General features: G+C 48.6%; 48 protein-coding genes and 2 pseudogenes (1 of these 50 running past the window's edge). 25 read left to right on the plus strand and 25 right to left on the minus strand.

Annotated elements, in window-relative coordinates; all coding sequences use genetic code 11:
- Window positions 1–421 precede the first annotated feature (421 nt).
- The 4 genes from ACKFKH_RS21510 to ACKFKH_RS21525 form a co-directional block, all read right to left on the minus strand.
- Window positions 422–2488 (minus strand): PAS domain-containing sensor histidine kinase, encoded by a 2067-nt coding sequence (locus ACKFKH_RS21510; protein ID WP_446860400.1) that lies wholly within the window; start codon window positions 2486–2488, stop codon window positions 422–424.
- Between the two features lie 150 nt (window positions 2489–2638).
- Window positions 2639–2827: a hypothetical protein gene (locus ACKFKH_RS21515; protein ID WP_446860401.1), complete on the minus strand. Its 189-nt coding sequence runs from the start codon at window positions 2825–2827 to the stop codon at window positions 2639–2641.
- 196 nt (window positions 2828–3023) lie between these two features.
- The gene (locus ACKFKH_RS21520) at window positions 3024–3413 is read right to left on the minus strand and encodes an alr0857 family protein (protein ID WP_446860402.1); all 390 of its coding nucleotides are present in this window, start codon (window positions 3411–3413) and stop codon (window positions 3024–3026) included.
- Window positions 3414–3524: 111 nt separating this feature from the next.
- Window positions 3525–3719: a hypothetical protein gene (locus tag ACKFKH_RS21525; RefSeq protein ID WP_446860403.1), complete on the minus strand. Its 195-nt coding sequence runs from the start codon at window positions 3717–3719 to the stop codon at window positions 3525–3527.
- Window positions 3720–3866: 147 nt separating this feature from the next.
- Here ACKFKH_RS21525 and ACKFKH_RS21530 point away from each other — a divergent pair, with 147 nt between their 5' ends.
- Window positions 3867–4787 (plus strand): LysR family transcriptional regulator, encoded by a 921-nt coding sequence (locus tag ACKFKH_RS21530; RefSeq protein ID WP_446860404.1) that lies wholly within the window; start codon window positions 3867–3869, stop codon window positions 4785–4787.
- A 73-nt stretch (window positions 4788–4860) separates the two neighbouring features.
- Here the strand turns inward: ACKFKH_RS21530 and ACKFKH_RS21535 are convergent, their stop codons facing one another.
- Window positions 4861–5307: a hypothetical protein gene (locus tag ACKFKH_RS21535; RefSeq protein ID WP_446860405.1), complete on the minus strand. Its 447-nt coding sequence runs from the start codon at window positions 5305–5307 to the stop codon at window positions 4861–4863.
- 106 nt (window positions 5308–5413) lie between these two features.
- Window positions 5414–6523 carry an S-(hydroxymethyl)glutathione dehydrogenase/class III alcohol dehydrogenase gene (locus ACKFKH_RS21540; RefSeq protein WP_446860406.1) on the minus strand — a complete coding sequence of 370 codons (1110 nt, stop codon included), beginning with the start codon at window positions 6521–6523 and terminating at the stop codon, window positions 5414–5416.
- On the opposite strand from ACKFKH_RS21540, the gene ACKFKH_RS21545 reads away from it, so the two are divergent.
- Window positions 6522–6707 (plus strand): hypothetical protein, encoded by a 186-nt coding sequence (locus ACKFKH_RS21545; RefSeq protein ID WP_446860407.1) that lies wholly within the window; start codon window positions 6522–6524, stop codon window positions 6705–6707. The genes ACKFKH_RS21540 and ACKFKH_RS21545 overlap by 2 nt on opposite strands.
- Before the next feature lie 243 nt (window positions 6708–6950).
- Here ACKFKH_RS21545 and ACKFKH_RS21550 read toward each other — a convergent pair whose 3' ends face one another.
- Entirely contained in the window at window positions 6951–8150 is a 1200-nt protein-coding gene (locus ACKFKH_RS21550) for an alpha/beta fold hydrolase (RefSeq protein ID WP_446860408.1), read from the minus strand.
- Between the two features lie 523 nt (window positions 8151–8673).
- Here ACKFKH_RS21550 and ACKFKH_RS21555 point away from each other — a divergent pair.
- The 4 genes from ACKFKH_RS21555 (at window position 8674) to ACKFKH_RS21570 (ending at window position 11261) form a co-directional block, all read left to right on the plus strand.
- Window positions 8674–8871, plus strand: a complete 198-nt coding sequence (locus tag ACKFKH_RS21555; RefSeq protein WP_446860409.1) for a hypothetical protein — start codon at window positions 8674–8676, stop codon at window positions 8869–8871.
- A gap of 269 nt (window positions 8872–9140) precedes the next feature.
- The gene (locus ACKFKH_RS21560) at window positions 9141–9536 is read left to right on the plus strand and encodes a DUF2267 domain-containing protein (protein ID WP_446860410.1); all 396 of its coding nucleotides are present in this window, start codon (window positions 9141–9143) and stop codon (window positions 9534–9536) included.
- 717 nt (window positions 9537–10253) lie between these two features.
- Window positions 10254–10739 (plus strand): hypothetical protein, encoded by a 486-nt coding sequence (locus ACKFKH_RS21565; protein WP_446860411.1) that lies wholly within the window; start codon window positions 10254–10256, stop codon window positions 10737–10739.
- Between the two features lie 78 nt (window positions 10740–10817).
- Window positions 10818–11261, plus strand: coding sequence for an Rrf2 family transcriptional regulator (locus ACKFKH_RS21570; protein WP_446860412.1), 444 nt, complete (start codon window positions 10818–10820; stop codon window positions 11259–11261).
- A gap of 32 nt (window positions 11262–11293) precedes the next feature.
- On the opposite strand, the gene ACKFKH_RS21575 is transcribed toward ACKFKH_RS21570, so the two are convergent.
- Window positions 11294–14050: an AAA family ATPase gene (locus ACKFKH_RS21575; RefSeq protein ID WP_446860413.1), complete on the minus strand. Its 2757-nt coding sequence runs from the start codon at window positions 14048–14050 to the stop codon at window positions 11294–11296.
- Between the two features lie 128 nt (window positions 14051–14178).
- Here ACKFKH_RS21575 and ACKFKH_RS21580 point away from each other — a divergent pair, with 128 nt between their 5' ends.
- The 3 genes from ACKFKH_RS21580 to ACKFKH_RS21590 all read left to right on the plus strand — a co-directional run bounded on the left by ACKFKH_RS21580 (window position 14179) and on the right by ACKFKH_RS21590 (window position 17417).
- The gene (locus ACKFKH_RS21580) at window positions 14179–14538 is read left to right on the plus strand and encodes a VOC family protein (RefSeq protein ID WP_446860414.1); all 360 of its coding nucleotides are present in this window, start codon (window positions 14179–14181) and stop codon (window positions 14536–14538) included.
- Between the two features lie 71 nt (window positions 14539–14609).
- Window positions 14610–15911 carry a recombinase family protein gene (locus ACKFKH_RS21585; RefSeq protein WP_446860415.1) on the plus strand — a complete coding sequence of 434 codons (1302 nt, stop codon included), beginning with the start codon at window positions 14610–14612 and terminating at the stop codon, window positions 15909–15911.
- Between the two features lie 111 nt (window positions 15912–16022).
- Window positions 16023–17417 carry a lysophospholipid acyltransferase family protein gene (locus ACKFKH_RS21590; protein ID WP_446860416.1) on the plus strand — a complete coding sequence of 465 codons (1395 nt, stop codon included), beginning with the start codon at window positions 16023–16025 and terminating at the stop codon, window positions 17415–17417.
- Between the two features lie 463 nt (window positions 17418–17880).
- Here the strand turns inward: ACKFKH_RS21590 and ACKFKH_RS21595 are convergent, their stop codons facing one another.
- From ACKFKH_RS21595 to ACKFKH_RS21610, 4 genes are all read right to left on the minus strand, one after another.
- On the minus strand, window positions 17881–19779 hold the full coding sequence (locus ACKFKH_RS21595) for a hypothetical protein (protein ID WP_446860417.1): 1899 nt from the start codon (window positions 19777–19779) through the stop codon (window positions 17881–17883).
- 153 nt (window positions 19780–19932) lie between these two features.
- A complete protein-coding gene (locus ACKFKH_RS21600) occupies window positions 19933–20556 on the minus strand; it encodes a cytochrome c oxidase subunit 3 (protein WP_446860418.1) in 624 nt (207 codons plus the stop codon).
- Window positions 20557–20703: 147 nt separating this feature from the next.
- Entirely contained in the window at window positions 20704–22470 is a 1767-nt protein-coding gene (gene ctaD, locus ACKFKH_RS21605; RefSeq protein WP_446860419.1) for a cytochrome c oxidase subunit I, read from the minus strand.
- A gap of 78 nt (window positions 22471–22548) precedes the next feature.
- Entirely contained in the window at window positions 22549–23592 is a 1044-nt protein-coding gene (locus tag ACKFKH_RS21610) for a cytochrome c oxidase subunit II (RefSeq protein WP_446860420.1), read from the minus strand.
- Between the two features lie 425 nt (window positions 23593–24017).
- Here ACKFKH_RS21610 and ACKFKH_RS21615 point away from each other — a divergent pair, with 425 nt between their 5' ends.
- From ACKFKH_RS21615 to ACKFKH_RS21635, 5 genes are all read left to right on the plus strand, one after another.
- The gene (locus ACKFKH_RS21615; protein ID WP_446860421.1) at window positions 24018–24947 is read left to right on the plus strand and encodes a COX15/CtaA family protein; all 930 of its coding nucleotides are present in this window, start codon (window positions 24018–24020) and stop codon (window positions 24945–24947) included.
- Between the two features lie 127 nt (window positions 24948–25074).
- Window positions 25075–26055, plus strand: coding sequence for a heme o synthase (locus ACKFKH_RS21620; protein ID WP_446860422.1), 981 nt, complete (start codon window positions 25075–25077; stop codon window positions 26053–26055).
- Window positions 26056–26229: 174 nt separating this feature from the next.
- Window positions 26230–27249 (plus strand): ATP-binding cassette domain-containing protein, encoded by a 1020-nt coding sequence (locus ACKFKH_RS21625; protein ID WP_446860423.1) that lies wholly within the window; start codon window positions 26230–26232, stop codon window positions 27247–27249.
- A gap of 75 nt (window positions 27250–27324) precedes the next feature.
- A complete protein-coding gene (locus ACKFKH_RS21630; RefSeq protein WP_446860424.1) occupies window positions 27325–28209 on the plus strand; it encodes an ABC transporter permease in 885 nt (294 codons plus the stop codon).
- Between the two features lie 141 nt (window positions 28210–28350).
- Window positions 28351–28719, plus strand: coding sequence for a hypothetical protein (locus ACKFKH_RS21635; RefSeq protein ID WP_446860425.1), 369 nt, complete (start codon window positions 28351–28353; stop codon window positions 28717–28719).
- A 90-nt stretch (window positions 28720–28809) separates the two neighbouring features.
- On the opposite strand, the gene ACKFKH_RS21640 is transcribed toward ACKFKH_RS21635, so the two are convergent.
- Window positions 28810–31113 (minus strand): protein kinase domain-containing protein, encoded by a 2304-nt coding sequence (locus tag ACKFKH_RS21640; RefSeq protein ID WP_446860426.1) that lies wholly within the window; start codon window positions 31111–31113, stop codon window positions 28810–28812.
- Window positions 31114–31236: 123 nt separating this feature from the next.
- On the opposite strand from ACKFKH_RS21640, the gene nfi reads away from it, so the two are divergent.
- Window positions 31237–31896 (plus strand): deoxyribonuclease V, encoded by a 660-nt coding sequence (nfi, locus tag ACKFKH_RS21645; protein ID WP_446860427.1) that lies wholly within the window; start codon window positions 31237–31239, stop codon window positions 31894–31896.
- A 172-nt stretch (window positions 31897–32068) separates the two neighbouring features.
- Here nfi and folB read toward each other — a convergent pair whose 3' ends face one another.
- Window positions 32069–32425 (minus strand): dihydroneopterin aldolase, encoded by a 357-nt coding sequence (gene folB, locus ACKFKH_RS21650; RefSeq protein ID WP_446860428.1) that lies wholly within the window; start codon window positions 32423–32425, stop codon window positions 32069–32071.
- Entirely contained in the window at window positions 32425–33876 is a 1452-nt protein-coding gene (locus ACKFKH_RS21655; protein ID WP_446860429.1) for an ArnT family glycosyltransferase, read from the minus strand. Before ACKFKH_RS21655 ends, folB begins: the two co-directional genes overlap by 1 nt.
- A 250-nt stretch (window positions 33877–34126) precedes the next feature.
- Here ACKFKH_RS21655 and ACKFKH_RS21660 point away from each other — a divergent pair, with 250 nt between their 5' ends.
- The 5 genes from ACKFKH_RS21660 (at window position 34127) to ACKFKH_RS21680 (ending at window position 39897) form a co-directional block, all read left to right on the plus strand.
- Complete coding sequence (locus ACKFKH_RS21660) at window positions 34127–35317, plus strand: BMP family ABC transporter substrate-binding protein (RefSeq protein WP_446860430.1); 1191 nt, start codon at window positions 34127–34129, stop codon at window positions 35315–35317.
- A gap of 18 nt (window positions 35318–35335) precedes the next feature.
- Window positions 35336–36427, plus strand: a complete 1092-nt coding sequence (locus ACKFKH_RS21665; protein ID WP_446860431.1) for an ABC transporter permease — start codon at window positions 35336–35338, stop codon at window positions 36425–36427.
- Between the two features lie 19 nt (window positions 36428–36446).
- Window positions 36447–37394, plus strand: coding sequence for an ABC transporter permease (locus ACKFKH_RS21670; RefSeq protein ID WP_446860432.1), 948 nt, complete (start codon window positions 36447–36449; stop codon window positions 37392–37394).
- A 186-nt stretch (window positions 37395–37580) separates the two neighbouring features.
- Complete coding sequence (locus ACKFKH_RS21675) at window positions 37581–39128, plus strand: ABC transporter ATP-binding protein (protein WP_446860433.1); 1548 nt, start codon at window positions 37581–37583, stop codon at window positions 39126–39128.
- Window positions 39129–39213: 85 nt separating this feature from the next.
- The gene (locus ACKFKH_RS21680) at window positions 39214–39897 is read left to right on the plus strand and encodes a cysteine hydrolase family protein (RefSeq protein ID WP_446860434.1); all 684 of its coding nucleotides are present in this window, start codon (window positions 39214–39216) and stop codon (window positions 39895–39897) included.
- Between the two features lie 63 nt (window positions 39898–39960).
- Here ACKFKH_RS21680 and hflX read toward each other — a convergent pair whose 3' ends face one another.
- From hflX to def, 9 genes are all read right to left on the minus strand, one after another.
- Window positions 39961–41595: a GTPase HflX gene (gene hflX, locus ACKFKH_RS21685; RefSeq protein ID WP_446860435.1), complete on the minus strand. Its 1635-nt coding sequence runs from the start codon at window positions 41593–41595 to the stop codon at window positions 39961–39963.
- 197 nt (window positions 41596–41792) lie between these two features.
- A complete protein-coding gene (locus ACKFKH_RS21690; protein ID WP_446860436.1) occupies window positions 41793–43712 on the minus strand; it encodes a cation:proton antiporter in 1920 nt (639 codons plus the stop codon).
- 12 nt (window positions 43713–43724) lie between these two features.
- A complete protein-coding gene (locus ACKFKH_RS21695; RefSeq protein ID WP_446860437.1) occupies window positions 43725–44450 on the minus strand; it encodes a Uma2 family endonuclease in 726 nt (241 codons plus the stop codon).
- A gap of 119 nt (window positions 44451–44569) precedes the next feature.
- Window positions 44570–45763: a murein transglycosylase A gene (mltA, locus tag ACKFKH_RS21700; protein WP_446860438.1), complete on the minus strand. Its 1194-nt coding sequence runs from the start codon at window positions 45761–45763 to the stop codon at window positions 44570–44572.
- A gap of 138 nt (window positions 45764–45901) precedes the next feature.
- Window positions 45902–46153, minus strand: a complete 252-nt coding sequence (locus ACKFKH_RS21705; protein ID WP_446860439.1) for a hypothetical protein — start codon at window positions 46151–46153, stop codon at window positions 45902–45904.
- 138 nt (window positions 46154–46291) lie between these two features.
- Window positions 46292–47059 (minus strand): hypothetical protein, encoded by a 768-nt coding sequence (locus tag ACKFKH_RS21710; RefSeq protein WP_446860440.1) that lies wholly within the window; start codon window positions 47057–47059, stop codon window positions 46292–46294.
- 1197 nt (window positions 47060–48256) lie between these two features.
- Complete coding sequence (locus ACKFKH_RS21715) at window positions 48257–49603, minus strand: PrsW family glutamic-type intramembrane protease (protein ID WP_446860441.1); 1347 nt, start codon at window positions 49601–49603, stop codon at window positions 48257–48259.
- A gap of 233 nt (window positions 49604–49836) precedes the next feature.
- Complete coding sequence (locus ACKFKH_RS21720) at window positions 49837–50034, minus strand: hypothetical protein (RefSeq protein ID WP_446860442.1); 198 nt, start codon at window positions 50032–50034, stop codon at window positions 49837–49839.
- Window positions 50035–50161: 127 nt separating this feature from the next.
- Window positions 50162–50725 (minus strand): peptide deformylase, encoded by a 564-nt coding sequence (def, locus tag ACKFKH_RS21725; protein WP_446860443.1) that lies wholly within the window; start codon window positions 50723–50725, stop codon window positions 50162–50164.
- A gap of 450 nt (window positions 50726–51175) precedes the next feature.
- Between def and ACKFKH_RS21730 the strand changes: the two genes are divergently transcribed.
- Window positions 51176–53617 carry a response regulator gene (locus tag ACKFKH_RS21730; protein ID WP_446860444.1) on the plus strand — a complete coding sequence of 814 codons (2442 nt, stop codon included), beginning with the start codon at window positions 51176–51178 and terminating at the stop codon, window positions 53615–53617.
- Between the two features lie 106 nt (window positions 53618–53723).
- Here the strand turns inward: ACKFKH_RS21730 and ACKFKH_RS21735 are convergent, their stop codons facing one another.
- Window positions 53724–54317, minus strand: coding sequence for a hypothetical protein (locus ACKFKH_RS21735; protein WP_446860445.1), 594 nt, complete (start codon window positions 54315–54317; stop codon window positions 53724–53726).
- Between the two features lie 70 nt (window positions 54318–54387).
- On the opposite strand from ACKFKH_RS21735, the pseudogene ACKFKH_RS21740 reads away from it, so the two are divergent.
- The 4 genes and pseudogenes from ACKFKH_RS21740 to ACKFKH_RS21755 form a co-directional block, all read left to right on the plus strand.
- Window positions 54388–54576, plus strand: a pseudogene (locus ACKFKH_RS21740) (transposase family protein); the annotation flags it as partial.
- Window positions 54577–54647: 71 nt separating this feature from the next.
- Complete coding sequence (locus ACKFKH_RS21745) at window positions 54648–55265, plus strand: ISL3 family transposase (RefSeq protein ID WP_446860446.1); 618 nt, start codon at window positions 54648–54650, stop codon at window positions 55263–55265.
- A gap of 31 nt (window positions 55266–55296) precedes the next feature.
- Window positions 55297–55629: pseudogene (locus ACKFKH_RS21750) on the plus strand (ISAzo13-like element transposase-related protein); the annotation flags it as partial.
- A gap of 110 nt (window positions 55630–55739) precedes the next feature.
- On the plus strand, window positions 55740–57671 hold the 5' portion of the coding sequence (locus tag ACKFKH_RS21755) for a two-partner secretion domain-containing protein (protein WP_446860447.1). Its footprint extends 594 nt past the window's final position; 1932 of the gene's 2526 nt are visible here — the first part of the coding sequence; the start codon lies at window positions 55740–55742; its stop codon lies off the right edge, out of view.

Raw genomic sequence — 57671 nt, forward strand, 5'->3', positions numbered from 1 at the left:
ATTGAGGAATTGAGCAGCCTCCTTATCTTACAATTAATTCTACCCACCTACTTACTCAGTAGTTTATAAGTTATGCGATCGCTCCTAGAAATCACTTAACGTGAATTCGATGAAATCTTTGGCTGCGATCGTCACTCCGGGCAGCCCCTAAATCCCATAAATTTGGAGGACTTTGAGCAAAAAATCCTATCCGAAAGTCCCCCAGAATTGGCAGCTTGGGGGGCGAAAGTGCTGAATCACGAAGCGAAAAACTCCGTCGAATTCATGTTAGCTTGACGCATATAAAATCAACAAACGCTCGCTCAAAAGAAACCATCAAAATTATCACTCAATAGAAATCACGCCGGAAAGTTGCAGATCTGACGATTTCTCAGTTTTGGTTCACCATTTAGCAAAGAGGAGCTTGTGTCAAATAGAGTTTTTATGCGTCTGCAAGTCCCTTTACGGTCTCCAGGCTGCCTGGGTGGTCTAAGTTATTGGAGTCTGACGATCGCAGCGGTAGCTTGACCAAAAAAGTTGCTCCCAAATTATCACCTGCACTTTTAACTGAAATCGTTCCGCCGTGAAGTTCGACTAAATTTCGCACGATCGAGAGTCCCAGTCCCAGCCCACCATACGATCGTGTCGTACTGCTATCTTGTTGACGAAAGCGATCGAACACATAGGGGAGAAACTGCGGGCTGATCCCCTTTCCAGTGTCACTGACATAGAGATGCACCCAACCGCCCACCTGTTCGAGAGAAATCTTGACGTAACCCCCGACTGGCGTGAACTTGATGGCATTGGTTAACAGGTTCCAGATCACCTGCTGGAGTCGAGTAAAATCTGCCAACACTACGCCGTCAATGGGATTGCACACCATCTCTAATTGAATACTTTTTGCCTCCGCGATCGGACGAATCGTAGAAACTGCCGCCTCGATCGCACTGATTGGACTCACCGGACTAAAATCAAGCGACAACCTTCCCTGAACAATCTGAGACACATCCAGCAAATCATTGACAATCTGTAGCTGAACTTTGGCATTGCGCTCGATCGTCTCCAATCCTTGAGCCAGTCTCGCTTCCTCAACAGAACGGCCGCGAAGAATGTGAGACCATCCCAAAATCGAGTTCATCGGCGTTCGCAGTTCGTGAGACAGCACTAACAAAAATTCGTCTTTCATGCGGTTGGCGGCCTCAGATTGAGCGCGGGCATGTCGTTCTAAAACTAATATTTGCTGCTGTTCTGCCTCCATTAGTTTATTCAAAGTAACGTCGATACAAACGCCACTCATTCTTACCGATCGCCCGATCTTATCGGGGTAAATCTGCCCCTTAACCGCCAGCCAATGAATACTCTTATCTGGCCAGACGACTCTAAATTCGTCGTGATAGCTTTGTTGAGCCTGCTTAAGCGTCTGAATCACCGATCGCCGATCGTCTGGGTAGATCTGTTTGAGAAAGGTTTTGTAGGTGCGACTGTGCTGACCCGGAACGAGGCCAAACAGCCGTTCTTGTTGCGCCGAGCTAATGATCTGACCACTGATCAAATTCCAGTCCCAATGCCCCAATCCCGCAGCATCTAAAGCAAAATTAAACTGCCCCACGCTTTCCTGCAACGCGGTAGTGATTTGTCTGCGATCGCGCTCGATACGATGAGTAAATACCGTTTTTAACCAGATCAGAATTGAAAATACAACAATGATTTTAAAGACTAATAGCGAAATCGCAAATGCTGGCGTGATGTAGCCTTCTTTCTGAATTTTTAAGATCAACCAACCTAAAATTAACGGAACAAAAATCGCTGCAACTAATAGCCATCGAGTAGTTATATCACTAGGATGATTGCTAGTTACAATTCTCATCAGCCCTCGATCAAAACGCAAACAAAGAATGCCCACACACAGCACGATCAATACAACCGCCGTTGCCGCAGGCGATCGAGGAGAATAGATTGTGAATTCCTGAAATAACTGCACCTCATACAAATAGCTAACCAATGTTTGCAGCGAGATCAGACTCGCCACTAAAGTTAGCCCTTGGACGATTTGAAACCGATCGCGGCGTTGTCCAGCCAGTCCCAGCGCTCCACCAATTAACACAAAACTCAGCGCCGTATTCCATCCCATTCTGCCTGGTGCAAAGTCGGCTTTGGTTGTGTTGTCTCGAAATAGGGGTTGATCAATGTTCAAATCCCATCCAAACACATATTCACCCAGCGTCAACAATCCAACCAGCACAACACTCGCGGCTAGTACTTGAGCAAAAAAACGACTCGCTCGGTGTCGATGTTGCAACAGCCATAGAGACAACCCCGACCCCACCAGAGCGATCGCGGTATTTACCTTGATCGTCACGGTGTCGCCAATAAAACCGTACTTAATGATTTCAATATTGAGCAACCAGCCAACCAGGACAACCAACCCAACCAATGTGACAAAGACACTGATGGCAGAAGAAGTTTGTCTCAGCAAAGCTGCCGATCGCTGCAAAGTAATTTCAGACATGGCTAATAATGTTTGAAGGCAGCGACTGTTAATCAATCCAGGAATATCTCTGGAATAACATAACCGATGCTGCCCTACAAACCGATCTGTCCTAAGAGTTGCACATAATCCTCCATGAGATAGGTTTTAGTGTCCAAAACGGAAATCCACTCACAGAAAGGAACGCCGTTCTAGAGAGTGTTGTTGTCTGATGTCACGAAGCATTTGCAGTCTTTGTTTTTGGCGTTGTCGATCGCGTTTGATTTGTGCTTGCGAACGTGGATTTAATTCGTCATCGTCGTCTGGCATCTCAGCAGAACGCCTTGACCAGGAGGACGGTGGTTTGACAAAGAAAAGCATGGGGTTTCTCCAAGAATTGAGTGGTATACTACATTAATGCTACAAACATAATACAAAAGCGTCAAGAGAGACTACAAACTTTTTTGAGACGATCGCTCAACGATTTGCTCTAACGTAAATTCGATAGAGTGTTTGGCTTCGTAAAACGGCGGGCATTTGTGAAGCTAACAGCATTCGCCAACTTCCCTTTTAGCCATTACGCCAAGAAGGAAACGGGTGACTGAGTAGCCTGCCACAGCTTGTAAACAAGAAATTCAGCTTGCTCAGAAAAGGTTGTCACCAACATGCCTGCATGGGCTTCGGCACTCTCTGCGAGCCAGCTTCCGGTGAGGCTGATTTCTACATAGTTGTGATCGATCGCCGTCACGACGATGCTCTCACTCGCCTCCATTTTCAGCACTTTTCCGAGATATCTCAGTTCTGGAGTCTCGATCGGCATCAAAAAAGACGCTTTGCCAGGTTCAATATGCAACGGTTGTCCTGCGCGGAGTGCCAGAATGACCCGTTGAGCGACCAGCACTTCTAGAGATGTTGAGACGACTCTTTCAAAGTGCAATCCTGCTTCGGTGTAGGTCAGCTTTAACATGGTTAAAATCCTCCGATGAGTGGGGAGAAGAGGAAGGAGATTAAACTCAAAAAAATAATCCCCACCTCTGAAAACCAGGAGCGGGGATCGGCAGCTTTTTGGCTAGTCGATTTAGGTCAGTGCAGGTTGCGGCCCACACCTTCCGCTCTGGAGTTGTTCTAAATTTCCTGTGCCTTGAATCGGTTGTTTGGTCTGGCGCGCACTAATGATCCGCCCATTGACTCTCTGACTCAACTGCATGGTCGCCGTCACCCGATCGGGCTGGCAAACCGTTGCAGTATGAATTGAGAATGGGTTGGCGCTCATAGAAAACAGAATCTTGAGAATGACTATTTGTATACTACAAGATATACTACAGATTGTCCACTCTTTCTTTGGACTTTGAAACTTTAGACTTTGGAACTTTGAACAGAGTAGGCTTTTAGTGTCTGGTCTAATGTCTCCGATTTTGCGATGGAACTGCGACACCTTCGATATTTTGTGACGTTGGCAGAAGAACTGCACTTTGGGCGGGCCGCAGAACGGCTTCACATTGCTCAACCTCCGCTGAGTCATCAAATTCGTCAATTAGAGACAGAGCTTGGGTTTTCACTGTTTTATCGCACCAAGCGCACCGTCCAACTCACCGACGCAGGACAAACCTTCTTGATCGAGTCTCAGCGAATTCTCAACCAGCTAGAACACGCGATCGCCGCAGGTCAACAGGTCAGTCGAGGTGAAATCGGACAGCTTACGATCGGCTTTGTCAGCTCGGCTGCTTACAACGTTTTGCCACCCATTTTGCAAACCTTTCGCGCCCAAGTCCCCGGTGTCACCTTGGAGTTGCACGAATTAACCTCGGCTCAACAAATTCAGTGGCTCCAAGAAGGACGCATTGACATTGGGCTATTTCGTCCGCCGTTTGCAAATGATGGCTGTCAAGTAGAGACTATTTTTCAAGAATCTCTGATGGTTGCCCTGCCCCAAAGGCATTCTCTGACTCAACAAAAACGAGTGTCGATACGATCGCTGATTCGAGAACCCTTCATCGTCTTCCCGCGTGCGGCGGCTCCCGGACTGTATGACCCAATCATTAGCCTCTGTCAGCAAGCAGGATTTAGCCCGATCGTGGCGCAAGAAGCCATTCAAATGCAAACGATCGTCAGTTTGGTAGCCGCAGAAATGGGCGTAGCGATCGTGCCAACTTCTCTCCAACAGCTTCAGCGTCCGGGTGTGGCTTATCGACCGATTGTAGAAACGACTCCCCAGGTAGCGATTGCAATGATTTGGAGACAGGGAGAGCGACCCCTTACGGGTAACTCGAAGAGATCGTCTACTGTACAGCGCTTTGTTGAAGTCGTTCGTCAAGTTGCCCAGCAGTGGAAAGGGGCGTGAAGGTTCCCGGCAAGCTGCCTGAATTATCGACTACAGGGGATTGCAAAAGACGACAGAAAGCCCGCAGAACTTGTTAGCTAGGACGGTTCACCTTCAACACTTCATCCAGCAAGCTTCTCGCAGGTTGCGCTTTAGCCAAGGCCGCCTGATGATCACTATGGGCCCGCACCAGACGCATCAAACCTCCAACCCCAGCTTTTAGCTGCTCCAAGTCTTCGCCAGATACCAGTTCTCCATCAAGCATCCGCACCAAAACAGGCTTGATATCGCCCACTTCTTGACGAACTTTTTGCAGCTTTTCGACCGTACTTAATAAGGTTTTGAGCGAGTTCAAAATGCTGTCCACATCCTGAACGTCTTCTACGTCTGCGACCTTTTCAGTCTCTTCGTCGGCTTCTTCAATCTCCTCAACCGACTCCTCAGTTACCAGGCTATCTTGCGAATCTGACTCATCAAAGTCCAAGACCGCAGGCGAGTCTGATGTAGTTGTTTGTGTTTTGTTGCTATTCGATCGTGCCATCAACGTTTCCTCAAGCGGTCTTCTCAGTGTACCGTGTCGAACTGTGAACCAGAAATCTCGCACCCGATCAAACTGTCAGATCAAAGCGTCAAATCAAAGCGTCAAATCAAAACGTTAAAACTGCCCGAATCACTTCACCTTTATGCATGAGATCAAATGCCTCATTGATCCGAGCGATCGGCATTACCTTCGTCACTAGATCATCGATGTTAATTTTGCCCTCCATATACCAATCGACAATTTTGGGAACGTCCGTTCGTCCTTTTGCGCCGCCAAATGCAGTTCCTTTCCAGACGCGCCCGGTCACTAACTGGAACGGACGGGTACTAATTTCTTGACCCGCTCCCGCAACACCCACGATCACGCTAACACCCCAGCCTTTGTGACAACATTCCAACGCTTGCCGCATCACTTTGACATTGCCAATACACTCAAAACTGTAATCGGCTCCGCCCTTGGTCAAATCCACCAAATAAGGCACCAGATCGCCGTCAATTTCACTGGGATTGACAAAATGAGTCATGCCTAATTTCTCGGCGAGGAGGCGTTTTTCAGGATTCAAATCAACGCCAACGATCATATTTGCGCCAACCATTCTTGCAGCCTGAATCACATTTAACCCGACCCCACCCAGACCAAAAACGACCACGTTTGCCCCCGGTTCAACTTTGGCGGTATTGATCACGGCTCCGATCCCGGTCGTGACTCCACAGCCAATCAGACAGACTTTCTCAAACGGCGCATCTTCCCGAATTTTGGCAACCGCAATCTCAGGAAGCACTGTGTAATTTGCAAAGGTCGAAGTGCCCATGTAGTGATGAATTTTGGTGCCTGCGATCGTAAAGCGACTCGTTCCATCTGGCATCAAGCCCTGCCCCTGAGTCACCCGAATGGCCTGACACAAATTAGTTTTGCCACTCAGACAATAATCACAGTTGCGACACTCTGGAGTGTAAAGCGGAATCACATGATCACCCGGCTTAACGCTCGTCACCCCTGCCCCCACTTCGACAACAACTCCCGCCCCTTCATGCCCCAAAATTGCCGGAAACAACCCTTCAGGATCAGCCCCAGATAGCGTATAGGCATCGGTATGACACACGCCTGTCGCCTTGATTTCGACTAGCACTTCTCCAGCTTTGGGCGCTTCGAGTTGCACGGTTTCGAGACTCAAAGGTTGCCCCGCATTAAAGGCGACGGCAGCTAAAACATCCATGAAACTTACTCCGGTCAGCGTTGAGTTGAATTGTAAGCAAAAGTTTACAGCGATTTGCGCGATCGAGCGCCCGATTACTAAGACCTTGCAACAATTTGTACGATCGGACTTGTCAAGCTTTTGGTTCACGGTTCAACCGATGAAGTCATTCTTCCAATTTAGTCTTGCACCAGTGTTAACGTGAATTCGATGAAATCTTTCGCTGTGGTTGTGAATCCAGGCAGCCCCCCAAATCCCCCACGAGTGAGGGACTTTGAACCCAAGATCTTGTCTGAAAGTCCCCCAATTTTGGGGGGTTGGGGGGCAGAAGCGCTGAAGAACGAAGCAAAAAAACCTCATCGAATTCACGTCAGTGTTAGTAATCAATCGTCAATACGATCGCTCCTAGCATTGCAGATCTTGATCTGTTCTTGATCTCTCAGCGTGATCAACTGTGAGAAAAAACCATTTCTGATGAAACCTGTGTGTGAATCCAATCCAACAGCATCGAATTAACCTGCTCTGGATATTCATCATGGGCACAGTGACCCGCATTTTCAAGCTCAATCAATTTCAGGTCAGGATTGTAGCTCGATAGACGCTTTGCCAACCCCGGCGGAATCATCCGATCCTGGTCGCCCCACAACAACAAAGACGGCATCTGAATCTGACCCAACAGCGATCGCACACTCGGACTAAACTGAGGACTGACCATCGCCCGAATAATCGCACAAAACGCTTGAGCCGACCCCTGTTCTCGTGCGGGCTTCATGAGAATTTCGAGCAACTCTTCGGTGATAGATTCCTGGCAAACATAGGCCAAACTTGCCCAACGACGAATCACACTCGGCTGTTTGAGCAGATGAAATAACGGATAAAGCAATAGGGGAGAGGTGACAATCGTTTGTAAGCCACGAGCTAAAGGACGCACGATCGGGGGAATGGCATCATCATGACTGGCAGTGTCGGGTAAGCTGATCATTGCCACTCCTTGCACCATTTCTGGATGAGCCGCCGCCGTCGCCAGACAGGTCAGAGAGCCGATCGAATTGCCCACCAATACAACAGGTTTACCAATAAAGGTCTGCCAAAACTCGTGGAGTTGATCGACCCACAAATCCACTGAGTAGGCCACATTCGGCTTGTCAGAATCGCCAAACCCCAGTAGGTCTAGCGCATACACATTGTGGTGCTTTGCCAACTCAGACATGTTTTGCCGCCAGTGCCCGATCGAGCCGCCAAATCCATGCACAAATACGATCGCAACGTCGCTTTCAAGATTGGGAAAAAACGTGTGGTGAATGCGCCATCCTCTCCAGAGAGAGCTTTGCTGATAGCCGTAGCGCTGAACTAACTCAGACAACGGAACCGGAGGACGCATCGGCAGAGAAGCCGGGACAAACTGGGTGAGACGATCGTAAAAAGCTTTCTCTTCTTCGGCCTCAGTAGGTTTGAGAAATGCCCAGCAGATTGTCAACAAACAAATCATGAAAATTTGCGCCAGGTCGATCGCCGAAACAAATCCATCAGTGAATGAGTTAACCAAGCGATCGACAATGGCAAACGGGCAGGCAATCAGCCCAAACTCCCAGGCATCATCTCTAAAACGTTTTAAGAAATCAGAAGGAAAAAGGCGATCGTAGTTCATACCCAATCCGTAGCTAAAAGGACGTTAAAAGACTTTGAATAAAAGTTTTGAATTAGTAAAATCAAGGCCAGCAGAGGCACTCAACGAAATTTAAAGTTTGGTTAATCACTCTCCTAATATCAGGCGAGACAAATAAATCGACCTCTACAGATGGGTGAAGGTTGGTGACAGAGCACATCTACCCAATGAAAGAGCGATCGATTAAGTCTTGTTTAGAATCAACTTAATTAGATTTTTGGCGTTGCTGAATCAGGGGATGAATTGTCCCAAACCGGAGCGAAACCCAAGGTTCAAAGTCCCCCAATTTTGGGGGATTTAGGGGGCGAAAAGATGGACACTTCCCACAGATTCATCCTTCCAATCAGCAACGCCGATTTCTTTGCCTGGTAATCGGGATACGCCATCCTCTCAGTTCGCCAGTCCAATGATTTTATGAGCGCTGGTATTCGTCACTCTGGATAGATTTAGCCTTGACAGTCCTTAACTTAAATTGAACTAGTTATCGCAAACAAAGGAATTCACTATGAGCGGACATGCCAGCCACAAAGGAACCAATGCTAAAACCACCAATCAAAATGGAGTCATTGATGCAGATCCCGGAAGTACGCCAACGGAGGCAGACTACTCGCGAGACGATCAAGATGTCACTCCCGTAAATCCTGCTGCAACAGAGCGGCCCAAAGACCAACCATCCGAAAGCCAATCGGAAGCGCAACACTAACGTCGATCGTCTTTAAATGCAGCTTGACTCAGATATCTTGATAACGGCTGCTTAATAAAAATCGCTAAATGATGAACGTAGAACTCATTATCTATAACTGTGAGATCTGACTCAACTTCTAGAAGCGGATCTTATTTCTCGTTCATCATTTAGTTGATCGAGGTCGTTCTTAAATAGTAAGAGTTGATCTCACACATAGGATAGAGATATAAAATCACATAACTTTACAAAATGGTGGAAACGCTACTGACGATCGCTAAGACAACACCATGAAATACGACGAATTTATCAAAAACGTGCAAAATTTGGGATCTTTCAATTCTCGTCAAGAGGCTGAAAAAGCAACTCAGGCAACGCTAGAGACTGTGAAAGAAAGAATCGTCGGTGACGAGGCCGTTCAACTGGGCGCACAGCTTCCCGAAGACTTGGCAAAACACCTGAGAGGACGAGAAGGCGAGTTTGGCGCTCACTTTAAATTGGATGAGTTTTATCAGCGAATTGGTCAAAAAGAAGGCACCGATGCAGAAACGGCCGCCCTTCACGCTAAAGCCGTCATCTCAGTTTTGAGCCAAGCCGTTACGCCTGGAGAATTTGCGGACGTGCGATCGAACTTCTCCGACGACTACGATCCTCTCTTTGCCGAACTTGCTCACACTGAAAAGTAACCAATTTATAGAAGGGGCTAACTTGATCTCGTTCTACGCCTGCCGAAGCGTGACGGTTAGCCCAAATTTGATCAAAGTTTAGTAGAAGAAGTATGGGTGGGAACGATCGTCCCCTTTGAGCAACCTGACAGTTAATGTAACCCGTTAAATTATCTCTATAGAGCGATCGGGCAGTTCAAGAGATGCTACATATCATCGATTTGAGTGAGGCGAGTCACAAGCTCGTCTTTTTTTTCGTGATAGGTTGAAAGAATCGATTTCATCCTTAAGGTATTTAATCAATCTCTAGCAAACGATTTGGCGGTTTATGACGCTGGATAGATGCAGGAGACGGTGGTCAGAAATTAGAGTGTCACCAGTGGTGGTGGTGCATCTCTGATCAGGATGATTTGATGATTATATGGAAAAGTTACAGACCGCTTCGGGAATTCTTCCCGCTTGTCTTGTATCCACCAGTATCCACCCATAATTCTGCCGATCTATTTCTATTTCTTTTAATCGAGGCTGAACGAATTTGCTGCTTGTGCGAGAGTGCTTTTGAGGTATTACTCTCAAAAAATCAGAATTCCATACAGTCCTTCCTACTACGCAATTCACCCCTAGTTAAAGGGATCAGAATTGTTTTCGTGTATCTATTCTTTAAGTGAGGGCACCGTGATGAAACTGCACCATACTCAACAACCTCTGTTCTCGGCATCACTAAAGAATATCGTGAGGATGGCAGCCTTTTCTTTGACAGTAGGGCTGTTCTCAATGGGCTTGACGGCTCATGCGTCTGAGTCGCAGGCTCAAAGTGCCCCCACCAAATCTACAAAACAAGCGGCCGCTCCAGCAGCGTTGCCCAATGGCATTTATTTATATGGTCAGTCAGCCCAACCCGAACAAGTCGGACAAGCCTACTTTGTATTTGAGGTAAACCAGGGCAAGGTGTTGGGTGCTTTTTACATGCCGCGATCGTCCTTTGATTGTGCCTATGGTACTTTTCAATCAGACCAGGTGGCCTTGACGGTGATCGACAGCTACGAAAAAACGCGACACCCCTACGCGATCTCGCTACAAAGAACGGCTAACGTCGCCACCACTGGCAACCCTGCCATGACTCGAATTAGTCTAGAAGGCTTCCAACCGCTTAAAAAACTAAGTGCGACTGACCAACGAATTCTCAATGTCTGCAAGCAAAATTATCCCAATGCGCTAAAGTAGACCAAATTTGCAACAAACCCATCGCCTCGTGAAGATTTCTATCTAACTTCACGGGGCGTTTTGGCATAAGATTGGTCAATGAAGCTAACCACACGCGGACACTACAGCGTCAAAGCTCTGCTGGATTTGAGTTTGCAGCCAGGGTATGCGCCTACCTCGGTGAAAGCGATCGCTCAACGTCAAGATCTCCCGGCTCCCTATTTAGAAAAGCTGTTGATTGAGATGCGGCGATCAGGACTGGTGGTGTCTGTTCGAGGCGCTCAAGGGGGCTATCAGTTGGCGCATCCGCCTGCACAGATTTCTTTAGGTCAAATTTTAGAAGCGGTTGGCGAAAGCATTGATCCCTTGCCGCATCACACCCCTGACATTGATCAAGCTGAAGATTGGGTGACTTTTACCCTGTGGAATCGGCTCCACCAAAAAATGAAAGAAGCGCTCTACAGCATTTCGCTAGAAGATTTGTATTACGATGCTCGAAGCTGGCAAGCGGCTCAGGGAGAGGAAGCGAGTTTTGTGGTTTGAGGAGATTTCCATTAAGAATATTATCTGTCGAACTATTCGCGCTCGACGAGGATGACATTTTCGGTGACTTTCTCAAAGGTGTCGTCGTGGCTGATCACAAAAAGTTGACGGAAGGTTTTGATGTTAGCGATCGCTTCGGCCAAACTGTCTCGTCGGGGTTTGTCCATATTGGTAGTTGGCTCATCAAAGAAGGCAATGTTGATATCGGCTAATACTTTGAGCAATGCTAAACGAACCGCCAACGCCGCACACATTTGTTCACCGCCAGATAGATTGATCAATCGGCGCGAGTGAGGCCCTTCCTGCACAACAATTTCGTAGTCTCGCGTCCATTCGAGCGCCACATTGGGACGGTTAAGCAGTTCTCGAAAAAGCTTGTCTGCCTCGCGGGAAATGCTTTGTACGTAGCGTTCGGTGATTCGCGGCCCGGCATCTTTGAAGGCTTTACGAGCAAATTTGATGAAGCGATCGACCTTCTGTTTGCGTTTGAGTTCCGATTTTGCCTGATCTCGCTTTTCCTGAATAGCTTGTAATTTTGAAAGTTGAACATCGTATTCCTCTAGGCGTTTTGTCTTTTCAGGTAGCGTTGCACTTAGCGTAATTTTTTGAGTTTGGGCTTCCCGATAAGCGGTTTGCACAGTTTCTACTTGAGCAGGATCAAAATGTTCTTCAAGCTGTGCTTTTTGCATTGTGAGTTCTGTAATTTTCTTTTGAAGATCCTGCTGTTTTTGACTGGCCTCTTCTAGTTGTTTTTGACGGTCTTTAAGACTATTGGCAGCCTGTTGATGTTCTAAATAGAGTTGGTAGTTAGCGCGATGTTCTTCCCGTAACGTTTGCTGTTCACGAATCTGCTCGGTGAGCGTTGTGAACGTAGCAAGTTGGCGATCGAGGTCTGCGATCGTCGTCTGCACTTCAATCAAGGCTTTTTGAATTTGCTGCTGTTGGGCTTCTAGATTTGCCTGTTGTTTGAGTTCTTGTTGGAGCAAGCGATCGCGACTCCGGGGGTCTTCTAGCGTTTGCAGTTGTCCTTTGAGGTGAGCGAGTTGCTGCTGAAGTTCGGGTTCGTTGGCGAGTTGTGTCTGACATTGGGTGATGTGCGATCGTACTTCCTCAATCTCAGTTTCTAAAGTTTCTTCCTGGTCAAATTTATGATCCAACGTTAGATATTGAGCTTGATGCTGACGAGCCGTTTCGAGTTGGGTCTGGACTTGTTGTAGGTGTTGCTTGAGGCGATCGGCGAGAAGTTGTTCTGACAAATCATCGAGAATGCCTTGCAGATCCAACATTAGCTGGCCTTGCAGCTTGAATCCGTTGCCCAAAGCCGTGAGAATTTCTTCGAGTTGGGCTGTCCAGAGTGGAGCGGCTTGTTTGAGTTGGTTGAGCGTAGAAGTGGCCGCGTTGACGTGATGCGTGTAGATGCCTTCGCGCTTTTGGGCTTGAGTGACGATCTGCCTCAAATCGGCTTCAAATTGGGTAGCGGCATCAATGCGGCTGAGTTGTTGTTGATAGCGCTGCTGCTGGGTTTCGAGTTGAGGAATTTTTTGCACGATCGCGCCCATCGTTTCCAGTTTTTCGATTTCTTGTCCGAGTTGCTGACGGCGATTTTCAAGTTGTGTCAGGCGTTTTTGATCTCGACTAATCGTTTGTTTCCAGCTTTGACAATTTTGTAACTGCTGATTGAGAATTTGCTGTTGATGTTCCCATTCAATTTGTTGTTGAATTAAAGGCTCAAGGCGTTTTAGTTCAGACTCGATTTGTGATCGCCGTTCTAATTGTTGCGTTAGAGTCGCCAGTTTGGTTTTGCGATCGCTTTCCTGTTTGACCCAGCCTTGACGCTGCTGCATTAAGATCTGTTGCGCTTCACGGTCTTTTTCTAATGTTTTTAGCGTAGATTCTGCCTGTAAAACGGTTCGATAACTATTGCGATGTAGGGTGCAGATTTCGACAGATTTTTCCGCAGCTTGCAGGTCGAGTTTGAGGCGATCGAGCATCAAAGTTTCTGACTGAATTCGCGCCGTCAGTTTTTCTAATTCGCTTGTAATTTGCTGCATTTGGGCAGATTGGGCGCTGAGTTGATCCTGCTCAGTTTGCAGTTCTGAAAGGCGCAGTTTCCACTGAGCAAGCTGTAGGGTTAAATGCTCAATATCCTGGCTGAGTTCTTGTTGCTTTTGAGAAAGGGTCTCCCAATCTTGGAGCGATTCTTCGTACTGCGCGATCGTCCGTTCCAAACTTTCGGTTTCAGCTTTGGCGTACTTTTCCAGCGTCAACATTTGTTGATTGACTTGCCGATATTCTTCAACTTTGAGAATGGTGTCAAAAATCGGTTTGCGCTTCTCGGCGGGCTGCAAAAAATCAGCAGTAAACGTGCCTTGAGGAACGCCGATCGTATTCGCAAAAAGCTTCGCTAAATCTGTCCCCGGTGCCACGCCTAGATGCTGTCTCAACCACGGTAAAACTTCCTCTCGAATGCGGGTATAGCCCAGTTTCTCGCCCAGTTGAGGGTCGTAGAGCAAATAGCCCGATCGCGTACAGCGCTGCACCTCATATGTCCGTTGGTCAAGACTGGAGACGATACAGACCCGCACCTGAGCGCTGGCTGCCCCATTCTGAACCAAATCTTCCACGCGATAGTCGCCCTTATGGTCAAATAAAACCCAGGCGATCGCTTCTAGAATGCTCGTTTTTCCAGCCCCATTTTCGCCACAGATGGCATTAGTTCCAGGCTGAAAGAGGAATTGGCGATCGCTGTGCGACTTAAAGTTTTTGAGGCTGACGGAGAGAATTTCCATGATCTGATTTTAAGGCGTAGATCAGATGTTCTGATCAGAAATCTCGAAATTTAGAGAGAAGATTTTCGAGTGAAGTGTACACCGTTTATCCTGAGATTAAACAACAAAGTAACGGAGCGAATGATTTTATGGAGATCACAAAATTTCTCCACGCAGCTTTATTGGTTTCTGATCTAGAGCAAGCTGAACATTTTTATGGAACAATTTTGGGGTTGAATAAAGTCGATCGCGTCCTCAAATTTCCCGGTGCCTGGTACGAAATAGGTGACTTTCAGATTCATTTAATCGTGGCGGATGCAATATCGTCACTGCAAAACTTAGAGAAATGGGGACGCAACCAACATCTAGCATTTTCAGTTGCCGATCTGATGGTCGCGAAAGAAGAATTGTTAGCCCACCACTATGAGTTTCAAATGAGTGCATCGGGGCGATCGGCGCTGTTTGTTCAAGATCCTGATGGTAATGTGATCGAGCTAAATGAGTCCTAATCCAAAAAAGATAAATGCTATATGGAATGCTAACTAAACTTCTTAATTAAAGGAGTAAAAATTAATTTGCAGTGAAAATCATTGCCTATCTCTACAGCGATCCCTTGCTAGAATCAACGCCCGATCCAAATCTTTGGGGATGGGAAATCGACCACGTTTATCAAGATTTAGCAACAGAAAAAGCAGTGCGTCCAGAATTGCAAAAACTGCTCTCAGACTGTCAAACCGAACCCGCAGGCTATCTACTGGTGCGGCGGCTAGAAGAATTGGGAGACTCTGTGCAAGAAGTGAGCGATCGTCTGACTGAATTCGAGACTTTAGGCATTCAACTAATTACGGTTGAGCCGTCTAACACAGACAATGACCTCCGTTCAGATCTCCTGAAACTGCTGCAACAAGTTCAGTCCAATCAAAAAAGTCGGCGCATTCGTCAGGGACATGCCCGCAATCGCATCAAAGCACTGCCACCTCCCGGAAAAGCACCCTATGGCTATCGTCGCAGCAAAAATCGCTATGTGATCGATCGCGCCACCGCTCCCGTCGTCAAAGATTTCTTCGAGCAGTTTTTGTTATATGGCTCCTTGCGGGGGGCTGTGCGTTATTTAGACAAGAAATATCGTAAAAAAATTTCCGTTTCGACGGGGCGACGCTGGTTGTCAAATCCCGTTTATCGAGGCGATTTAGAATATCAGACGGGAGATGTGATTGCAGACACTCACGGGGCACTCATTACCAGAGAAGAAGCGGCCCAAATCGATCGCTTACTGCGGAGAAATCGTCGGCTCCCCTCTCGAACGGCTAGTGCGCCTCGATCGCTGGCAGGTTTGGTTTCTTGCAGCAGTTGTCACTCTCCCATGACGATTACTCGTGTCGCACCTCACAACAAAAAAGCGACAGAATATTTATACTTGCGCCCAACTCAATGTTCTAATCAACCTAAATGTAAAGCGATCGCGTATGAGCAAATTTTGCAAGCCACGATCGAGCGCATTTGTGAAGACTTGCCGCGCGCCGTTTCAGAAGTGAACACACCCGATTTGGATGGGATTAAACAAGGAATTGCTGGAGCGATCTCCGCCAAACAAGCTATTCTTTCCCAACTTCCAGCCTTGATCGAAACTAATATTCTCGACACCGAAACCGCCGACCTCCGCGCCTACAAAATTCGGACAGAGATCGCAGACCTGCAACGTCAATTCTCTCAACTACCGCCTGTTAATTTAAGCGCGATCGCTCAAGCCGTTTCGATTCCTCAATTTTGGCTAGACTTATCTGAGTCAGAACGTCGTTTTTACTTTCGTGAATTCATTCGTCAAATTGAACTAACTCGCCCTGAAACCGAGTGGCATCTGAAATTGATTTTCATCTTTTGAGAAAATCCAAAAACTGCTGCATCAGTGACGCTTTTCAATCTGTAACGAATCGCACCAGGATGAGAAGCCTGGACTCTAAGATAGCTGTCATCCCCATTAGGAGAACCTGCGTTGCCTCGCCCCCCGATTCAAGCTCAACCGCCCCTTGGCTTTATTCCTCCAGATTTTGATCCCAAAATTCTCAAACTGACCCAGCTTGCACTTCCCTTTTGGACGCGATCGAAAACCTCGCTTACGGGCATTGAGGCAACCAACCTTGAGCAATTAGTAGCGCTCTATCAACAGTTTCAAGCGGGTAAAATTCGATTGTTGTTCGCGTTCCGGCATCCCAGCGTAGACGATCCACTTGCTATTGCAAATTTACTTCGTTATCAAGTGCCCAAGACTGCTCAACGGCAAAAAATTGCATTGCGGCACCCGATTCACGCTCATTTTATGTACGATCGCGGCATTCCTCTCTGGGCAGGCTCAACAATGGGCTGGCTCTATTCAAAACTGGGTGGCACTCCCATTCATCGCGGCAAGCTCGATCGCACAGGATTACGATCCGCTAGAAACCTATTAGTCAACGGAGAATTTCCGCTACTAGCGGCTCCCGAAGGCGCAACCAACGGTCATAACGAAATCATCAGCCCTTTAGAGCCAGGACTTGCACAGTTGGGATTTTGGTGTGTCGAAGATTTGCTCAAAGCAGGGCGATCGGAAGAAGTGTTGATTGTCCCGATCGGCATTCAATACCGCTACATCACGCCTCCCTGGAAAGCCTTAGAAAAGCTGCTCGGTGAAATCGAAGCTGATATCGGAATCACGCCCACACGCGGCACTGGAGACGGTCATCTCTACCGCAGACTCTACCAGTTAGCCGAACGATTGCTGACCATTATGGAACAGTATTACACACGGTTTTACCATCAAACATTACCCACAACCAAGAACGCTGAGTCATCCCAAGTCGAAGGCGTTTTACCCGGAACAAATGAGGAATTTACAGTTCGATTAGATGCTCTGATGAATGCAGCGCTGAACGTTGCCGAGCAGTATTTCAACATCCAGCCAAAGGGTAGTGTGATTGATCGCTGTCGCAAACTAGAACAAGCTGGATGGGACTATGTGTATCGCGAAGATTTAAACTTAGAAACGCTATCGCCCATCGAAAGAGGACTCGCCGATCGCATTGCTGAAGAAGCCCATCTCCGCATCTGGCACATGCGTTTGGTGGAATGCTTTGTCGCCGTCACAGGCAAGTATGTCTTAGAGAAACCAACCGTCGAGCGCTTTGCCGAAACCACCCTTCTCGCCTGGGACACCATTACTCGCATCAAAGGCAGCAACCCCTTCAAGCGTCCCCGATTAGGCAAACAAAAATGCCACATTACGATCGGACAACCTCTGTCAGTGAGCGATCGTTGGGACACTTACCAAACCAATCGCCGCGCCGCCAAACAAGCTGTCACCGACCTCACACAAGACTTACAAAATGCACTGCAAGCAATGATTGAGGGATGAGGGAATTCAGATGGCTACCCACTTGTTCTTTACGTCATGGTTAAGCTACGTCATTGAACCGACAGCGGTTTATACAATTCAATTGACCGTATGATATTATCCACAAGTGATATGACTTAACAAAAGTCTTTGAAATTGATTATCCCAAGATTGCCCAGTTCATAGGTGAGGATCAGATGCAGTCCTTTACAATTTACGACTTGAACTTAGCCCTCTATATGAATATGGCTGCAAAAGCAGTTTCAAGAAAGCAATGAGTGGATATGTCCGAAACAATCGTTTGTTTCTGCTCATTTTGCATTCATCACAAAACATGATATTCAGGCGGACAGTGAGTAAGTTGCTAGACATTTAGTTTTCCAAGCTAATTAAGAGCGCTTGAGCAGTGACTTTATGTCAGTTAGATATGCAACAACCTATCTAAAGCTTTCATTTGAGCAAAATTATGCAGGGCGCTCAAAAGTCAGGATGGGGGTGATTGTTCTGGAGTTGATTTGGGCTTGCTGCCAGAATTTCGGACATTGACTAGCTTACCGAGTAAGTCAAACCAAAAGGGTGCGCCCATCGCGATCGCAATCCCACTCACCACCCAGCCACACATCATTCTCAAAAATCCCAGAGGCTTGACCAAAGCAATCTGCATCACCTGAAAAGGAATTGGCACCGCCGCTGCTTGATTGGTGCTCAAACAAGACTTGTAGAGATTGTCCCATTGCTGTCTCAGTTGGGTGGCTTCATCTGGCGGAGCGGGTTGATCAGCGATCGCAATCGTTTGACAGCCCAATTGCTTGTTGAGATTCGTCGGACTCCAGCTAATCGGAAAGGCAATATCTCTAAGCACCGCATCAGTTTGGTTTTTTAATTGCTCTAGCTGCACGTCTAGACGCGGATTGTTGGGGGCACTGAGATCAATCTGAGAAGCCCGCTCAGTAATCAATCGCCGCAAACTGTCATCACTCGACAACCGATTGAAAATGTGAAACGTATCAGAATTTGTGGCTGCTGCGATCGACAATCCAATTAAAATCGCCACCCCTTTGGCATTACGTTTATAAACGCCAGAAGCCCGCGACATTGAGCGATCGAACCAAACCGCCACTTCCTCTCGAAGCTGATTTAACTCATTCTCAGCCTTTTGTACTCGCGTCTGGGCCCGTCTTGCCAAAATCCCAATACTCTCCTTTACCGAGTCCGGAAGCTTATCCAATCCCTCTTTAATTTGTTGATAGGCTTGGTAGTCTTCATAGAGCTGGCGCTCTTCGGGTGTGAGCTGCCCTAGAGCGTTGCTGAGAATAGCTTGCTGTTGAGCGCGTTCTAAATCTTCAAACGTTAAGGGCGCTTGAGCAGGCTTGTTAGATTCTGCAAGTTTTGCCTCGTATTCTGTGTTGTAGGTGGCAACATCTGCGGCGATCGTCTCTCTGACTCTTGCATCGATCGGTTCTGCTTGCAGGGCAATTTTCTCATAGGCATCGACGGCTTCTTTATGAATGGTGCTGCTTTGATTTACTAACTCGGCAATCTCTGACAAGCTGGGCTGTAAGCCGCCAGAGGTAATTGCTCGTTCGTTATTTTCGCCAAAGGTGCTGTTCTTAAACGATCGTAGTCTTCTAACAAATAGAGACAAATCGGTGTCTTGAAACTGTGGATTTTCACAAGCGGCGATATAAGTATCTAGCTCTTCGCCTAAGCGCTCGATCGCCGTATTGAGTGTAATTTGTTTTGTTTGATAGGCGTGAACAATTTGATCATACTCTTCGACCAGTAGATTGAAGTTTTGATCTTGATTGAGGTTGGGCTTAAAGGTTTTTTCAGCAATGACTCGAATGCTGCCTTTCTCCCAATCATCTTTCAATTCTTCGTCCACAGGAACTTCAATTTGTCCCTGATCAGTCAGGCGGTAAGTTCCTACAATTCTTCGAGCAAACTTTTCGATCCTCACTGCGCTCAACTTGTCAGCCAAGTTAGAAATGCCTAATCTTTCTAGTAGAGAGGTTGCAAAAGTTTCAGGAGAAATGTAAGAAGGCCCGGTTGCCTGGTCGGGGCCAAAAGCGCCTTTACGATTGCCTGCAAACAAGACTTTGGAGATCTTGCGAAACCCTCTGGGAATGACACCCTTTGCCTCTTGATTCACATTTTTCAAAAGTGGATCTTCATACAGCCGACCCACTAAATCTCTAACTCGCTGTTCCTCCGGAGTCCCGACTCCTCCTGACAAAAGAATCTCGATCGAGTCCTTCAAATGTTTGGCTCGCCACTGTAAAACCGTTGCTAATAGTTCTTGTAATTCAGACGCTAATAAACTGAGAATTAAATAAGTAAACATTAGCCCGATCGCGACATCTAAAACAAAAGGTAAATTCACGTTTAATGTCTCCACTCTGTACCCGGTCAGCATTTCTCATCGTTGCGATGAGCCTTTGTAATATACAGTCCCGGTTTGACTATGACTTATTTGCTTAAACAAAATTAAGCCCCCAATCTCTTGGAGGCCGGCTGACAAACGGTGATAAATTGCTCAAAGAATATAGAGCATCAAAAACAAAATCACCCAAACAATATCGACAAAGTGCCAGTAGACCTCGGCCGCTTCGACTCCAAAGTGAGACTCACTGCTGTAATGATTTGACTTGAGCGATCGCCACAACACGCCCAAAATCAACAGCAATCCAAACAGCACATGTAGTCCGTGAAAGCCAGTCAGCACATAAAAAGTACTGGCAAACAGATTGCTGGTCAGACCAAATTCTAAATGAAAGTACTCATAAAGCTGACCTGCCAAAAACACAGCACCCATCGCAGCCGTGATGCCAAACCAGAGCCGCAGACCTTTTGTGTCGTTCTTTTTGATCGCGGTGTCTGCATTATGAATAATAAAACTACTCGCCACCAAAATCACCGTATTGATTCCAGGGAGTAATAACTCAAGTTTAGGCGTTCCTTCGGGCGGCCAGACGGGCGTAACAGCCCGAAAGGTGATGTAGGCCATAAATAGACCCAAAAAGATCATGCCTTCAGCAACCAGAAAAACAATTACGCCGAGAAGCCGAAAGTCGTGATGTTCCGCGTGGGCGGCAACGTGTTCTTCGGCGTGGTTGTAGTTGAGAGAAGTCTTTGCAGAATCGAGGGTTGAGCCTGTCATGAATCTGGAAGAAGTAGGGGACAAGGAGATGCTTTGAAGTTTGAATTAGGGCATCAGGTGATTAAAGGCAGCGACTGATCCAAAATTTGCAGGCTCGCTGAGATGATGACCCGATTTCTTAACTCAAACCTCAAAGCTTGGATTTAGTTATCGGTTGTGGCTTTCACCTTGACGATCGCTCGGACTCACCGCCACCGCCGGGTCAGGTTTTGCTCGCAGCGTAGAGCCAGGCCCAGCCGAAAGCGTCGGATTGTGAGGATCAGACAGGGGAACATCGACCTGCGTAGCACGACTGCCCATTCCATAGTCGTAGGGGCCCGTCGCCAACACGGGGTCAGCGTCAAAGTTTTCAACGGGAGGTGGGGAAGTGGTCATCCATTCCAATGTCAGTCCACCCCAGGGATTACTGCCCGCAGGTTTGCCGCGCAGCCAGCTCCAGCAGACGTTGATGAGGAAGGGCAGCGTCGAGATCGCTAAAAGATAGGCACCGATCGTACACAGCAAATTCAACGCTGCAAACTTGGGGTCATATTCGGCAATCCGACGATTCATCCCTTCGATTCCCAATTTGTGCATGGGCATGAAGGCCAGATTAAAGCCTACATAGCTGAGGACAAAGTGAATTCTGCCCCAGGTTTCGTCGAGCATCTTGCCCGTCATCTTGGGGAACCAGTGATAAAAGGCTCCATACAACCCAAACACACTGCCGCCGAACAACACATAATGCAGGTGAGCAACAATAAAGTAAGTGTCATGAACGTGAATGTCCCAGGGAACAGACGCGACCATGACTCCACTAATACCGCCGATCACAAACAGAGAAATGAATCCCATTGCAAAAAACAACGGACTCTCTAATCGCAACTTACCACCCCAGATCGTCGCCAACCAGCTAAACACCTTAATCCCAGTCGGAACGGCAATGATCATCGACGTGATCATAAAGAACATCCGCAACCAGGGAGGCGTGCCGCTAGTAAACATGTGGTGCGCCCAGACAATCAGCCCCAGACCACAAATGGCAATGCTAGAGTAAGCGATCGCTTTATACCCAAAGATCGGCTTGCGCGAATGCACGGACACGATTTCTGAAATCATCCCAAACACAGGCAAGATCATAATGTAGACCGCTGGATGGGAGTAAAACCAGAACATGTGCTGATAGACGATCGGGTCTCCGCCTCCTGTGGGATTAAAGAAGTTGGTGCCGACTATCAAATCAAACGAGAGCAAAATCAGCGCCCCTGCCAATACGGGAGTCGCAATCAGCGCCAAAAATGATGTAGCCAGCATTGACCAGCAAAACAGAGGCATCTGATTTAACCCCATGCCCGGAACTCGCATTTTGAAGATGGTGACAATGAAATTCACCGCCGCCAAAATCGAAGACGTTCCCAACATCAGGACGCTGAGAATCCAGATCATCTCGCCTGCTTTGCCGCTAATCAAACTGAGCGGAGGATATGAAGTCCAACCTGCGCCAGGGGCACCAACCAAAAAGCTGGACATCAGGAGAATCCCTGCCGGGGGAATGATCCAGAAAGCGATCGCGTTCAGCTTAGGAAACGCCATGTCTCGCGCTCCGATCATCAGGGGGATCAGGTAATTGCCAAATCCACCCGTCGCCGCAGGCACAATCCACAAAAAGATCATCACCGTCGCATGGACAGTGAATAAACTGTTGTAAACTTCAGGGCTGACAAAATCAGAGGCGGGTGTTGCCAATTCTGTCCGCACCATCGTCGCCAGAACGCCACCCACCAAATAAAAAATAAACGTGGTGACCAGGTATTGAATCCCGATCACTTTGTGGTCAGTGCTGAAACCAAAGTACTTGCGCCAATCGTTTTTTTCTGGCTCCAAACCCTGGGCCGGAAGATTGGCTTGTTCTTGAAACTGAGCGGCTTGGGTCATAAGAAAAATCCGTGAGTTGTCGTGAGTCATGGGTTATGAACAATTCGCGGTTGGAGAACGGCTCACAACCCACTACCCTTAGCTCATTGAATGGTCATGAACAAAGTTGTCAGGCTTGAGTTGCTGAAGCATCTCTGAAGTGATCCCTACTTGTTTTGCGTAGGGAGCCAGATATTCGGGTTCAGTCAGGTCAGCAGTTTTGGTAGCAAGCGCGGTATCAAGTCCCACTTCGGCACTGGCGATTTGAGATTGTAGCCAGGTGTCAAAGTCAGCCTGTGATTCTACGACAACTTTAGTCTTCATAGCACCGTGGTAAGCTCCACACAGTTCTGCACAGATGAGGGGGTATTCGCCCAATCTGTTTGCCATGAATCGAACTTCGGTTTGTCGTCCGGGCACCGCATCTTGCTTGAGACGAAACTCTGGCACCCAAAAGGCGTGAATCACATCATTGGCGGAGATGTTGACGACGACCTCACGATCGATCGGGACGTGTAACTCAGCCGCTACGACCTCCGTGTTGGGGTAGGTAAACAACCAGGCGTATTGCATTCCTGCGGCGTTGACCACAAATTCGGGTGGCTTGCTGGTGTCGCCGATTTTGGGAGTCACGGTTCCCAGGGTGGGTGCATCCCGTTTGGGAGGTAAGGATTCGGTGACCGCATCTGTCGCGTCTGCTATCAGAGGAGCGGCGATCGCAGCCCCCGACATTTTGGCCATTTGACTATGATTTTTGCCGTGGTGAGCGACGGAGTGATCCATCGGGTCTTGCCCACCTTCAGCCTGATAGACATCAAAACTGTAGATCGAAAGACCTAGCACAATTACCGCGGGGATTGCTGTCCAGACAATTTCTAAAGGAATATTGCCATGAACGGGCGGCCCGTCTGTTTCATCTCCAGGCTTGCGCCCAAAATTGAATACTGAATAGATCAAGATACCGTTGACTAACAAAAAGATGCCTGTGCCAATCACCATCATAGTGTTGAACAGGTTGTCCACCAAAGAGGCGGTGGCGGTGGCGGCAATTGGAAGAAGGTCGTGATTCTGACCGTACCAGAGGCTGACCAGGGTCAGAGCGATACCAGCCAGCAGGGTCACAATCTGACTAGGAATGTTCACAGTTCGTCAAATCTCTACCTAAACAACTGGAAAGTTACTGTCGATCGTAACAAGCGATCTCAAAAAGAAACTGGTAATAACTGTGTAGATTTTGGATTTTAAGGTTTGAAACGATTCAATATCAGGCTCTTAGGATAGATGTGACACGAGATCTTCAACGGCTAAAGTCCAAAACTGGTGCAGTCCATCTACAAGGTAAAGCAGCCTTTTGGGGACTAGGGGCCAAAACTGCTTATCTTTAAGGTTTTCTTTGGGATCGGGCTACAAAGGAGACAGCAGCCTGGTTCTAAAGTCTTTGTAATTGGAAAAAATACAAAAGCTTCGCGTGATTTGAGATTACCTCATTAAAGTAGAAACTAGAGCGACGGCTCCGCTTTTGATGAAGTTTTATTTCCTTTACTGCCCCAGGGATACAAAAGCAACTTATGTCCAATTCTGTACTACATCGATCTTCTCTCTCGGCCACTCCGGTAAGTGTGAAAACTTGGGTAGCGCGCCTGGTCATTGGACTTGCGATCGCCACCCTCTTTTTAATGGCCGTAGGTAGCGCAACACGGGTGATGAATGCGGGTCTGTCTTGTCCAGATTGGCCCCTTTGTTATGGAGAGTTTGTTCCTCGTCAGCAGATGAATCTCCAGGTTTTTCTAGAATGGTTTCATCGGTTGGTTGCAACGACGATCGGGTTTGCGGCCATTGCGCTGACTGCGATCGTTTGGTGGTTTCGCCGCGCCCTTCCTTCCTGGACACCCTGGGCAGCTAGTTTTGCCCTCTTCCTAGTGGTCTTTCAAGGGATTTTAGGGGGGTTAACTGTAACGGAACTGCTGCGGTTTGATATTGTCACTGCCCATTTGGGAACGGGACTCCTGTTTTTTAGTACGCTGCTGGCGATCGGGACAGCGCTCTCGTCCTATCATGGCACTGGAAACGTCGGCAAGCTTAGATGGATCGGTGCAACTGCGGTCGTTTTGGTTTATCTACAAAGTATTTTGGGGGGATTGGTTTCGTCTCAATGGGCGCTACACCAATGCTTTGGAACCAATCAGCTTTGCACCGTGATGAATAGTCATATTGTGGGTGTCGTTCCAGCAACGATCGCAACCTTGACGTTAATTGTTCTTTCCTGGCGCACTCCTGCCCTTCACCCTGCGCTGCGTCAGTTGGCTAATCTGGCAGGTTTCTTTTTGCTGCTACAGATTACGCTGGGCGTTGCCACATTTCGTCTACACCTTCAAGTCGAACCGCTGACTATCGCGCATCAAGCGATCGGAGCTTCTCTACTGGGAACCTTAGTCGCCTTCACCGTTCTCGCCTTCCGAGACGCACAGGTTTTTCTTATCAAGACTCAAGAAGGATAAAGCAGACAGTCGCCCTTCAGAAAGGATGATTGAATGTCAGCATCGCCAGATGTCAACACCAATCTACTGAAGCCACTTTTTCATCCTTCATCCCTCTCTTTCCCTACTCCCTACCAGATTCAAGAGAATGCAAAACACGACGATCAATGGCATTTCTCGCCGTAATCGAGATTTCCTTCAAGTTATCCAAAGCTATTGTCAACTGACCAAACCTCGGATCATTTTGCTGCTGCTGATCACTACGGCGGGTGGCATGTGGATTGCGGCTGAGGGGCAGGTTGACCCCATTTTGCTGATTGTGACGTTGTTGAGCGGCACTTTCGCCTCAGCCTCGGCAAACACAATTAATTGTCTGTACGATCGCGATATCGACTACATCATGGAGCGTACCCGCGATCGTCCGTTGCCGTCAGGTCGGATTAGTCCTAGAGATGCGCTGATTTTTGCGATCGTGCTGGCGGTGGCTTCGTTTACATTACTCACTGTATTCGCGAATTTGCTAAGTGCCTGTCTCGCGATGTCTGGCATTTTTGTGTATGTTGCCGTTTATACTCACTGGCTCAAGCGTCACAGTACACAGAATATTGTGATTGGAGGTGCGGCGGGGGCGATTCCTCCTTTAGTTGGCTGGGCAGCTGTTACAGGTGACTTAAGCTGGGCGGCCTGGGTGCTATTTGCAATCGTCTTTTTTTGGACTCCGCCTCACTTTTGGGCGTTGGCGATTATGATTCGCGAAGATTACGCCAAAGTTGGTGTGCCGATGTTGCCCGTCGTCGATGGGAATGAAGTCACAAGCCGTCAGATTCTCTATTACACGTTGGCCTTAATTCCTATCACCTTGCTGCTCGTGTATCCGCTACATGTGATGGGTGTGGTCTATGCTGCGATCGCCCTTCTGCTGGGTGGCTTCTTCGTCAAAAAAGCGTTGGAACTGATTCAAGCACCGTCTGATTTGATGGTGGCGCGATCGGTGTTCAAGTACTCGATTTTGTACCTGATGCTGCTTTGTGCAGGGATGGCTGTAGACAGTTTGCCTGTGACTCACCAGATTGTGGAAGCGATCGGAGCTAACCTTCAAGCACTGGTGTCTACACTGCCTTGGGCTTAGAAGCTTTTGTGAGTAACGGCTAGAAGGTAAATTTTGATCTTTCGGCTGTTACTCACCTGTTTTAGAAATTTTCAAACTAAAAAGAAATCCTGCATTCTCGCTAAGGTGTCCCCAGAATCTCTACAATAGAAGTCAGGCATTCTTAAGATTTGTATCAATTTGGGAGGAGTCCAAATGTCTCCTGCTGTTCTTATCGAAAAGCTCCAAAAGCGTTACGGCTCGACTGAGGCGGTCAAAGACGTTTCTCTACAGGTCGAGCCGGGTGAAATTTTTGGGCTATTGGGCCCCAACGGAGCCGGAAAAACGACGACGCTGCGCTGCCTTTGTACACTCGCTGATCCCGATGCTGGAAGAATTGAAGTCTCTGGCGTTTCGGTCATTGACAATCCGCGATCGGCTCGGCAGCGTCTCGGTTATGTGGCACAAGAAGTCGCTCTCGACAAGATGCTGACCGGACGCGAACTGTTGGAACTGCAAGCCGCGCTCTATCATCTGCCTCGTGCCGCCATTCAGCAGCGCATTCCTGAAATGCTGACTCTGTTGGGCTTAGACGAATGGGCAAACAAAAAGTCGGGTACGTATTCGGGTGGCCTCCAGAAACGGCTAGACTTGGCCGCAGGACTGCTTCACAAACCGGATGTGCTGGTTTTAGACGAACCGACCGTCGGCTTGGACATTGAGGGCCGAGTCGCCGTGTGGAATTTTTTGCGGCAGTTACGGGATCAAGGCACCACAGTTTTGATCACCAGCCATTATCTAGAGGAAGTGGACGCTCTGGCCGATCGCGTTGCCATTATCGATCGCGGTATCGTCATCGCATCCGGCACCCCTTCTGAACTCAAAGATCGAGTGGGCGGCGATCGAGTAACGTTGCGGATTCGAGAATTTTCACCGATCGAGGAAGCCGAGCAAGCCAAAATCTTGTTGGAATCGCTGCCGCTCGTTCAGCAAGTGATCATCAACAGTGCTCAAGGAAATTCTCTCAATCTGGTGGTCGAGCCTCAGAGCGAAGCGCTAATGACCATTCAGCAGAGCCTTCAGCAAGCCGGATTCCCGACGTTTGGCATTTCTCAGGCGCGTCCCAGTCTTGATGACGTGTACTTGAGCGCCACAGGTCGCACCCTACTGGATGCTGAACTAGCCGCCGCCGGGAGTCGTGACCCCAAAGCTGAAAAGAAACAAAACATGCGGTAAGCGTTTTTAGCTTTAGGTCAAGCCATTTGATCAAGCTGAAGCTTCAAAATTCAAAACTTAAACCCTATTTGCCTTATGAGTCGCACCATTACTCCACCCAACTCAGAGTTTCTGAAAGATCAAGGCACGATCGCTCCCAATCAGCAGAGCGCTCTGGGTGACTTTATTCAAGAAACCACCGCTTTGACTCGTCGCCTATTTATCCAACTTCAGCGTCGTCCTTCTACTCTGGCGGCTGGTATTATTCAACCTTTGATGTGGCTGGTTTTGTTTGGCGCACTGTTTCAAAATGCGCCGCAAGGGTTGTTTGGGGAAAGCACCAGTTACGGACAGTTTCTCGGCGCTGGAGTGATTGTCTTCACCGCGTTTGCAGGTGCCTTAAATGCTGGTCTACCTGTGATGTTTGACCGCGAGTTTGGCTTTTTGAATCGGCTGTTGGTGGCTCCGTTGGCTTCCAGATTCTCGATCGTCATGGCATCCGCTATCTTTATTACGACGCTGAGTTTGATTCAGACGGGGGCGATCGTGGCGATGAGTGCGTTCTTAGGGGCAGGTTTACCCAATGCTTTGGGGCTGGCGCTTGTCGCGTTGATTGTGCTGATGTTGGTATTGGCGGTGACGGCTTTGAGCTTGGGGCTGGCCTTTGCGCTACCAGGGCATATTGAGCTAATCGCCGTGATTTTTGTGACAAACTTGCCGTTGCTATTTGCCAGTACTGCGCTGGTGCCCCTGTCGTTTATGCCCAAGTGGTTACAGGTGGTGGCGACGCTGAATCCGTTGAGCTATGCGATCGAGCCAATTCGCTACCTCTATCTCCACAGCGACTGGAGTTTGGGAAGTGTGATCATGCAGGCACCCTGGGGAGCCGTTACCCTAGGCACTTCTCTGCTGATTTTGCTGGGCTTCAACGTGATTGCGTTTCTGTTGATTCAGCCCTTGCTGCGTCGGAGTTTGGCTTAGATTGCTTGATACATCCGACTCCTTGCTTTGTGAAGGGTGAGGAGTTTTTGGGTAACAATCTGATCGAATTTGCGAGAGAAATATCTAGACAATTGCGTTTTGAGTAGAATTAGCAGTAGTATCCCTTCGGTAAATCTCAACATGAAAACCAAACTTACGATCGTCGGTCTCATGAGCTTGGGGATCGTGGCAATTGCTCACCCTACCTTTGCTCAAACGGCTCCTGCTACGACAACGATCGACCCATTCAAAGATACACAGTCGAGTGATGCGCTTTCCAATCTTTTTAACAATCGCAGTGACAGTACTGGGGCGACGACTGGCGTGTTTGACTTGATCCAACGGATCACGAGCGGCACCAATCAAGGCGATTTTCGAGCGCAACAACAACAAAACCTGGATGATGCAGCCGCCCAGTTTCGTGCACAACAGCAAAAGTTACTCCGCCAACAGCCGATCGCTCCTTCGACTCAAGCAGTTCCTTCGGTGACAGCTCCTGCAACTCCGTAACTAAAGCGCTGGTGAATAAGGTCTCTGACAGTCCTTTCCCAAGAAGGGTTATCTCCAACCTTTCTAACCCAGGGCTATTAAACTAACCTCTCATCTTGCAGTTGAGGTGGAGACAGACTTGAACTCGAACTTTTTGCCCGATCGCATTGGCATTACTTTGACAATTGCCAGTTCAGTCGGGCGATCGCCTTTGGGTGAAAAGCTGACGGGGTGAAGTGCGCCCATTACAGAAAACTTGGGGTCAGCCAACACTCGACGAATGCCGCTGCGGGTGGGAGACTGCTGCATTGCGCCAATCAGTGCCTGGGTTGCATCGTAGGAAAGAACAGTACGCCAGTTGACACGATCGCCCCACAGCGTTTTTGCTTGCTTTTGAAAGGGAGAGCGATCGATGTCTGCCTGATACGCAGGAACGGCAAGCGTCATGCCTGAGACAGCTTTTCCGCCCACTTGCAGCGTTTTGGGTAAGTAAAAAGCATCTCCCGCTAAAAGAGGCAACCGATTTTGATTGGCATCGACGACGAGCAGCGTTCGTTCAAAAAACTCTTGATTGGGTGCCAGCATCATCACCTCAGCCCCCTTTTTGATCACGTCTTCAACGCTGTCTACGGGGTTAAAATCTGGTTTGCTCAAATCGACTTCCTCAATCACCTGCCCTTTGCCGCTGTAGTAGAGCGCATCCTTAAAAGCATCTTTGAGCGACTTGCTGTAAGTGCTGCCTGAATTGTAAAACACGGCTGCTTTGCGCTTTTTAAGCTGCGTCACCATATACTCGGTGAGTTTTTTGGCAGGCGCTTGATCGCTCGGCATCGTCCGAAACATGTAGGGACTGAACCCCGATAGCTGTACAGCAGAACTGATCGGCGAAATCGCGACTAATTCCTCTGATTCGTAAATCTTGGCGGCAGCTAACGTGGTGTCGCTTGTCCCGTGGCCAACGACTCCTAAAAGGTTGGAATCGGCTGCAAACGAGGCGGCGACTTCTTTGGCAAGTTCGGGTTGGCTGTCGTCGGTGGCGATCGCCACTTTCAACTGAACCCCATTAATTCCGCCAGATTGGTTCACCTGGGTTTGGGCCTGGGCCACACCACGCAACACTTCCGCCGAGGTCGAGGGCTGAGTGCTGAGGGGGACGGCCACGCCGATCGTATAAGATTTCTTCTCCCCAATGCGAATGTTATTGAGGTAAATCAGCGCTTCCGGGTCAAATCGATTCATGCGACGAGCTTTCTCAAGCAGGGTGGCAGCCAGGGGCAACTTTCCTGCGGTGAGTTGTTCGGCTGCTTCTTGCTTAAGGGGAGCGGTGATTCCAGGAGCCAAGACTCTTTCGCCAAAGCTGATTTGATCAGAGCCGGGACGGGCGATCGGAGAGGCAGTCGGGGGCACAAAATTTCGGACACCTGTCCAGGTTGCTAGAGTGACGGCGGCGGTGGCTCCAATTCCAGCGGCGATCGTGAGCGGTAGTCTCCAATTTGACCTCAGCCGTTGGCTTTGCGACTGGCTTTGTGGCCGTATGGGGGAGCGGCGAACGGCATCAAATTTAGACAGGGGAAGTTGAGTGTGAGTAGGGGCTTGCTTGAGGGCTTGAAGCGCTTCTAAAGCCTCAGTCGCCGATGCATAACGCTGGTTAAAGTGAAATTTGGTCATCTTCTCCAGCACGATCGCCAACTCATCTCGGACTTCAACACGATCGCGCCAGATCAATTCACACGTATTGGGGTCTTGGGGCAGTTGAGACGGTCGCGCCCCGGTCAGCGCCTGAATGCCAATCACGCCCAGGGCATAAATGTCGCTACTAAATCGCGGTTTACCTAAACATTGCTCACTCGCCCCATAGCCCGACGTATAGACAGGCATACTCATCTGGGTGGTTCTAGAATCGTCCACCACGGACTGAGCAATATTTTTGACCGCGCCGAAATCGATGAGAAAGATCTTGCGATCGCTTGCCCGCCGAATTAAATTATCTGGCTTCAGGTCACGATGAATCACGCCATGAGCATGAACAAACTCCAATATTTCCAGCACTTCTTCTAGCAACTCAATGACCTGAGTTTCAGAAAACTGGAATCCTAGCGTCAGTTCCTCACTGAGCGGGTGCCCTTCAATGAATTCTTGAACCAGGTAAAATTCTTCGTCTTCCTCAAAATACGCCAGCAGTTGGGGAATCTGCTCATGTCGTCCTAGCTTTTCGAGCGTTTCGGCTTCCGCCAAAAACATTCGTCTGGCTTGTCTGACGATCGCCGGATCTTGGCTGGCAAAACTCAGATGCTTTAACACACAGAGAGGGTTGCCTGGACGCTGGGTGTCTTCTGTCACATAAGCATGACCAAACCCGCCAGACCCCAGGATTCTGACAATCCGATAGCGCGAACTGAGCAATCGTCCTAGCATTGCGACCAGAGATGGTAGACAAGCTTATTGTATGGCGATATGAGGGAATGAGGGCGAGGGAGAACTTTGTTCCGCTGCGCGGGGAGAGATGAGGGATGAGGGATGAGGGATGAGGGATGAGGGATGAAGATTGAGCATGGACATGAGTGGGTGCTGACGGCGGAGGAGGCGATCGTGATTCAGCAACGGTTGCGGGGGGAGGTGGTGACGATCGACCGATTTGGGGCGGTGCGGTTTGTGGCGGGGGTGGATGTGGGATTTGAAGAAGAGGGGGCGGTGACTCGTGCGGCGGTGGCGGTTTTGAGTTATCCAGAATTGCAGGTGTGTGATCAGGCGATCGCTCGCCGTCCGACAGCGTTTCCTTATATTCCGGGGTTTCTGTCGTTTCGAGAAGTGCCTGCGGTGCTGGATGCGTTAGAAAAAATTCAGATTGTGCCGGATTTGCTGCTGTGTGACGGTCAGGGAATCGCCCATCCTCGACGGTTTGGGATTGCCTGTCATTTGGGAGTGTTGACGGGGTTACCGACGATCGGAGTCGCAAAGTCTCGACTCGTGGGCAAGTTTGCAGAGGTTCCCGATGAGCGGGGGGCGTGGCAACCACTTCTGGATAAAGGCGATCGCATTGGCGCAGTTTTGCGGACTCGTCCGGGCACTCTTCCTTTGTTTATTTCATCGGGACATCGGATCAGTTTGGAGACTGCGATCGCTTATGTGATGGGCTGTACTCCCAAGTATCGTTTGCCTGAGACGACTCGCGTTGCCCACAAGTTGGCATCGGGTTGAATAAGTGCTGCACGTCTTGAGAACTTGTGTCTTAAGAACTTGTGTCTTAAGAACTTGTTAAGAGAAAGACACTCTTTAATTTCTTTGATTAACGTAAATGAAAAGATACCTCCTAACTGCGTCTTTGCCCCGTTGAGATGAGTTCATCCATCGGGGTTTTTTGATGACTACGCTACTTTTTCCGCGTGATGTCGATCGCAATCTTGCCGCCAAAATCAGGAATCGGAGCCGCAAGTTTGACTAGATTGACGCGCACCTGATCGATGCGATCGAACCCCAAAACCAATTCGGCAATTACAGTCGCCATCCGTTCTAGGAGCGTAAACCGAGACGCTCTGATAATTTGCTGAACGCCCTCAATTACATCACAATAATCGAGCGTGTCTTGAAGACGATCGCTCTGACCAGAGAGTGACAAATCGAACCAGAGCGTTAAGTTAACTTCAAACCACTGTCCCAAAACCTGCTCTTCGGGAAGCGCCCCTGTGTAGCCATACGCCCGAATCTCACTGATCTGAATGCAATCCATTACTTTTTGCTCACCGTGGACAAATGGCTACCCTTAAATCGATAGCCCTTTTGTACATAGTAATTCTTAACCCAAACACCAAACCGCTTAATAGAGACTGTTTCTGGCTCTGATACACGATCGAACTGAGCCATTAGCTTTGGCATCACAGGAAACCAATCATCCGACAAAATTACTGCATTTTCCTGGGTTGACGAGTGACCAGGGATACCCCAAAAATCGAACTGATCCACGCGATCGGAGAGAGCAATTACGTTTGTGGAATTGAGTCGAAAGGCGAGTGCGGAAGCCGATCGATAGTCGGTTGTGATGAGTAATGGCGTTCCTTCTAGTGTTGCAGCTTGCGTTCTCACAGCGGTTGCGACTTCATTCCAGCCATATAGCATTCGTGAATCCGGATCAGCATCTCGACTCACCAAAGCTGATAGCGGCAGCAGTCCGTAGTGAATCGTCAACAAGGCTGCAAACAACAGTCCGTAAAGCTGTATAGCCAGAAAGGATGTTCGAGAGGCAAAGAGCGGCGGCAACAGTGGAAACAGCATCAAATAAGCAGTGATGTTCCAATAATAGAGCGCAGCAGAAATCAGAGAAAGAACGGTTAATAAAACAGACGAAACGGCAAACACCCAGAACGCAACTACCGGATAAAGCGAATCCTCACGCATTAGAGGAGACGGAGATTTTAAACTTCGATAAAACGCTTTCCAGTAAAAAGGAGACACCACAAAAAACGAAGCAATCACAAACGCGAGGAATGGGCCAATCTTAAGACTAAAATCACTGGACTGAACGCTACGATCGACATAATACTGAAGCGACTGAAACTGATTAGAAACGTTCCAAATCAGAATTGGAATACTCGAAAGTGATACGAGCACGCCTGCAACATACAACCGACGATCTCGCCACAAAGAACGGACTCGACGATCAACAATCAGCGTTGCGATGAATCCAAATGCCACAAAAACAGCATTGTATTTACACAAAATGGCGCATCCCAGCGCGATCGCGGCTCCATAGAGGCTCCAGGTTTGGGGTTGGCGATCGACATAGCCATCGAGAAACATCACGAACAGATACATTGAGACGAGCGAGAATGTGATTAACCAGTGGTCATGCCACGCCAAAGATAAAAATAGAAAATACAAAGGAGATGCCAAAATCAACATCAAAGTTAACAAAACGTAATGCCAGGTGTTCTGACGATAAAGATAATTAACAATGCGGTAGTAAGTATAAAAAAGAACAGCATTACTGAATAAATTTGGCAACCGCAACACAAAAGTAGACCGTCCTAAAAGCGCTGTAAAACTGCCTTGAATCCACGCATTTAACGGCGGATGATCATAATAAGATAAAGCTGGATGCCTTCCCCAAAGCCAATAGTAAGCCTCATCGGGGTTTGGAAACACTCCAACCCAGAAGATCAGCCGCAGAAGGACAAAGCTCATCAAAAAAAACAACCAGAATTTCGGCATGATTCAAGCAAATAAGGCGTAAGATTTACAGAAGCCGTATCCAGGAGATCACAAACTGCTGAATATACTTGACGCAGTTCTCAGAATTGTTAAATTGTTACATCGATTACTTCTCGATCGTAGTTTTTCCAATAGTCTAATTTGACCAGTGACTGCATAATGTTTCGGCACTATTCGGCACTATTTAGACACTGCCATCGCTTCTGTTTTGAGGAGTCAAATTGTGAGTAGACGATCGCTTTACCTCCCCCGTCGCCAGGTGATTCGCGGACTGCTGGGCACTGCTGCCTTTGGGCTTTCATCTCGTTTGTGGACAGGCTGTTCTAGCCAGACTCCTACCGCTTCGACACCAACCAGTCCAGGAGCCAGTCCCGCTTCTGACAAGCCGCTTGTGATGGGCTTTCTCTACGTCGGCGCAAAGGACGATTTTGGTTGGAATCAGGCTCACGCAGAAGGCAAAGAAGGAGTCTCGAAAATTGCAGGCGTAAAAACTGTTGAGCAGGCAAACGTTCCAGAGACGACCGAAGTGCAAGAAGCCATGCGAAACATGATCGAGCAAGATGGCGCAACGGTGCTGTTTCCAACTTCCTTTGGCTATTTTGATCCCCATATTCTCAAGCTGGCCGCAGACTATCCCAATGTGCAGTTTTTTCACTGTGGCGCACTTTGGAAAGAAGGACTACCCAACAACATTGGCAGCTACTTTGGCGACGTGGATGAAGCGCAATATGTAGCGGGTCGAATTGCCGCCCAAACCTCCAAAACAGGCAAGCTCGGATTTGTTGCCGCCAAGCCGATTAACCCAGTGCTCAGAAATATTAACGGCTTTATGTTGGGCGCACGCAGCGTCAAGCCAGACATCACAATGAAGGTGATTTTTACAGGAGATTGGGCGCTACCCGTCAAAGAAGCCGAAGCTACCAACTCACTCGCTGACCAGGGAATCGATGTCGTCGGGATGCACGTAGACAGTCCCAAAGTCGTGATCGAAACCGCCCAAAAACGCGGAATTTTTACCTCTGGCTTCCATACCGTTCAGGCTTCGCTCGCTCCTCAGTCTTATCTCACGGGCACCGCCTGGGATTGGACAAGCGTCTACACCAGCTACGCCGAACTGATCAAATCAGGCAAAACCTTGATGAATGGCGGCATTCCCCATCTGATTCGCGGCAGTCTCAAAGAAAAATTCGTCAAACTCGCGCCCTATGGGTCGGCCGTTGCTGACGCTGCCAAAAAAGACGCAGACGATACGATCGCCAAAATCTCCAGTGGAGATCTCTCAATTTATAAAGGCGCGATCGCTGACAACGCCGGACAGGTGAAAATTCCTTCAGGCACAGCCTACAAAATCACCGACCCCGCTCTCGACAAAGTGAACTGGCTGGCAGCAGGTGTCATTGGTAGTGCAAGCTAAAAGTGCAAGTTAAACCTTATGTTGACAAACTCTCAATGGCGCAGGACTGCTGAAGCGATCGCCATTCCCATCGGTGCTTTACTCTTTTCTCTGGTGTTGTTTGGGTTGTTTTGCGCGGCGGCGGGGGCAAATCCGTTTGCTGTGTATGCAGCTATCTACAAAGCGGCGTTTGGGAGCTGGTTCGCCTTTCAGAATACGTTGATTCGGGCGGCTCCGTTGATGTTGACTTCGCTGTGTACGGCGCTTCCGGCTCGATTGGGGCTGATGATTATTGGCAACGAGGGGGCGCTGGTCATGGGTGGAATTGGTGCGATCGCGGCAGGGCTGTCTGTGGCTAATTCGGCTCCAGCGATCGTCGTCCAAACCGTCATGGCGCTGGCCGGAATGCTGGCAGGAGGCTTGTGGATTGCGGCGGTGGGTGCCCTGCGTCACTATCGAGCGGTGAATGAAACCATTAGCAGTCTGTTGATGAACTATATTGCGATCGCCCTGCTTAATCATCTGGTGGCTGGCCCGATGCGCGATCCAAGTTCGCTTAACAAGCCGTCGAGCTACCCGATTCCAGACATTGACAAACTGGGGACGCTGCCCGATACGCGCATTCACTACGGCTTGCTGTATGGAATTATTGCCTGTGTGATCGCTTACGTTTTGATTCAGCGTACTACTTTTGGATTTGCGGCCCGCACTGCTGGCGGAAACGTCAAAGCGGCTCGAATTGCAGGCTTGCCCGTCGGCAAACTCACCGTCGCCATCTGCTTTTTGGCAGGCTCTTGTGCAGGTCTGGCAGGCATGGTCGAGGTGGCGGCTGTTCATGGTCGCGCTAACGAATCGCTGAATGCCAACTATGGGTATGCCGGAATTTTAGTCGCGTTCATCGCTCGATATAATCCGATCGCTGCCAGCGTTGTCGCCGTTTTGCTCGGAGGTATTCTCGCTAGTGGTAGCATTCTTCAGCGTCAGTTAAATCTACCCGATGCCACGGTGTATGTTTTTCAAGGGTTAGTGTTTCTCGTTGTCCTATACAGCGAATCATTGTACGGGCGGTTTGCCGTCTTTAAGGAGCGTGCGGCTGATCCGATTGCTCCCGCATCCTCTGCAACCGTTTAGAAAACATTAGGAGTACGAAATGGCAACAGAAGCGATCGGCTGGTGGGGTGTTCCGTTAGGCATTGTGGCGGGGATTTTGCGCGGCAGTGCGCCCTTCTTATTTGTCAGTTTGGGCGAATGTCTGACCGAAAAAAGCGGCAAAATTAATCTGGGTTTAGAAGGGACGCTGCTGATGGGGGCGATGAGCGCTTACGGCGTGTCTTATCTGAGTGAAAAAACAGTGGGGGCGGCGATCGCTCCCTGGCTGGGTGTCTTGGTCGCAGGCTTTGCCGGAATGCTGTTGGGATTCATTCACGCTTGGCTTTCTCAACAGCCCAAAGTCAACGATGTCGCTGTCGGTATTGCCATGATCATCTTTGGCAGTGGGGTGGCCTTCTTTTTGGGCAAGCCTTTTATTCAGCCGCCCGCTCCTCAGCTTCCGTCCTTCTCGCTGGGCTGGTGGAGCGGTATTTCTCAAGTAGAGGCTGCGTTGAGGGTGAATCCGTTATTTGTGATTGGCATTTTGATTGCTCCCCTGATGGCGTGGTTTTTTAAATCGACGCGCTGGGGGCTATTTATTCGAGCCGTTGGAGACAGCCCCGATGCAGCTTTAGCGATGGGCATTTCGGTTAAAAAAGTGCGGATGCTCTGCATTATTGCCGGAAGCTTTTTGGCGGGAATTGGGGGCGCTTATCTGTCGCTCTATTATCCAGGTAGCTGGTCAGAGCGAATTTCGAGCGGTCAGGGGCTGATGGCCGTTGCGCTGGTGATTTTTGCCCGATGGAATCCGATTCAGTGTCTGTGGGCATCGATGCTGTTTGGGGGAGCGCAGTCTCTTGGCCCTGCCCTGCAAGCGGTTGGTATTGAGGGTGGCTATTATTTGTTCAACGCTTCGCCTTATATCTTGACGTTGCTGATCATGATTGTGACTTGCTCACCCAAGAAGACGCTGACCGGGGCACCCGGATCTTTGGGGACAATCACGTAAGCCTGCTCAAACGTTAGGGATGATACGTGAATCGCCAAAATTCATTGATCGTCCCTCTCCATTTCCATCCACCAAGTCACATCCACCAAAACAGTTCCTCGCATCAAATCAGCCTTCTCGTCTTTCGTCTACTCTGTCGCATTCACAGCCCAAAAAGATCTTCGTCCCCGCTCTATGTAACCCCTTATGAATACTGCTGTAGAAGCCACCGAAGCCAAAGAACTCAATTTGCCGCCTCAGCTAGAAGTGGTCAACATGACCAAACGGTTTGGCACGATGACCGCGCTAGATAACGTGTCGATGACGCTGCGATCGGGCACCTTTCACGCTCTCTTAGGAGAAAACGGAGCCGGAAAAAGTACGCTGGTCAAATGTGTGATGGGCTTCTATACACCGACGGACGGTGAGGTGAGAGTTGGGGGAGAAGCGAGAACGATCGCCAGCCCCCGTGATGCCCAAAAATACGGGATCGGCATGGTGTATCAGCATTTCACTTCTGTTCCGGCGATGACGGTTGCCGAAAATCTGGTTCTCTCTCGCTACGAAAGTCCCAACCTGATCAACTGGAAGGCGGAATACGAAGAACTTAACGCTTTCATGTCCCAAGCCCCCTTCAAGGTGCCGTTAGATGCGCTGGTCGCTCAACTCGCTGCCGGACAAAAGCAAAAATTAGAAATTCTCAAACAGCTTTATCTCAAGAGTCGAATTCTGATCCTCGATGAGCCGACCTCGGTTTTGACCCCAGCAGAAGCGGATGAAGTGTTGGGTCTGATTCGTCAAGAAGTCACCGCGGGACATTTGAGCGTCTTGCTGATCAGCCACAAATTTCGAGAAGTGACCGCCTTTGTTGACGAAATTACTGTTTTGAGAAAGGGCAAACTGGCGGGTCAGGGCAGCGTCAAAGATCTGACGATCGCCGATATGTCAGAAATGATGATGGGCGAAAAGCGATCGCCTCAAAAAGTCGAGAAAACTGTCCATCCTGATGCGGCTCCTGTACTAGAAATTCAGGAGATTCGCGCCAACAAAGACAATGGGATCGAAGGCGTGTGTGGCGTTGATCTCACCGTCAACAGTGGCGAAATTGTAGGAATTGCGGGCATCTCTGGCAACGGTCAGCGAGAACTGGTCGAAGTGCTGGCAGGGCAGCGTCCGGCGACGGGGGGGCAAATTCTCGTCAACGGTCAAGTCTATCGCGCCACTCGCAAAGAAATGTATCAGCATCGCGTCTTTGTGCTGCCCGAAGAACCGTTGAAGAATGCCTGCGTTGCCCACATGAGCGTTGCTGAAAATCTGGCCTTTCGGACGTTCGATCGCCACCCTCAAGCCAAAGGGTGGATGCTGATCTTTCAGGCAATTCGAGAAACGGCTCAGAAATTGATTGGCACCTTTAATATCAAAACGCCCTCGCCTGAAACGCCCGTCGGCAACCTGTCTGGGGGTAATGTCCAGCGCACCGTTTTGGCCCGCGAATTGTCTGAAGACCACATCAAACTATTGATCGCCGCTAATCCGTGTTTTGGTCTTGACTTCTCGGCAGTTGATTATATTCACGGCGAGATTTTGGAAGCCCGAAACCGAGGGGTGGCCGTGCTTTTGGTCAGCGAAGATTTAGATGAGTTGCTAAAACTATCCGATCGCATCGTCGTGATTAGTGAGGGCAAATTTGCGTATGAAAGCCAGACGGATACGGCTGATTTTGCCTCGATCGGTCGCAGTATGGCAGGTCACTAAAGTTGCCTAAACGTTGGGTGCTGTGAGTTTTGATCTGAATGCTCAATAATGGGCAAACTGAAGCCTGTGTTTATCATTTACTCTTATGCCCTACATTGCTGCTCAACCTTACGACTACTTATTGCCCACAGACGGCAACTTGGCGCTGATTCTCATTGACATGCAGCGTGACTTTATGGAGTTAGGCGGATTTGGAGACATTCTGGGAAACGACGTGAGCCGACTTCAAGCGATCGTTCCTACGCTCAAACGCCTGCTTGAGGGCTGTCGGGCCTTGGGAATCCCTATTTTTCACACGCTTGAGGGGCACCAGATGGATCTGTCTGATTGTCCTGAGTCAAAACTCAAACGGGGCAAAGGAAACTTGACTATCGGCGATGTTGGCCCGATGGGGCGCATTCTCGTCTTGGGCGAACCCGGCAACGCCATCATTCCTGAGTTGGCTCCGCTGCCGGGTGAAATTTTGATCCCCAAACCGGGCAAAGGCGCTTTCTACAATACTCCGCTAGAATCTCAGTTGCAAGCGCAAAACATTACGCATCTTTTGATCACCGGAGTAACGACTGAAGTCTGTGTACAATCGACCATGCGTGAGGCCAACGATCGCGGCTACGAGTGCCTTTTAGTCGAAGATGCGACCGAAAGCTATTTTCCAGAATTCAAACAATCGACGCTTGAAATGGTTCGTGCTCAAGGTGGCATTGTCGGTTGGACGGCACCCACAGATTCGGTTTTGCAAGGATTGAAAGAGTGGAAGGATGAGGGATGAGGGATGAGGGATGAGGGATGAGGGATGAAAAAAGAATTGAGTCTGTCTCCATCCCTTCTTGAATCAGCCTGAAGTCACTGCGTAGCGAACTAGCTGCATGAGTCGCTGTCTCAGAGTTTCTAACCCTAGACGATCGCTGGCCGAAATAAAAGTGGCTTGCGGAAACTCCTCTTGAGCGAGAGAAAGGGTGTCGCTGTCCACTCGATCGATTTTGTTGAACGCTACCAGGACGGGGCCGGGTGAAATTGGCATTTCTGACAAGATTTTCATCACCGATCGGATCTGACTCTGCCACGCAGGATGAGACAAATCGACCACATGCAATAGCGCATCAGCTTCCGTCACTTCCTCTAGCGTCGCTCGAAAGGCATCAACCAGCGAAGGTGGTAACTCATGAATAAAGCCCACCGTATCCGTCAGCAACATCGCCATCGACTCATGCGTGACCGAATCTGTCACCGTCAAACGGCGCGTCGTCGGGTCGAGCGTCGCAAACAACTGGTCAGCCGTGTAGACTTCCGCATTGGTGAGCGCATTCAGTAACGTCGATTTTCCAGCATTGGTGTAACCAACGACGGCGATCGAGGGCACTTCTTGATGCTGTCTGCGCTGGCGCATCCTCGATCGATGAGCTTGCAGTTGAGTTACTTCTTGCTGAAGTCGGGCAATCCGTCGCTGAATGGCTCGTCGTTCGGTTTCTAACTTGGTTTCCCCTGGCCCACGGGTGCCGATCCCGCCGCCTAGTCGTGACATGGCTTGTCCGCGTCCTGTCAAGCGAGGCAGCATATATTCAAGCTGGGCTAACTCGACTTGAAGTTTCCCGGCACCTGATCGGGCCCGTTGTGCAAAGATATCCAGAATGACTTCTGTACGATCGACGACGCGAACGCCAATCTGATTTTCTAAATTGCGAACTTGAGCCGGAGAAAGGTCACGGTTGAAAACGACGAGATTGGCTCCGATCGTTTGGGCAGCCAGCGCAATTTCCTGAATTTTGCCTTCCCCGATTACAGTTTGCGGATGGGGACGAGGACGCTTTTGCTTGATGGTTTGCAAGACATCGCCGCCTGCGGTTTCGACCAGTCGCCCCAACTCAGCCAGCCCGTCTCGAAAGCTCAAGGTTGACATATTCTCAGTCTGCAAACCGACAACCAGAACTTGATCATGATCACGATCGACCTGCTGGGCCGTGTATTCACGCCGAAATTCTGACTCCAGCCCTTCGACCAGAGCAAGCAAATCTTGATCGGCGATCGCGTCCAAACTCATTGGTTGCGAAACTGTCCAGTTGACTTCGGGATGAGGCACGAGATGCGCCAGATAAGCGCCTTTCACGTATCCAGTTGCCCCACCGCCTCGCCGCTCAAACCCGCCGCCCGTCATCGTGATCGCCACCAGCGCATCCAATCGCTGCATCGCCATCGCTGTCAGAGCCGATTCTCCGGGGGGATCATATTTCAATTGAGTGGCGACACAGCGAATTCCACTCAGCCGCTCGGCTCCATAGCGCGGTAGTTCAATCGGCGGGATCTGAGTCTGACGTGGCGTTCCAACTCCCACTCTGATCACCTGCCCGCGTCGATTGATGTAGGCACAGACAGGCTGACTAATTTCGGTACTGATGGCAGCCAACCGTTGGGCAAATTCGGAGGTGGTGATGCGATCGCCCGGCAAGCGCTGATGATACAAACGCTGCAACTGCTTAAGCTGGCTCGATTTGAGTCCCTGAAGATTTCCGTAGACAGTCTCGATAAATTCTACTCGCCAAACGCAACTGTTTTCATTTTAGATCTGTTGAGCGAGAGTGTTGAAGGCAGCGTGATGAATCGTTGCTTGCGAAATCATCCGAAGCAGGGCTAACGTTCAGTATCTTACGTTTAGGATCTTGAGAATTCTTAAGCATCCAAAAAATCACCGTTGACCGAAATGGTTTCTGAAATTGCTCCTGAAATTTTCTCTGGCATCTCCTCGACTTCTGACAGGGTTTCGATCGTCAAGCGAAGTTGACTTGAGCCTGACAGGAGTTTTAACAATTTGGGTTTGGGGTCGTGCAATAAGTAGATGAGGCGATCACCCGCTGCCCATTCGCTGTCCACGGGTACGATTTGTAGGCAGCGATCGCGCTCCATTAATAAAGGCATCAGAGTTTGAGTTTGAATGAGCGATCGTAAGTACGCTTGTTGTGGCTCAAAGCCGTCTTCTTTCAAAATCGTCTCGCCCAGTTTGACGGCTCCATCCATCAAATACTGATTCCAAGTTTTGAGCAAAATTTGAGCGTCAAACGCCTGTTGTACTTTACTATTCGAGGATTCAGGAAACACAGCCAGCACTCTCGGCGGATTGAATTCTTCGGCGGCACGCTGGGCCACGACTAAATTAACTTCACCATTGTTGGTCATGGCGAGAAACGTCCCCACAGATGACAATCCTGCTTCCTCCAGCACATCAGTATCCAACGCACTACTAATAAACAGTTTGAGATTGGGGTGCAGTTCTGGCAATTTCGATTCGGGATCGGTATCAATCAGCGCAACAGATTCGCCTCGTTCTAAAAACAGTCGAGCAATTAACAAACTTAAAGGACTGCATCCGACAATCACAGCACCTGTCGCATTTTTAGAGTTAATGTTGAGCAGGTTAGCAACCCATTGAGCAGTCAGGGCTTGAATTACAACGGTTAGAATAATAGTCAGAAACACCAAAGCTTTAATCGAATCGCCTCCATTAATTCCCCGCTGAGTTAATAGAATTGCGAATAGAGACGCAACAGAAGCAGCAATAATTCCTCGCGGTGCAATCCAACTGAGAAATAACTTTTGTTGCCAACTGAGATCGCTATTCCAGGTACAAATCCAAACGCTGAGGGGCCGGATCACAAACATCAGCGTGAGAACGGTAAATAAGCCACCCCAGCCTAAAGCAAAAATACCTGCGATCGACAGATCCGCCGACAGCAAAATAAACAGTACCGAGACCGCTAAAATGGTTAACTGTCCCTTAAATCGCTTGAGCAACCGTTCTTCTGGCAGGGCAAACGCTCTCAGGACAATTCCTGCAATCACCGTCGCCATCAAACCCGCTTCACTCCGCAACAATTGCGCCACCCCAAACAAGCCCCACAAGCCTGCCAGCACGACCAGATTCTTTAAGTCTTCTGACAAAAAAGTGGCGCGTTTAAGGATGAAGCCCAACAGCCAGCCGCCGATCGTTCCAATGCCACCCCCAATTCCCAACCGAATGCCCAGATCACTCGCGACGGTCAACGCATCAGGATTGCCGTTTAGCAACACATTCAGCACCACAACGGCTAGAATTGCGCCGACGGGATCGATGAGCACGCCTTCCCCTTCTAGAAGAGTTGCCACCTGGCGATCGACCTTCACCTGTCGCAGCAGAGAATTGATCACAACCGGCCCGGTGACGACAATTAGGGAACCGTAGAGAAAGGCGATCGACCAGGGAAACTCACTCAGCCAATGGGCAGCCATTCCGCCCCCGACGAGCGTGATCAGCGTTCCGATCGTCACCAAATTTCGCAAACTGCCGGAGACACGACCCAATTCTCTCAGTTGCAGATTGAAGCCGCCCTCAAACAAAATCACCGCCACCAGCAGGGCCACTAGGACTTCTAAACCATCTCCAAAGCGATCGGGGTGTAGTAAGCCCAATCCACTCGGCCCCAAAAAAATGCCAAACATCAGCAAAAAGACAATCCCCGGAATCTTGACGTACTCAGCAATGACTTGAGCGCCAATTCCAGCAATCACCGTAATGACGATTTGCAGAGTGAGGTCTAACGGGGCATCGATCGGCATAAGGCATCCCAGTTAGACTTCGTTGGGGTCAATGCCCAACTGACGTAGACGTTCAGCAAGTCGGTCGGCCCGTTGACGTTCTTGTTCCGCCCGTTCGTCTCCTGTTAACAGCAAGTTTCCGTCACCATCCCACCAGCGTAGCCACGGAAGTTCCATCCCTTCAATCTGTCCTTGCCAGATGCCCAACTCGATGCCCATTGGAGGGATTGGAAAATGCCCACGATCGTTGACGACAACTGGCTGATAGCGACCTTCGACGAGGTGATAGAGGTCGATCGAGGCTTTGCGAACTTCATAAATGCCATAAAACGGAATCCGAATCGCTTGCTCGTAGACCCAAAATTTGCCTGTGATGGGAGTGGAGTCGCGTTCTTCGCTACCGTCTCCTGATGAAAATTCCAGCGCAATTAGCGGCGCAACATATTCTTGCCACAGCACATAGGAGCGTCGAAACACCCCATTCAGCATCGGGGGAACGTTGGGCACATAAAACCAGTCCGGGGCTTCGGCTCCTTTTTGGGGAGGATCGGTGAGTCCCCAGTAGATGCCGCAATCTTGCCCGATACAGTATTGCCCATCTGGGTGAAGGGTCTGCAAGATGGGACGAATCGAATTGGTCAGCAGGTTGCTTTGAGGATGTTCTTGAAAATTCTTCACAAAAGTTCCGTCTGACTCTGGTAATTGCGTGTGGTCAGGCAGGGCTGTGACTGTGAGTTCGGAGGGTTGTGTGGCAGTCATGAAGGGGGCCTTTCCCTTGGGCTTGAGAAGGATGAGGGAGAACTTCGATGATCTGTTCTCCTTTGGGAGTAATCCGCTTTGCGAGGAGGGATGAAAAGACAGCGGTAAGAGCCTTGATCTTACTTTAAGAGTAGGTAGTATAGCTGTCCAGTGGCGTTGATCAGACCTGCTCGATCGCCTGCGTCTTTCCCGGTTCCTGTATAGATATCGACTCGTCCGGCTCCGAGAATTGCCCCACCTGTGTCTTGATCGAGTACGAACCGATTGACGGGACGCTGTTTTAGCTGACGATTGGGAATCTGAGTTGAAATCAGCGCCAAAGCTCCGGGAGGCATCAGAGATTTATCGGTGGCGATCGAGCGGTCGGCGGTCACAGGAAATCCTAAGCTTCCGGTAGCGGGTGTGCCGTTGGTGTCGCGAAAGAAGACAAACCGACGGTTGCGAGGTAGATATACGTTGAGGTCACTAGGATTTCGCTCAAAGTGTTGCACGACGTTGGGTAGATTTAAGTCTTCGAGGCGCAGCTTGCCGTCTTTGACAAGTTCTCGTCCGATGCCTGTGTACGCTTGGTTGGTGTGTCCCGCAACGCCGATCGTCATCACGCTGCCATCCGTTAACTCCAATCGCGCCGATCCCTGGACTTGAATCAAAAAAGCTTCGAGGCGATCGCGCAGCCACACCAGTTCCAAACCGCGCAAAATCCCCTTTGTCCCCTGAAGTCCGTCTTCGCCTTCCAGTTCTAAGCGAGTGGGATGAGGCGTTTTTAGATTAGAGGGCAAGCGGTATAAAGGATAGCGAAAGTCTGCGGTAGGGACTCGACTCGCCGTGTGAACAGGCTCAAAATAGCCCGTAAACGCAACGGTTCCCTGTCCATCTTTGCCCGCCGATTCATAAAACACAAATTCTTTTTGAACGGCCACCTGTAACGCTTGGGCAGAACGAGCTGTCAGCAGCAGTTGGCGAAATCTTCTCAGACTGCGAACTACCCGATCGCGTGTCACGCCTTTCACCGGATATTTGCGATAAGCCTCTGCTGCCTGAGCCGTTTGTAGATACCGAAGGCTACGATCGACCGCCGTTAACAACGCTTTACGGTCTCCAGATCTTCCCATTCCCCAAAGCTGATCATCAAGTCCCAATCCCTCTGAAGGTTTAGAAGGTCGCAGCGGAACAACAGGCTTTTGAAGAACAGGAACCTTTGGAGTGGGCGAAACCGAGGGAACCGAGACAGCCGGACTGATCAGCGTTACAGAGACACCCAAACAAAACAACGCCAGGAGTCGATCGATCCCAGCGATTCGCAAATTTCTCATACTCACCAACCCAATTTAGCCAGGAATGTCAGGACGTTTCCAAAACTCCAAGGTTCCTTCCATCCTCCATCCCTCCTCGCGAAGCGGATTACCCCCAAAGGGGGAACAGATCATCGAAGTTCTCTCTCATCCCTCCATCTAGTAGCGATCGACGCTCCCAGAGTACAGTGGCTCAACGCGAATTCCCAACACCTTAGCGGGACGCACCACCATATATTCGCCCTGAATATTCTTGATGGGGACGCTGATGAAATCGTTGGAAGCCGCTTTGGGCACAAGTTCGCCGCTATACCACTTCTGAAAATCCTGAATGGTGGCAAACCGCACTTCTTCGCGATGTCCGCCTTCGAGCAATAGATGAACTGCAAACTCGCTCGGTGTTCTAGGCATATCATTTCATCTGAAACATAACGACACTATTATGGGCTGGAAGTGTTCAGAAATCACAAGAGATGAGGGGTCGTCTTCGATGATCTGTTCCCCCTTTGGGGGTAATCCGCTTCGCGAAAGGAGGAGGTTTGGGTTTATCTAAGACAGTAGGTTGAATCGCTGGAGTTGGGTTTCGATCGCTTTTGGAAGTAGCTTGCGTAACTGAGTTTTGTCTTTGAACACCAGACGATTTTGGCTTGGCAAGTCAAAGGGAAACTGTCCCGGTACGTCCGATCGCTCCATCTGAGTCAACAAAAGCTGCTCCGATCGCTTACTCTGCAAGGCATATCCCACTTCGACACAAACTTTGGGACTGGGGATCAACAACGGTGGCGTGTCTTGAATCTGGGCGATCGAGGTGCCGTCTGCAACAAATAACAGGCACTGCCGAATCGATCGCATTAGAGAACTGGTCAAACGGACGGGGCCATCAGTCAAACGGTGCGATTCTTGAAGAGTGAGGGGGAGGCGCGATCGAGGATTAATGCTATCGATAATTCGATTTAATTCTTCGCGGAGCAGTTCGCTTGATTCGGAAAACTCGGTCTGGTAACACAAAAAGATGGTCGGCTCTAGATGGGCCATGACTTCCTGCTTTGAAAAGTAAATTTCGTGGCTACGAAGGTCAATATTGGAAATCGCATACCCGCCGCTGCCTTCGATGTAAAACTCGACCGTTTCCCCTTCTAGATAGCGCTGAAACCACAGGGAGTTTTTTACTTCTTCGCTGTCCTCTAAAAAATCAGCCCGCAGCCCTGACTTTAGCAGACTATTTTTGCTCAATCTCAGGTCATGAGGACGTTTTTCTAGTTCTCGGATTGGCTCATATTCCTGGAGATACCAGGCTTTTAGGGCAATAATCGACATAGTGATTCAAAAAGAAGGTTTTGATGAGCGAGAATAATCGACCTTTGCCAAGCCTGGAAACGTTGATGAGAGATATCGTAAGCACAAATTGACCGACCAGACCCCGGCGCGTCCATAAGGTCACTCGTCTTAACCGTCCACAGGACAACACTGTTAAGTTTTCCAAACTGGATTTGACTTCAATCTGGATTTCAACAATATTACTCGCTGAGTTGGATCAGGGATGCTCTTTTCCGCCACACAAATAGGAAAGTAGAGAGCCGAGAACTTCTTAGAAAAGCCTCAATGCTGTCTGTTAGTAGACGATTATAGTAGGGTTTTTAGTACAAAACAACTATTTTTCAGAGATTTGTGGCGAGTGAAGTAAATTTAGCGATCGCCCAAAAACTAAAGAAGACAGTGAAGGGTTTGCCCTCTGACTGTCCCAAAAATTTTGCCAGTTTTTATAGATTAGAACGTCAATAATTTAAAACCACAACAGCACCTAAGTCATACTTCCTGAGTGATTTTCTCTGTTAGGTTAATTGTAAATAGAGTAGAACTAATCGAAACACCCAGTCAATCAATTAGTTGCCTTGCTCTCAATTAAACAAGATGAGAAAGTATCGGGTTTCTGTTAAGGTGCTGTTGTAGACTAAGCGAGACAGATGTTAAGTGAAACAGCGTTTTTTACCTCTTACTAATTGAACCGTAGCTGTTTATCTGCCAGGTGAAGCTTTGTGGCTTCAATTAACAAGATACCTTGTTTCTCCAATGGATCAAGGGGATGAAATCAAAGTTTACGGTTGGTCGATCGCGCTTCTCTTAACCAATAAATTCTAAAACCTGAAACCTTTACAGCAAGTACTTTTACAACAGTTTTTCTACAAATTATTTGAATAGCTACCATTTAAGAAAGTTAAAAGAAGCAGATAGAGGATAGCTCAATGTATCAAGAGATAAAGTAATTAAAACTAAGCTAAAGTTTTGGGCTAATCTGACCCATCGAAGGGTGTAATCTTACGCGAATTCGATGGAGTTTTTCGCTTCGTTCGTCAAATCTTCTGCCCCCAAGCTGCCAGTTTTAGGGAACTTTCAGACCAGATTTTCCGCTCAAAATTTTTCACTTGTAGGGATTGAGGAGCGTTTCCAACGTTGCAAGCAATGGGAAAAGTTGATCAAACTATATTGACTTCAGTTAAAAAATTGGCTCTAAGCTTACCGTCTGAGCCGTGTAGCAAAGTTCTGCGATCGCGTTGGTGATAACGTGCGTGCTTTGAGGATAGCGGCTCCCAAAAAGGCATAAGACAAAATCCCTACCAGCGCCAGAACTAGGGGACTGAGTGACCCCGTTGCATTCCATAAAGCATGAAGTGCCGCAGCCGTAAGATAGCCGATCGCTAAAATCAGCCAGCTTTGTTTAGGATTTAACACACTCAACCCAATGAAATATCCCAGATAGCCACTATAGGCAATGTGCCCCGAAATCGACCCCAACAGCCGAGGAATCAAAAGCTGTAATCCTAGCTGTCGCGGGTCATCTCCAAGCTGCAAAGTCGTATTTTGAATAATGTCAGGCACATACTGCCCCAGGGTTTCGAGTAGAGTGAAGCCGATCGCCGAGGCCGCCCCCAAGAGAATGCCATCCAACGGCTCCCAGATGCCAATCCGCTCTCTCCAGGGTGAAGGCAGCGATCGACCCAACAGATAAAAGCCAATCAGCGGAAGCACTTTGAGCAGTTCCTCCATCAGACCTGCCCCAAAAAACATGCGGATTAGCAGCACCAGAAGGTTGAGCGGCTCACCCGGCTCAGGCACTTGCCCTGGTAAAACTTGACGAAAAATAATAATAAACAGCGGCAAAACCGGACTTCTTAGCAGCAAAACCATCGCGATCGCCGCTCCCAAAAACACCCACCACGGCTTCTGCTTACCACAAAGCTGGTAGACACTGTAGAACGCTGCCAGCGCCAGATAGCCCGCCAAGAGAAGGTTAAACACGATCGCATTGCCCACCGCCACAAACATCGACACCACAAAGGCAACCGTGATGATCGCAGGTGCTAAATAAGCTTTCTGGGTCAGGTCTCGCCCCGTTGAAAGAATGGGAAATAGCTGAGTAAACGTTACGCTGCTGGGAATCGGCAACAGGTTGGGGATCGCTTGGGGAGAATGACTGACTGGACTTGCAGACCCGGTGCCCGATTGATACGCAAAAATAAACTCAGGGCCATTTTGCCCTAGACCTACGCGATCGCCCGTCTTTAATACCTTGCACCCCCGCAATCGTCGCCCGTTTAAGAAGGTGCCATTAGAGCTGTTGAGGTCACAAACCCACCAGGTCGGTAATCCACTGGCAGTCGTTCGGGTCGTGGGGCGAATTTCGACATGACGGCGAGAGACCGACCCATAGAGAAGCGGATCAAGGACAATCTGACAGCGAGGATCTCGCCCGATCGCAATGATGTTCTCTGTAGAAAGTGGATAGCTCGGTTGTCTTTGTTCTGCGGAACTACCATACGGCAGTTGGCGCAGGAAAGCAATTGGGAGGTCTTCACCCGTCATTGTCTCGGATTCCAACAGTTGGCACACGCCAGAGGCATCCGGTAGAAGATGTTAGGCTATGGAGCAGTATAGGCAACATTCTATACCAACATTTAACACCCTTTCAGTTGTGGCCCCAACCCTCACAGAAAGTTTAACCATTTTAGCGTTACCAAGTCAGACGTTTGGAAAGCTGGAATACTCAAAATTCATCCAGACAAGTCATTGAGACAAGTTACTGAGGAGCGATCGCCTTATCTTTGATTCGCTCTTGCATCCAAAACGGCCGCATAAAAGAAGATTGCAGCAAGCGGTACACTAGCAGCTAAAATCACTCCAGTCAAAAGCCCGCCTAGCTGAGGGTCGCCCGACGATAGCTCAAAAACTGACCCCACCGCCGCGATCGCCGCTACACAGGAGCCACCCAGAAATACACCACTTTTTGGAGTCATGTTGTAAAAGCCTTTGCTAAACGAAGTTTTGAGTTTCAAAAAAGAGCGTGTTGGAGTTAAGTCAATCGACAAAGACTCTATATTCTACAAACAGATGACGCTCTTCTGAAACTCAAAACTCAAAATGTCAGGATACTGGTTTGACCGCCTGAGCCGAAAACCCTTTCTTGGCGAGTTCTTGATGGAGGGCAAGCTTATTTTCGACGCGATCGACAAACAGGACACCGTTGAGGTGATCAATTTCGTGTTGAATCGCACGCGCCAGCAGTCCGTCGGTTGAAAGCGTCTGAGGGCGGCCCTGCTCATCTTTGAACGTGACTTCGATCGTACCCGGACGTTTGACATCTAAATAGACACCCGGAATACTCAGACAGCCTTCTTGCTCAACTTCGATCGCTTGTCCTGACTTCTTGATCACAGGATTAATCAAAATTAGCGGCGGTCTTGCAGCGTTGTCTGGCTCAATGTCTACGACGATCAACTGCTTGTTAATGGCGACTTGAGGAGCCGCTAGACCTATCCCATCTTCGCTGTACATGGTTTGCAGCATTTCTCGGATCATCTGCCGAGTTTCTGCATCGACTTTTGCGATCCGTTTGGCAGGTTGTCGGAGTACGCGATCGCCCAGGTGATGAATGTCTAAAGGCGGCTTCGCTAACTTTTTTTTCTCGACTAAAACTACAGAAGTCATGAACTTAAATACTCAACGCTAGGGGGAGATCGAAACAGAGAGGTCGAACTGATTCCGCTTTAGCTCTATCTTAGCGAATTTTGACCCAGCCACCATCAAGCGGTAAAGCAAACTTCAGCCTTAGACTTTGCAAGACAGCCGGGAAGTAGCAATCAACATTAGCAGCGCAAGAAAACTTCTCAACGTGCAGGCTAAACGATTGGCAAAGCTTTTCGGTTTAAAGTTTGCTGAGACGTTCTTGAATTTGCACCCCTTACTGATTTCTCGAAGGGCACAAAGTGAGCGGTTTAACTGATTTACCCCTCTCATTCACCCCTCTCATCCACCCCTCTCAAATGAGGGTCTGTTCAAAGCTTTAATAATCTCTGAAGGCTTTTAAACTACATCGTTGTTAGCTTTGCTGGAGCGGGCATTCTTACGGCAAGCATTTATTGATATTGCGTGCCCCTTATGCTGATTTCAGATTTTTCACCCTTCGACACTTCTGCATCATCCAACAGCCAACGCTTGCAGCTTTCACCCTCGATCGCTTACTACATTCGCAAACTGCTGTATCAGAACTTGGCTCAATTGAAATCTGTTGTCGCAACGGGGGCCGCACTGCGGGCAGATGACTTCTGTGATCTCGATCGAGTCATTGTCAGCCTCTATTTGGACACGCAAGAAATTAACTCCATCATTCACCAACTCGAACAACTCACGCTCTCTCACAAAGCCCTGACCGCTCAAGGTGCAATTTATTTGGGAGACGCTCAAACTATCGAAGAAAAAATCTTTTGGCTGTTGGGCTACAAGCTCGATCGCTCCACCTATCTTGGTACCGTTTTGGTGATTGATGATGCTCCTGTAGATACGCGCATTGTATCGATTATGCTCAAGCGACAGGGCTATCAAGTTTGTAGTGCAACCAATGGGCAAATGGCGCTCAAACTGCTCAGTGAAGTGGTGCCTGACTTGATTTTGCTGGATGTCATGATGCCCGGTATCGATGGCTATGAAGTCTGCAAACGGTTGAAGGCTTGTCCCAAAACTCAAGATATTCCGGTAATGTTTTTGAGTAGCGCTGATGTCACTTCAGAAAAAGTTCGGGCGTTTGAATTGGGAGGAGCCGACTATATTACCAAGCCCTTTTGTCCTGATGAAGTGTTGGCGCGAATTAAGTATCAGTTGCAGGTGCGCGATCGTCACAAATGTCTGACTGAGCAAAGCCTACGTCTAGAGCAAGAAATTAAAGAACGACGACAGGCTGAAGAGTGCTACCGCAGCTTTTTTGAGCATTCAATGGATGGCAAGTTTCAGTCTACGCCAGATGGTCGCTTTTTGAGGGTAAACCCGGCGTTAGCTAAGTTTTATCACTATGAGTCGCCAGACGATCTGATTGCTGCGATCGTCAACATTGAAGAACAACTTTATGTACAGTCCGATCGTCGTGCAGAATTCATCGCTCAAATCGAGAAGATGGGCACCGTCTCAAACTTTGAATCTCAGGTGCGGCGTAAAGATGGCACGGTGATCTGGATTTCTGAAAATGTGCGGGCGATTAGAGACAAATACGACAACTTGCTGTTTTATGAAGGCACTGTCAAAGACATCACAGCCTACAAGGAAACTGAACTTGCGCTCGACCAAAATCAACAGTTGTTACATCATCTGATTGACAATACAAATGCCTTAATTTTTGCAAAAGAGTATCTGCACACCGATGGGAGTTATTTACTGATCAATCGCAAATTTGCATCAGAGTTTGACCTGGATCTCAATGCCTATTCAGGTAAGACGGATTATGATCTGTTTCCTGCTGCGATCGCGCAAGCCTTTCGACAAGCCGACCAGCGAGTGTTAGAGTCCCGTTGTCCGATTCAAGTCGAAGAAGTGGCTTCCTATCATGGAAAACTTCGCACTTCTTTAGTAATAAAGTTTCCACTATTCAATACTGACGGACAGATCTACGCAGTGTGTGGGATTGCAACCGACATTGACGATCGTAAGCAAGCTGAGTCCGCCTTAAAGTCTTCAGAACGACTGCTCCGACAACAAACTCAACATCTCCAACAAACCCTCATCACCCTCCAACAAACCCAGACTACTCTATTTCAACAAGAGCAACTATCAAGCCTACGATTAATTGCAGGGATTACTGAAGAAATTCAGACCCCGATTAACTTTATCGATAGTCATCTTCAATGGGTGGATCAGCAAGTTCAAGCGATCGTTCAATTACTGATGCAATACCAGCAGACGTATCCTGATTGGATGGTCAAGGTATCTGCCCCTGCCAAAGTGGATATTGATTATCTAGTGCAATTTCCTAAGCTGACCACCAAGCTGAGAGAAGGATCTCGACAAATTCGTCAGGTTGCTTCTGCTTTATGGCACTTCTCAGATTTAGATGAAGTCGAGGAGAAAGTAATTGATATTCACCAATGTATTGATAATTCACTATTGCTCCTTTCGCATCGCCTTAGACAGACCCCTCAGCATCCTCAGATTGAGGTAATTCAAGCTTACGATTGGCTTCCAGAGGTGAAGTGTTATCCCGGTCAACTCCATCAGGTGCTGATGCACTTATTAAACAATGCGATCGATGCCTTCGATTTACCAAACTGTAGGCCTGAGACTCTTTGTAGAATTACAATTTGCACTGAGCAGACGGGTGATGCGATTACTATTCACATTTCAGACAACGGCTGTGGAATTCCGCTAGAGATTCAGCCGCGCATTTTTGAGCCATTTTTCACAACCAAACCTGATCGTCAACACTGTGGTATGGGGCTGTCAATTTGCTATCAAGCGATCGTCGTTAAGCATCATGGACAGATTCAATGTTCTAGCGTTTGGGGTGAGGGAGCAAAGTTTACGATCGTCCTGCCAAGCGATCGTCCGGCGATCTAGGGAAGTTTAGTGCTAACTTCAGGTTGGGGTTCCGTAGATAACTTTTAATTCCTGAAGACCCTTTTTGAGGGAGCGCCCCACCAATGTAGCAGAGGTCGATCGCTGATTAAATCCCAGGCTCTTCCTCTTCTATTCCCGTCTCTGCTGGCTGCCTCATCGCTAAAAAAGCTTCTTTGACTGGCTGGCTCACAGCACTTTGAGGTTCTGCCAAGACAAGGCTCTGATAGGATTCGAGAAAGCTACTTCTTAATCTATGGAATAGGTGTAGAAAATGCCGGATAAAACTAATACAGTCCAAAACTACAAACTCAACGCCTCCAGTCTCATGATATAAAGACCGTGCATAATGTTGCACTTCTTCATTTATCGCCTCAGTTGTAATAAAGATGTAGTTATTGATCCGTCTCTCACTTACAGTCAATTTGGACAACGCTCTATCTAAATCCTCGCGGGTGACCCGTTTACTTTTCATCTCATAGCTGGTTGTCACTGCATTATCTTCTAGAAGAGTGATCTCAAGATCTCCCAACGCTCCTGTTTGTAGGTCAGCGGCATTATGAGCCTGCAACGCAAGAACTTTTTCTCCAACCAACTCTTCAGCAGCTTGATACGCAGCAGCCACAACGAGAACAGAAAAGCGACTTGTTCCTTTGAGGCTCATATGCTTTTCAATCAAATTGACGATATCCTCGGAAGACATTTACTTACAGGTTCCCAGGCGGCAATTCTACTGCTTGGCGTGCCAACAATAGAGTACAGAGCGCTTAGAGTTTTTCGATTGGAAACGCCGCCATACTCGACGCTATGAGGCGAATATTTATGAGCGTGTTCAGCAATCAAGTATGGAACAAATTGGACGAGAAGAAGGGTTGAGCTACGACGAGATTAAGAGTATGTTTGACCACGTATATCAGCAGAGAAAAAAACAACTGGGAGCCGAGCAGACGGCTGTGTATTGATGATGTGAGTCTGCGTAAAGGGCATCTTTGTCACCGTCGTCAGTGATGTTGAGCAAGGAACCTTGATTGAAGTGGTCGATTCCCACCAGCAGGGAGACATCATCGAAGTGCTGATGGAGCAACCCCTTGCGGTGCGTCAAGCCGTGGCAGAAGTCAGTGTGGATCTGTGGGGTGGATTTCCGAAAGTGGTTCAGTCCGTTTTCCCTAATGCGGTGTTGGTCATTGACCGTTTCCATGTGATGAAAGTGGTCAATCAAGACTTGAACAAACTGCGACGAAAATTGGGGATAACAGATCGAGTCAGCAAGTTTTTATTATTGCACAATGGGTCAGACCTGACGGTTGAACAACTTCTCAAACTTGCAGGGGTTTTAGAGCGCTCACCTTGCTTGAGCATTGCCTATCAATTGAAGGAGGAGTTTCGTCAGATTTATGAAACGACTCAAACAGTTAAAAGTGGACGCAATCGGTTTGAAACCTGGCTGAGAACCGCTCAACTGTTGTTTATCGATGCTGCTTCGACCATTCGCAATCATCTCGATGGAGTCTGTAACTATTTCCTGAGTCGGACAACGAGCGGTGTGATGGAACGAATTAACAATCGAATTAAGTTGATTAAGCGTCAAGGATATGGCTTCTCTAATTTCGAGAACTTCCGAACACGTTTACTCGCTTGCTTCTCTGATTAGAGAAACTCATAACCTCAAGTCTAGGAGAGCCATCCGTTTAGCGTATTATCCGCCTTATCACAGTAAATACAATCCGATTGAACGGACTTGGGGCGTTCTCGAAAACCACTGGAATGGCAGTATTCTGGATGACATTGCAACGGTTGTGAAGTTCACCCAAACCATGACCTGGAACGGTCAACCTCCCGTGGTTCACCGGGTCACCCAAACCTACCCAACCGGGGTGAAACTGACCAAACAAGCGATGGCTGAGGTGGAAACTCAAATTCAACGCTTGACGAGTCTGGTCGTCGAAGGCAAAGAACTCAATTTAGGCAAATGGTTTGTCGATATCTTGTACCATCCAGAGCTGGAGATGGCATGACTTTTTGTCTGGAAGTCCCTAAAATGAAAAATTTGTGTATAATTCTGCCTACGGGTGCAAGTGCTGGATGATGTTCTTTAAGTGTGCTACGTAAAGATGGCATAACTCATATGGCTTACCATAACTGGATTCGTAAGTCTTGGCATTTTGGCATGGCGATCGCTTCAGCAGGAAGCTGGACAGCTATTGTTTTAGCAAATCCTGTGCTGGCTCAACTCAGTGGCGATAACACATTGGGAACCAATATCAGTCCCGACGCGGTAGTTCGTGGCATTCTAAGTAACCAAATTGATGGCGGAGCTATCCGAGGTGCCAATTTGTTTCATAGCTTTCGAGAGTTTAACATTGGAGATGGGCGTGGCGTTTATTTCTCGAATCCAAGTGGCATCCAGAACATCATTAGTCGGGTAACAGGAGTAAGCCGTTCTGACATTCTGGGGACGTTGGGTGTCTTGGGCAATGCTAACTTGTTTCTAATCAATCCCAATGGAATATTCTTTGGATCCAATGCTCGACTGGATGTGAATGGCTCATTTGTCGGTAGTACAGCCAGTGGTGCTACTTTTGCAGATGGTACTCAATTTAGCACCACGGATTCTAGTCCTACATTAACCATCAGCACTCCTTTAGGGCTGCAATTTGGGCAAACAGCTGGCGAAATTCGCTCACAAGGTGCCAGCCTTAGTGTACAACCTAATCAGACCTTAGCTTTGATTGGAGGAGATTTGAGCTTGGAAGGTGGGCTGCTAGCAGCAAATGGGGGACGAGTTGAATTGGGCAGTGTCGCTGGCGGAAGTCGGGTTGGTATAACGACAGTTAGTAATGGTTTGACGTTTGACTATGGCAGTGTTCAAAATTTCCAAAATATTCAATTAGCCAAACAGGCGCGGATTGAAGCCAATGAACCTCTTGGGGCTATAACTATCCAGGCTGAACGGTTTACGGCTCAGGAAGATTCAGATGTATCAGTCACAACTTTTGGTGCTGGGAATGCAGGTGCACTGACGATCCGAGCGGCTGAATCGGTTGAATTAGCGGGTGCTAGTACTAACTTGTTCGGGCAGGCTGCTGCGACTGCCTTGGGAAAAGGAGGCGATATCATCATTGAAACAAAGCGCCTTACCCTGAGAGATGGAGCACAAGTGTCATCTACAACTTTTGGTGCTGGGAATGCAGGTGTACTGAGGATTCGTGCTTCCGAATCTGTGGAATTAGCGGGTGACAAAACGGCTTTATTTGCTAATGTTGGAGAAGGCGCAATAGGTAATGGTGGAGATATTCATATCGAGACAAGCCGTTTAACTCTTCGAGATGGAGCATTTATATCAGCAACTACGTCTGGTTCTGGCAACGCAGGTAGTATCAATATTCGAGCCTCAGAAGTAGTGGATTTAGTTGGAAAGAAACCTCAAAGTGAGAATCCAACGACTAGAAGCACAACAACCATAACAGGAACTACGATCACTACTACGATCACTACAATCACTTCTACAGGAACAATAACCACTACAACAACCACTACGACAATACCCACGCCGTCTCAATCTACAACAACCCAATCCACAACAACCGGGTTGTTTGCTCGTGCTGAAGGTGGATCACAGGGAAATGCAGGAAACGTAAGCATTAAAACTGGACAACTTCGTGTTCAAGACGATGCTCGGATATCTACGTCTACTGCTGGTCAGGGGAAAGGGGGAAATCAAACAATAATTGCTCGTGACTCTGTAAAACTAGGGTATGGTAACTTGTTTTCTCAGGTGCTTGAAGGTGGTCAGGGAGAAGGGGGAAATATTACGATTCAGACTGATACCCTTGAACTCCGGAATGGTGCTGGAGTGAGTGTAAGTAATTTGGGAGCAGGCAGAGGCGGCAATCTAGAGATTTTAGCCACGAATATCTTTCTAGGAAACCGAACAGTAAAGCCTGAAGATTTCTTTCAAGAAGGGGATAAAAAGTTTGTATTTCCAAGCAGCGGCAGTTTGAGAGCAACAAGTGCTTCAGGTGATGGTGGAAGTATCACTTTACGTTTCCAAGATCAA

Source organism: Phormidesmis sp. 146-20 (assembly GCF_052939475.1).

Bases quoted from the DNA above. Each gene is read 5' to 3' on its own strand.
- ACKFKH_RS21510 (WP_446860400.1), bottom strand. From the start codon at position 2,488: ATGTCTGAAATTACTTTGCAGCGATCGGCAGCTTTGCTGAGACAAACT.
- ACKFKH_RS21515 (WP_446860401.1), bottom strand. From the start codon at position 2,827: ATGCTTTTCTTTGTCAAACCACCGTCCTCCTGGTCAAGGCGTTCTGCT.
- ACKFKH_RS21520 (WP_446860402.1), bottom strand. From the start codon at position 3,413: ATGTTAAAGCTGACCTACACCGAAGCAGGATTGCACTTTGAAAGAGTC.
- ACKFKH_RS21525 (WP_446860403.1), bottom strand. From the start codon at position 3,719: ATGAGCGCCAACCCATTCTCAATTCATACTGCAACGGTTTGCCAGCCC.
- ACKFKH_RS21530 (WP_446860404.1), top strand. From the start codon at position 3,867: ATGGAACTGCGACACCTTCGATATTTTGTGACGTTGGCAGAAGAACTG.
- ACKFKH_RS21535 (WP_446860405.1), bottom strand. From the start codon at position 5,307: ATGGCACGATCGAATAGCAACAAAACACAAACAACTACATCAGACTCG.
- ACKFKH_RS21545 (WP_446860407.1), top strand. From the start codon at position 6,522: ATGAAACTTACTCCGGTCAGCGTTGAGTTGAATTGTAAGCAAAAGTTT.
- ACKFKH_RS21540 (WP_446860406.1), bottom strand. From the start codon at position 6,523: ATGGATGTTTTAGCTGCCGTCGCCTTTAATGCGGGGCAACCTTTGAGT.
- ACKFKH_RS21550 (WP_446860408.1), bottom strand. From the start codon at position 8,150: ATGAACTACGATCGCCTTTTTCCTTCTGATTTCTTAAAACGTTTTAGA.
- ACKFKH_RS21555 (WP_446860409.1), top strand. From the start codon at position 8,674: ATGAGCGGACATGCCAGCCACAAAGGAACCAATGCTAAAACCACCAAT.
- ACKFKH_RS21560 (WP_446860410.1), top strand. From the start codon at position 9,141: ATGAAATACGACGAATTTATCAAAAACGTGCAAAATTTGGGATCTTTC.
- ACKFKH_RS21565 (WP_446860411.1), top strand. From the start codon at position 10,254: ATGGCAGCCTTTTCTTTGACAGTAGGGCTGTTCTCAATGGGCTTGACG.
- ACKFKH_RS21570 (WP_446860412.1), top strand. From the start codon at position 10,818: ATGAAGCTAACCACACGCGGACACTACAGCGTCAAAGCTCTGCTGGAT.
- ACKFKH_RS21575 (WP_446860413.1), bottom strand. From the start codon at position 14,050: ATGGAAATTCTCTCCGTCAGCCTCAAAAACTTTAAGTCGCACAGCGAT.
- ACKFKH_RS21580 (WP_446860414.1), top strand. From the start codon at position 14,179: ATGGAGATCACAAAATTTCTCCACGCAGCTTTATTGGTTTCTGATCTA.
- ACKFKH_RS21600 (WP_446860418.1), bottom strand. From the start codon at position 20,556: ATGACAGGCTCAACCCTCGATTCTGCAAAGACTTCTCTCAACTACAAC.
- ctaD (WP_446860419.1), bottom strand. From the start codon at position 22,470: ATGACCCAAGCCGCTCAGTTTCAAGAACAAGCCAATCTTCCGGCCCAG.
- ACKFKH_RS21615 (WP_446860421.1), top strand. From the start codon at position 24,018: ATGTCCAATTCTGTACTACATCGATCTTCTCTCTCGGCCACTCCGGTA.
- ACKFKH_RS21620 (WP_446860422.1), top strand. From the start codon at position 25,075: ATGCAAAACACGACGATCAATGGCATTTCTCGCCGTAATCGAGATTTC.
- ACKFKH_RS21625 (WP_446860423.1), top strand. From the start codon at position 26,230: ATGTCTCCTGCTGTTCTTATCGAAAAGCTCCAAAAGCGTTACGGCTCG.
- ACKFKH_RS21630 (WP_446860424.1), top strand. From the start codon at position 27,325: ATGAGTCGCACCATTACTCCACCCAACTCAGAGTTTCTGAAAGATCAA.
- ACKFKH_RS21635 (WP_446860425.1), top strand. From the start codon at position 28,351: ATGAAAACCAAACTTACGATCGTCGGTCTCATGAGCTTGGGGATCGTG.
- ACKFKH_RS21640 (WP_446860426.1), bottom strand. From the start codon at position 31,113: ATGCTAGGACGATTGCTCAGTTCGCGCTATCGGATTGTCAGAATCCTG.
- nfi (WP_446860427.1), top strand. From the start codon at position 31,237: ATGAAGATTGAGCATGGACATGAGTGGGTGCTGACGGCGGAGGAGGCG.
- folB (WP_446860428.1), bottom strand. From the start codon at position 32,425: ATGGATTGCATTCAGATCAGTGAGATTCGGGCGTATGGCTACACAGGG.
- ACKFKH_RS21655 (WP_446860429.1), bottom strand. From the start codon at position 33,876: ATGAGCTTTGTCCTTCTGCGGCTGATCTTCTGGGTTGGAGTGTTTCCA.
- ACKFKH_RS21665 (WP_446860431.1), top strand. From the start codon at position 35,336: ATGTTGACAAACTCTCAATGGCGCAGGACTGCTGAAGCGATCGCCATT.
- ACKFKH_RS21670 (WP_446860432.1), top strand. From the start codon at position 36,447: ATGGCAACAGAAGCGATCGGCTGGTGGGGTGTTCCGTTAGGCATTGTG.
- ACKFKH_RS21675 (WP_446860433.1), top strand. From the start codon at position 37,581: ATGAATACTGCTGTAGAAGCCACCGAAGCCAAAGAACTCAATTTGCCG.
- ACKFKH_RS21680 (WP_446860434.1), top strand. From the start codon at position 39,214: ATGCCCTACATTGCTGCTCAACCTTACGACTACTTATTGCCCACAGAC.
- ACKFKH_RS21690 (WP_446860436.1), bottom strand. From the start codon at position 43,712: ATGCCGATCGATGCCCCGTTAGACCTCACTCTGCAAATCGTCATTACG.
- ACKFKH_RS21695 (WP_446860437.1), bottom strand. From the start codon at position 44,450: ATGACTGCCACACAACCCTCCGAACTCACAGTCACAGCCCTGCCTGAC.
- mltA (WP_446860438.1), bottom strand. From the start codon at position 45,763: ATGAGAAATTTGCGAATCGCTGGGATCGATCGACTCCTGGCGTTGTTT.
- ACKFKH_RS21705 (WP_446860439.1), bottom strand. From the start codon at position 46,153: ATGCCTAGAACACCGAGCGAGTTTGCAGTTCATCTATTGCTCGAAGGC.
- ACKFKH_RS21710 (WP_446860440.1), bottom strand. From the start codon at position 47,059: ATGTCGATTATTGCCCTAAAAGCCTGGTATCTCCAGGAATATGAGCCA.
- ACKFKH_RS21715 (WP_446860441.1), bottom strand. From the start codon at position 49,603: ATGACGGGTGAAGACCTCCCAATTGCTTTCCTGCGCCAACTGCCGTAT.
- ACKFKH_RS21720 (WP_446860442.1), bottom strand. From the start codon at position 50,034: ATGACTCCAAAAAGTGGTGTATTTCTGGGTGGCTCCTGTGTAGCGGCG.
- def (WP_446860443.1), bottom strand. From the start codon at position 50,725: ATGACTTCTGTAGTTTTAGTCGAGAAAAAAAAGTTAGCGAAGCCGCCT.
- ACKFKH_RS21730 (WP_446860444.1), top strand. From the start codon at position 51,176: ATGCTGATTTCAGATTTTTCACCCTTCGACACTTCTGCATCATCCAAC.
- ACKFKH_RS21735 (WP_446860445.1), bottom strand. From the start codon at position 54,317: ATGTCTTCCGAGGATATCGTCAATTTGATTGAAAAGCATATGAGCCTC.